Source organism: Streptomyces sp. NPDC002324 (genome assembly GCF_053593335.1).
The window spans coordinates 1-56,483 of sequence record NZ_JBSFCF010000014.1 but is presented as its reverse complement, the minus strand read 5'-3'; the positions used below and the strand labels follow the sequence as shown (position 1 = coordinate 56,483).

Below are 56,483 nucleotides of genomic sequence, written 5' to 3'. Positions count from 1 at the left end.
GGTGGGTGATGCGGGACCCGGAGGGCAACGAGTTCTGCGTGGCGTAGGCGCCGGGCCGGGGGGCCGGCGTCAGGCCCGCAGGCCCCGCGTCACCAGCTCCACGACCGCCTCGAACTGGGCCTCGATGTCCGGCTGCCGCCAGGTGGGGGCGTAGGAGGGGTCGTGGAAGCGGGCGGTGGCGTGGAACACGGCCCGGGCGGTGGCGGCGGGGTCGGTGGCGGCGAAGGCGCCGGCGGCGACGCCGGACCGGACGATGTCGGCCAACTGGCCGGTCAGGTCGGCGATATGGGCGCCGACGGCCTCACCGCTCTCGTCCGTCAGCACCTGGTAGGTGGCGAACAGCTCGGGGTCGTCCCCGGCCTTGCGGCGCTTGGCCGCGAAGAGGGCGGACAGCCAGGCGCGCAGCCGGGCCTCCGGGTCGCGGTCCTCGGCGGCGACGGCGGTCAGGGTCGCCGTCGTACGGTCCAGCCAGCGCTTGGTCACCGCTTCCCGCAGCACCGCCTTCGTACGGAAGTGGCGGTAGACGCTTCCGTGACTGACGCCGAGCGCGCGGGCCACGTCGACCACGGTGGCCTTGGCGGGCCCGTGGCGGCGCAGGACCTCCTCGGTCGCTTCGAGGATGCGCTCGGGGGTCAGGGTCTCGGAGGTCGGTGACATGGGGGGAACCGTACCCGGCGGACGGATCAGCGCTCGCTGTCGAGGTGCGCCATCTGGGCCGCGGGGTAGCGCTCGCCCGCCGCCGCGCCGGCCGGGACGGCGTCCTCGATCGCCGCGAGGTCGGCCGCGTCCAGGGTGACCTCCAGCGTGCCCAGCGCCTCGGCCAGGCGGTCCCGGCGGCGGGCGCCCACCAGCGGTACGACGTCCTCGCCGCGCGAGAGCACCCAGGCGATGGCGATCTGCGCGACCGACACCCCCTTCTGCTCCGCGATCTTCCGCAGCGCCTCCACCAGATCCAGGTTGCGCTGGAGGTTGTCCCCCTGGAAGCGGGGCGAGAACGCCCGGAAGTCCCCCTCCGCCAGTTGCCGGTCGCGGGTGAAGTGACCGGAGATCAGGCCGCGGGAGAGGACGCCGTACGCCGTGATCGCGATGCCCAGCTCGCGGGCGGTCGGCAGGATCTCGTCCTCGATGCCGCGCGAGATGAGGGAGTACTCGATCTGGAGGTCCGTGATCGGGGCCGTGGCGGCGGCGCGGCGGATCGTCTCCGCGCCGACCTCGCTGAGGCCGATGTGCCGGACGTACCCCTTCTCGACCAGTTCGGCGATGGCCCCGACGGTCTCCTCGATCGGCACGTCGGGGTCGACCCGGGCGATCCGGTAGACGTCGATGTGGTCCGTGCCGAGGCGCTGGAGGGAGTACGCGGCGAAGTTCCTGACCGCCGCCGGGCGGCCGTCGTACCCGGACCAGGCTCCGTCCGGGTCGCGCAGCGCCCCGAACTTGACGCTGGTCAGGGCCTGTTCGCGGTGGGCGGTGGGCGCGGTGCGCAGGGCCTCGCCGATCAGCAGTTCGTTGTGGCCCATGCCGTAGAAGTCGCCCGTGTCCAACAGGGTCACACCGGCTTCGAGGGCCGCGTGGATCGTCGCGATGGACTCGGCCCGGTCGGCCCCGCCGTACAGCGCGGACATGCCCATGCAGCCGAGGCCGAGGGCGGAGACCTGGGGGCCGGTGGATCCGAGGGGGCGGGTCTGCATCGTCGTCGTCATGGCTCCACAGTGACATGACAGCTGACAGATTTCAATATCTGTCAGCTGTCATGTGTCAGTCGCGCTTCACCCTGCGCTCAGCCCGGGCGCCCGCCTGCGGCGCACACCCTGCCCGGTCGCGTTCATCAGCCCTGTCGCAGCGGTATCGCCAGGTCCACCACCTGGCGGCCCTTCGGGAAGGTCCCTGCCGAACTCGCCTTCCCCGTCAGCAGGTTGACGGCGAGCAGCCGCGCCCCCGTCACCGCGTACCCGGCGTTCACCCCGCTCCCCGACGAGCTGTAGATGTCGAACCCGGCCTTCGGCGGGGCGTCCACGCCGAGCTTGCCCGTGGGGGCGAGGTTGCCCGCGTTGGCCGGGGACTGGACGGAGATCTGGTCCTGGGCGGTGTCGAGGTCGAAGAGGGTGGTCGCGGTGGCGGCGTCGAGGTCGTTGTTCGTGTACGCGGCCCCGGTCGCCCCCCGCGCGGTGACGCCGGCCGTGGCGGGCGGGACCGGCGGGTTGACGAGGGTGCCGTCGACGGCCGTGGTGCCGGCGGCCGGGGCGCCCTGGGGGTCGTCGAGGTTGTGACGGAGGTTCTGGCCGGAGTCGCTGATCACCCGGAGGCGGTTGGCGGCGGGGTTGAAGTCGACGCCGTACGCCGTGCCCTGGAGGGCGACGGTGAGCTGGGAGACCTTGGTGGCCTTGGCGCCCACCTCGCGCAGGGTGTAGACACCGCCCTTGTCGCCGACGCCGTACAGCCTGTTGTTCTGGACGCGGTAGTCGATGCCGACGAGCCTGGTGTCGCCCTTGAGGCCGCGGACCCTGCCGAGCGGGACGGCGGCGCCGGGCTTGTCGAGGCGGAAGACGACGAGCCGCTGGTCGGCGGTGAGACCGACGGCCTTCAGCCCGCCGGGCACCTTCGCCCCGCTGCCGACCACACCGCCCTTGGACTCGATGCCGGCCCCGGTGCCGGAGGAGCCGCGCGCCGCGACCTCCGTCGACGCCGCCGATCCGCCCGGCGCCCCGGACTCGCCCAGTGCCCCGGTGCCGACGGCACCGACCGTCCCGATCGCCACCGCCATGGTCAGTACGCCGATGACCACTTGCTTGCGCATGAACGCCCCCGTGAAGATGCGCGACCCGCCCTCTGCGGGCCGTGTGCCCTCTCCTTCGGAACCGGCGGGGGTCCGGATTGGTGGGTCGTAGGAGATTTTTCCGGGAACTGCGGAAGTTGCCTCGACGCTCCGTTGGACACCATTCATCCGCTCTCGGAGAATTCGAGGTGTCCGCCGTCGGCCCGCAGTGGTGGCCCCGGGGCCGCGCCGTGCGGGTCGAGCGACGCGGCGGCTGGGCCCCCGCGCCTTCGAGCCCTTCGAGACGGTGACCTCGAAGATCACCCGGGCCTTCGACCACACGGCGCTCTTCACCGACCTGGACCTGTAAACACGCAGTTCCCCGGCCCACCCGAGGGGCGCGGGGAACTGCGCGATCAGCCACGACGAACCCGCGGCCGCTCAATCATCCGAGGAGGCAACCCGTCAGGCGCCCACAAGCCGACCCGCGAGGTAGCCCTCGATCTGGTCCAGCGACACCCGCTCCTGCTTCATCGAGTCCCGCTCGCGCACGGTCACCGCGTTGTCGTCGAGCGTGTCGAAGTCGACGGTCACGCAGTACGGCGTACCGATCTCGTCCTGGCGCCGGTAGCGGCGGCCGATCGCGCCCGCGTCGTCGAAGTCGATGTTCCAGTTCTGGCGCAGCGCCGCGGCCAGCCCCTTCGCCTTCGGGGACAGCTCGGGGTTGCGGGAGAGCGGGAGCACCGCGACCTTCACCGGCGCGATGCGGTGGTCCAGGCGCAGCACGGTGCGCTTCTCCAGCTTGCCCTTGGCGTTGGGCGCCTCGTCCTCGGTGTAGGCGTCGAGCAGGAACGCCAGCATCGTGCGGCCGACACCGGCGGCCGGCTCGATGACGAACGGCGTGTACCGCTCGCTGGACTCCTGGTCGTAGTACGACAGGTCCTGGCCGGAGGCCTTGGAGTGGGCGGAGAGGTCGTAGTCGGTGCGGTTGGCGACGCCCTCCAGCTCACCCCACTCGTTGCCGCCGAACTGGAAGCGGTACTCGATGTCGGCAGTGCGCTTGGAGTAGTGGGAGAGCTTCTCGGCCGGGTGGTCGTACCAGCGCATGTTCTCCTCGCGCATGCCCAGGCCGGTGTACCAGTTCCACCGCTCCTGCATCCAGTACTCCTGCCACTTCTCGTCCTCGCCCGGCTTGACGAAGAACTCCATCTCCATCTGCTCGAACTCGCGGGTGCGGAAGATGAAGTTGCCGGGCGTGATCTCGTTGCGGAAGGACTTGCCCATCTGGGCGATGCCGAACGGCGGCTTGCGGCGCGAAGTGGTCTGCACCTGGGCGAAGTTGGTGAAGATGCCCTGGGCGGTCTCGGGGCGCAGGTAGGCGACGGAGCCGGTGTCCTGGGTGGGGCCGAGGTGCGTGGAGAGCAGACCCGAGAACTGCTTGGGCTCGGTGAACTGGCCCTTGGTGCCGCAGTTGGGGCAGTTGACGTCCACGAGGCCGTTCTCCGGGAGACGGCCCTTCTTCGCCTCGTACGCCTCCTCAAGGTGGTCCGCGCGGAACCGCTTGTGGCAGGAGGTGCACTCGGTGAGCGGGTCGGAGAAGGTGGCGACGTGGCCGGAGGCGACCCAGACCTCGGGGGCCAGGATGACGGACGAGTCGATACCGACCACGTCCTCGCGCGACGTCACCATGTAGCGCCACCACTGACGCTTGATGTTCTCCTTGAGCTCGACACCCAGCGGTCCGTAGTCCCAGGCGGCACGCTGGCCGCCGTAGATCTCGCTGCACGGGAATACGAAGCCACGGCGCTTGCTCAGGCTGACGATGGTGTCGATCTTGTCGGCGGCCACGGTGCTCTCTTCATTACGACGACGGGCGACGAAGCGATGCGCTCCTGGAGGGAAGCGAACGCGCTTCAGAGCGAATGCCTCAGGTTACCGGCGGGGGCTGCCCTCCGATCAAATCGGTTCGGAGAAGGAGACGGGAAGGAGGGGACGAGAGCCGGACAAAGGCCTTACCAAGGGCTTACCACCAGGCTTGTTGACAATCGTTTCCAGATAAGATGAAAATGACTGTCATGAACGTACGACGACGCCCGCGTCCCCTCATATCCGGGACCGCCGCGGCGGTGGCCACCGCACTCGGCCTCGCCACCCTCTCGGCATGCTCCTCCGACAGCGCCGCCGCAGGCAACACGGACAAGTTCGACGTCGTCGCGTCGTTCTACCCGATGGCCTTCCTCGCCGAGCAGATCGGCGGGAAGTACGTGCACGTCACCAGTCTGACCGAACCCGGCCAGGAGCCGCACGACCTGGAGATCAGCGCCAAGCAGACGGCCGCCCTCCAGGAGTCGGACGCCGTGCTCTACCTCAAGGGCCTGCAGCCCTCCGTCGACGACGCGGTCGCGCAGTCCGAGGTCGGGACGAAGATCAACGCCGCCACGCTGACCGCCATGGAGCACCACGGCAACGAGGTCGGCGGCCACTCGGCCGAGCACGACGACCACGAGAACGAGGAGCTGGAGGGCAAGGACCCGCACATCTGGCTCGACCCCGTGAAGTACGCGGAGGTCGCCAAGGGGGTCGGCGCCGCCTTCGAGAAGGCCGACCCGGACCACGCCTCGACGTACAAGACCAACACCGAGGCCCTGGTCATGAAGCTGGGCGCGCTCGACGACCAGTTCGAGAACGGTCTGAAGAACACCGACACCAAGGTCTTCATCACCACCCACGCCGCCTTCGGCTACCTCGCCGAGCGCTACGGCCTCACCGAGGAGGCCATCTCCGGCCTCGACCCCGAGTCCGAGCCGAGTGGCGCGCGGGTCAAGGCACTTGAGACCATGGCGAAGGCCGACGGCGTGACCACCGTGTTCTACGAGACACTGGTCAGCGACAAGACCGCGAAGACCATCGCCGCCGACGCGAACCTCAGGACCGACGTCCTCGACCCGATCGAGGGCATCACCGCGAAGTCGCGCGGCAAGGACTACTTCGCGGTGCAGGAAGCCAACCTGAAGGCACTCCGGACAGCCCTGGGAGCCAAGTGACCTCGTCGACCCTCCGGAGGCAGCAGGCATGACCGAGCCCGTCATCTCGTTGCGCGGCGTCCGCGCCGAACTGGGCTCGCGCACGGTCCTGCGCGGCATCGACCTCACCGTCCACCGCGGTGAGGTCGTCGCGCTGCTCGGCGCCAACGGCTCCGGCAAGTCCACCGCCGTCCGCACGGTGATCGGGCAGGTACCGGTGAGCGACGGCGAGATCGAGCTGTTCGGCACCCCGCGCCGCCGCTTCCGCGACTGGCGGCGCGTCGGGTACGTACCGCAGCGCACGACCGCGGCGGGCGGCGTGCCCGCGACCGTGACGGAGATCGTGGCCTCGGGCCGGCTCTCCCGCACCCGTCTCGGCATCCTGCGCAAGGCCGACCGCGAGGCGATCCGGCGCGCCCTGGAGCTGGTCGGCATGGCGGACCGCGCCAAGGACTCGGTGAACGCCCTCTCCGGCGGCCAGCACCAGCGCGTCCTCATCGCCCGCGCCCTCGCCTGCGAACCCGAGCTGCTGATCATGGACGAGCCGATGGCGGGCGTCGACCTGGCCAGCCAGGAGGTCCTGGCCGCCACCCTGCGCGAGCAGGTCACCAAGGGCACCACGGTGCTGCTGGTCCTCCACGAACTGGGTCCGCTGGAGCCGCTGATCGACCGCGCGGTCGTCCTGCGCGACGGCTGCGTCACCCACGACGGCCCGCCCCCGGAGGCGGTCGGCCAGCACGCCCTGCCCGGCCACGACCACGTCCACCCGCACGCGGCCCCCGGCGCCGAGCCGGTCCGCACCGGCCTGCTGAGCTGAGAAGGCACCCACGATGGACATCCTCGACTACGCCTTCATGCAGCGGGCCCTGCTGGCCGCCGTCCTCGTCGGCATCACCGCCCCCGCCATCGGCATCTACCTCGTCCAGCGCCGCCAGGCCCTCATGGGCGACGGCATCGGCCATGTCGCCATGACCGGCGTCGGCCTCGGCTTCATGCTGTCGTGGTCCCCGGTCTGGATGGCGACGCTCGTGTCCGTGGCCGGCGCCGTGCTGATGGAGCTGATCCGCTGGTACGGCAGGACGCGCGGCGACATCGCGCTCGCCATGCTCTTCTACGGCGGCATGGCGGGCGGTGTGATGCTCATCAACCTCGCGCCCGGCGGCACCAACGCCAACCTGATGTCGTTCCTCTTCGGTTCGCTGTCGACCGTGTCACAGGAGGACATCACCGCGATCTGCGTCCTGGCCGCGTTCGTGATCGTGATGACCCTCGCCCTGCGGCGGCAGCTGTTCGCGGTCAGCCAGGACGAGGAGTTCGCCCGGGTCACCGGCCTGCCGGTCCGCGCGCTGAACCTGCTGACGGCGGTCACGGCGGCCGTGACCGTGACGGTCGCCATGCGCGTCGTCGGCCTGCTGCTGGTGTCCGCGCTGATGGTCGTCCCCGTCGCCGCCGCACAGCAGCTCACCCGCAGTTTCGCGGCCACCTTCGCGGTCGCCGTCGCCATCGGGGTCTGCGTCACCATCGGCGGCACGGTCACCTCGTACTACCAGGACGTGCCCCCCGGCGCGACCATCGTGCTGCTCGCCATCGCCGCGTTCATGCTGCTCACCGCGCTGGCGACCCCCCTGGCCCGGCGGCGCGCGAAGGCCCTGCAGGCGTTGGCCGGCGACCCGGCGGAGTGCGGGATCGCGAAGACCGACGAGGTCGGCGGGGCCGTCGCCGGAGCGGGAAAGCCCGGGGACACGGTTCCCGCCAGCCGGGCCTCCGTCGAGGGGTCCACGGGCTGACCGGCGTCCGCGGCAACCCGGCCGGTGCGCGCGGGCTGGCACAATGGCCCCCGCAAGACCGCTACGTGAGGAGGCAACGGTGACGACCGCCGGACCCGTACGAGGTCGTTCCACCCGGCAGCGGGCGGCCGTGGCCGCGGCTCTCGACGAGGTCGACGAGTTCCGCAGCGCGCAGGAACTCCACGACATGCTCAAGCACAAGGGCGACTCGGTCGGGCTCACCACCGTGTACCGCACGCTCCAGTCCCTCGCCGACGCGGGCGAGGTCGACGTCCTGCGCACCTCCGACGGCGAGTCGGTGTATCGCCGCTGCTCCACCGGCGAGCACCACCACCACCTCGTCTGCCGCGTCTGCGGCAAGGCCGTGGAGGTGGAGGGCCCGGCGGTCGAGAAGTGGGCCGACGCGATCGCGGCGGAACACGGCTTCGTGAACGTGGCCCACACGGTGGAGATCTTCGGCACCTGCGAGGAGTGCGCGGCGAAGACCTCGTGAGGCCGGCCGGGCCGCATCGGGCCCGGCCACCCGGAGCCGGATCCGTCCCGGCCCGCTCCGCCTAGGCCTTGCGGCCGAAGCAGCGCTCCAGCTCGTCCAGGTCGTAGAAGGCGCTGTGCCTCGACACCGGACGGCAGCCGGCCTTGAAGGCGGTCTCCTTCTCGTTGTAGAGCATCCGGACCAGGTACGTGGAGCCCTTCCGGAAGACGTCCCACTGGATGTTCGCGCCCAGCGGCGCCACGTCCGCCCCGCGCCAGGGGTTGTCCGCGTAGGTGTACGGCCGCCCGGCGGCGGCACCCTTCGTGCTGCCCGGCAGGCCCATCAGCGCGGCGAGCGGGATGATCTCCTCGGCGTGGGTGAACCGCAGCTCCGCGCCCAGCTCGCTCGTGCCGTCGCGCTCGGCCTCGGCCCGCGCGAAGAAGTCGTCGAGCAGGACGTCGGCCATCCGGTAGGTGATGTCGCCGTCGGCGAAGCTCGGGCCCTTCTCGTAGAAGTCCTCGGCGTCGCCGAGGTAACCGAACCAGGCGGCGTCGGACCGCGAGAGGTACCGGTCCATCCCCCAGCCCCTGCCGCCGGGGCTCTCCTCACTCATGGCGGGGGCGATGGCGTAGAGGTTGTAGACGGCCTCGGCGGCGTCGACGGCGCTGCCGGTCGAGGCGAACTCACCGGCCTCGATCCGCTGCACGAACGCCGGCTTGAAGATCTTCTTCAGTACGTTCGTGGCGGCGCGGGCCGTGGCCGGCTGGTCCTTGATGCCCTTGAGGGTGTCCGCGAGCCGCTGGTCGTTCGCCAGCCAGGTCTGGTACGCGGCGCCGCCGGAGGACTTGTGGAAGTACAGCAGGTTCTTGTCGGTGCGGGTGGGGCCGATGAGCGGCTCGACGCCCGGGGCGGCGTCGCCGAGGGCGGCGGCGAAGGTGGTGCCGCTGTCGACGGCCCGCCCCTGCCCGGAGCTGACCACGTCGATCCGCCCCGCGTCCGCGGGGTCCCGGGCGATCCGCCGGAACAGCCCCGGCAGCCGCTTCACCAGCCGGGTGGCCGTGTCCCGCATCTCCCGCTTGCCGCGCCCGCTGAGGTTGCCGTACCCGATCTTCGCCATGGCGGCTTCGAGGGCGCGCACCCGGGGCCCGAACTCCCGTCCGCGCGAGGTGAGTTGGCCCTCGCTCGACGCTCTGTCCCACAGCGCGAGGATCAGGTCGCCGTCCGCGGCGTCGGTCGCCGAGCGCGAGCCGTGCCGGGAGACGTTCTCCGTGAACACCGGGACGAAGCCCCTGGGCGCGCTCTGGTACGTGCGGGCGTCCTGCCTCGGCGCGTACGTGGCCTTCGTGCCGTAGCCGAGGGTGGTGGCCGAGGTGTGCCGACCGGTCGTGGCCTGCGCCGGCAGCGGGGCGACCAGCAGGGCGCTGAGGCCGAGGGCCAGGGCGGGGGCGGTGCGTCTCATGGTGGACCGTTCCGTCATGTGTCGGGGAGAGCCGGGGAGAGCCGGGGATCTCCCTCATGCTTCGTGGACGACATGAACGCGCCGTGGCTGAAAAGTATGGTCCCGCCCAAGTGCCGCACCGGCCCGCGCCAAGCGCTCCGGACCGAACGCTCCGGGCCGAGCGCTCAGGGCCGAACGCTCCGGGCCGAGCGCTCCCGGCCGAGCGTCACAGCCGGGCCAGGCCTTCCCGGGCGAGGACGGCCCGCAGCCGCTCGGCGTCGGCGGGGACGCGCAGGCCCCGCTTCGGCAGCACGGTGAAGCGGGGCACCTGGGAGTGCCCGTCGAGCAGGACGAAGGTGTGCGGGGTCTCCGCGTACCGGGACACCTGTGACCAGCGGGCCACCCGCTCGGTGCCCCGGTCGTGCTCCACGGTCACGCCCCAGGAGTCCAGCACCGTGCGGTGGACGCCGAGCGGTGCCGCGCGGCGGTGGAGCCGGCGGGCCTCGACGTGCGGGAGGACCAGCAGCCCGAGGACCGGGGCGGCCGTCATCACCAGCACCTTGGGGTCGGGCACGGCGCCGAGCAGCGTCGGCACCGCCGCCAGGACCAGACCCAGGGTGCCGGAGACGAGCAACAGCCCCCTCCCCCACCGGCCGGCCGAGGAGGCACGGGTGGACGCGCGGACCGCCTCGCGGAAGTCCCGGGCCGTCGCCCGGTACTCCAGCTCCACGTTCTCCCCAGCGGCCTCGGCCAAGGGTCAGTCCTCCGTCCGGCCCTCCATGGCGAGCAGTTCCTCGTTCGGGATCGCGCCGCCGAAGCGGCGGTCGCGGGAGGCGAACTCCAGGCAGGCGCGCCACAGGTCACGGCGGTCGAAGTCGGGCCACAGCACGTCCTGGAAGACCATCTCGGCGTAGGCGCTCTGCCAGAGCAGGTAGTTGGAGGTGCGCTGTTCGCCGCTGGGGCGCAGGAAGAGGTCGACGTCCGGCATGTCCGGGTAGTAGAGGTACTTCGCGAAGGTCTTCTCGGTGACCTTGGAGGGGTCGAGGCGGCCCGCGCGGACGTCCTCGGCGAGGGCCTGGGCCGCGTCGGCGATCTCGGCACGGCCGCCGTAGTTCATGCAGAAGTACAGCGTCAGCCGGTCGTTGTCCTTGGTCTGCTCCTGGGCGACCTGGAGTTCCTTGGCGACCGACTTCCACAGCTTGGGCATCCGGCCCACCCAGCGGACCCGGATGCCCAGCGCGTCGAGCTGGTCGCGGGTCTTGCGGATGAAGTCGCGGTTGAAGTTCATGAGGAAGCGGACCTCGTCGGGCGAGCGCTTCCAGTTCTCGGTGGAGAAGGCGTAGAGGGAGATGTTGCGCACGCCGATCTCGACCGAGCCCTGGAGGACGTCCAGGACGCGCTCGGCGCCGACCTTGTGGCCCTCGGTGCGCGGCAGCCCGCGCTCCTTGGCCCAGCGGCCGTTGCCGTCCATGACGATCGCCACGTGCTTGGGGATCAGCTCGCCGGGGAGTTTGGGCGGGCGGGCGCCGGACGGGTGCGGCGTCGGTGCCTCGTACTCGCGGCGCTGACGCCCCAGGAACCCGCGTACCACCATGTGCTTCTCGTCTCCTCTGTGATGCTCGACTCTGTGGTGCTCGACTGTGTGCTGCTCGACGGCTGTGCCTGCCGGACGGCCGCGAGCCGCCTACGACTTCTCCACGTACCGGAGGGAGCGCAGGCCGCGCTCCAGATGCCAGTGCAGATAGGCGGACACCAGCCCGCTGCCCTCCCGCACGTGCCGCGGCTCGCTCGCGTCCGCGGTCTCCCAGTCTCCCGTGAGCAGCGCGGCGAGCAGCCGCAGTGTCTGCGGTGAGGGTACGACGCTGCCGGGCATCCGGCAGTCCACGCAGACCGACCCCCCGGCGGCGACGGAGAAGAAGCGGTTCGGGCCGGGCATGCCGCACTTGGCGCAGTCGCCGAAGCTGGGGGCGTAGCCGTTGACGGCGAGTGAGCGCAGGAGGAAGGCGTCGAGGACGAGGTGCGGCGCGTGCTCGCCGCGGGCGAGGGTGCGCAGCCCGCCGACGAGCAGCAGGTACTGCTGCACGGCGGGCTCGCCCTCGTGGTCCGTGAACCGTTCGGCCGTCTCCAGCATGGCCGTCCCGGCGGTGTAGCGGGCGTAGTCGCTGACGATGCCGCCGCCGTAGGGGGCGATGGTCTCGCTCTGGGTGCACAGGGGCAGCCCGCGTCCGATCAGCTCGCTGCCCCGCGCGAAGAACTGCACGTCCACGTGCGAGAAGGGTTCGAGCCGCGCCCCGAACTTCGACTTGGTCCGCCGCACCCCCCGGGCCACCGCCCGCACCCGCCCGTGCCCCCGGGTGAGCAACGTGATGATCCGGTCGGCCTCGCCGAGCTTCTGGGTGCGCAGCACGACACCGTCGTCACGGAACAGACTCATCGCCCACCCCCGCAGGTCCCCCGCCGGGGGCACCGGGGCCGCCCCCCGGAAGACAACAGCATGATCCGCTCCGCCGCACCCGGCTTCCGGGTGCGCGGGACGACGGTGTCGTCGCGGAACGGACTCATGCCGCCCATTCTCGCCTACGGTCACCCCTTCAAGGGACCTCGCCCCGACTGCGGGCGTTCTCGTACGCGGTCGCCGCGCGCAGCCGTTCTATGGTCGTGGCGGCCCGGACGGCGTCGGGGGCGCAGTCCCACTCCCTTCCGCCGCCGACCGGCCGCAGCTGGACGTAGGGGCCCTCGTGGCCCATGACCCGGCCGACCCTGCCCGTGCGGGTGTCGACCGCGTAGGTGCCGACCGCCGGCTTCTTCCCGTGTCCGCTCACCGCAGGGCCGCCGCCGAAATACCCGGTACCGACAGAACAATTCCTGCCTTTCCGGCCGTCCGCCGCAATTCCTCCACCGCATCCTCCGCCTCTTCGACGCGCCCGCCGAGTTCCGCCCGCCGGGCCTTCTCCCGCCGCCTTCACGGTGCTCCCCCACACCGTCGAATTTCACTCTTCGCATCCCTCCGGTGACCCCTGGTGCCTAAACTCGGCGGGAGTCTGTCCCGTACAACTACGAGGCGGCGCGAAAGCGTTGGGTCGAGGCCGACGGACCTGGACGGCCGGGAACGAGACCGGGCGCGGTCCTCACAGCATCGTCACAGGTGGTCCTCACATACGAGGGGAATCTCCGCGTTGTCCACCTAAGATTCCCTTTGGTTCCCCCGTTTTCCGACAACTCGCCGACGCATCACGTGTCATGGGAAACCACCCGGCGTACATGAGCGTCGAACACTGCGTGAGCAACCGCTGTCCCGGCGGTCCGAAAGCACGGAAGATGGGGACCCGTGGAGCTGGAATTCCGACTGCTCGGCCCGGTCGAGGCATGGCACGGTGACAGACCCCTGCGGCTGGGCGGGCCGAAGCCGCGCGCGCTGCTGGCCGTGCTGCTGCTGAGGGCCGGGCAGGTGGTGCCCGCGGACGCGTTGGTGGACGTGATCTGGGGGGACGAGCCCCCGGACACCGCGCGGGCGCTGGTGCAGACGTACGTGTCGGCGCTGCGGCGGGCCCTGCCGCCCGAGGCGGCGGAGGCGATCGAGACCCGGCCCCCGGGATACGTGATGCGGCCCGGGGTCGGGCGGGTCGATCTGGCGGAGTTCGAGGCATACACGGCGGACGCGCGGCGGGCCGCCGCCGACGGGGACCACGCGCAGGCGGCCCGGCTGCTACGAGAGGCACTGGAGCTGTGGCACGGCCCCGCGCTCGGCGGCGTCGGGGACGCGCTGCGCGGCGAGGCCGGACGGCTGGAGGAGGCCCGGCAGGCGGCCCTGGAGGAACGGATCGCCGCCGAGCTGGAGACCGGCGGGCACGAGGCGGAGCTGGTCACGGAGCTGACCTCGCTGGTCGAGGCCCGCCCGACCCGGGAGCGGCCGCGCGGCCAGCTCATGCTGGGGCTGTACCGGCTGGGCCGGCAGGCGGACGCGCTGGCCGTCCACGCGGAGGGCCGGGCCGCGCTCGCCGAGGAACTGGGGCTCGACCCGGGCCCGGAGCTGACCAGGCTGTACGAGGCCATCCTGCGGGCCGACCCGGCCCTGCTCACCGCCACGACGGCCCCCGTCGCCCCCCGGCCCGCCGCCGCCCCCCGGCCGGTGTCGCTCCTGCCGCCCGCCATCGGGGACTTCACCGGCCGGGAGGAGGAACTGGCGGGGGTCGTCGGGGCGTTGCGGGGCGCGCGGGAGGCGATGCCGGTCGTCGTGGTGTCGGGGGCCGCCGGGGTCGGCAAGTCGGCCCTCGCCGTGCAGGCCGCGCACCGCGTGGCGGACGCCTACCCCGACGGGCAGCTCTACGCCGAACTGCACGGCTTCAGCGAGCCCGTACCGCCCGCCGAGGTGCTGGGCCGGCTGCTGCGGGCGCTCGGCGCGGACCCGCCCGAGGACACCGCCGAGCGCGGCGACCTGTTCCGCAGCCTCGTCGCCGGGCGGCGGATCCTGCTGGTCCTGGACGACGCGAACGGCGAGGCCCAGGTACGGCCGCTGCTGCCGGGCAGCGCCACCTGCGGGGTCCTGGTGACCTCACGGGCCCGGCTCGGGGGGCTCGTCGGGGCCCGGCGCACCGACCTGGACGTCCTGGACGACGCGCGCGGCCTGGAACTGCTCACCCGGGTCACCGGCCCGGAACGCACCCCGGACGACCCGCGTGAACAGGCCGCGGCGCGGCGCATCGTCGAGCTGTGCGGCGGGCTGCCGCTGGCCCTGCGGATCGCGGGGGCCCGCCTGGCGACCCGGCGCCACTGGACGCCCAGCGTGCTCGCCGAGCGTCTCGCCGACGAACACCGCCGCCTGGACGAGCTGTCCGTGGGCGACCTGGAGGTACGGGCCGGTCTCGGCCTCAGCTACCGGGCGCTCGACGAGTGCGCCCGCCGGGTCCTGCGCCGCATCGCCACCCTCGGTTCGGCGGACGTCGCCGTGTGGACGGTGGCCGCGCTCTCCGGCATGCCCGAGGACGGGGCGGAGGAGGTCCTCGAACGCCTCCTGGACGCCCAGCTGATCAACTGCCCCGGCACCGACCAGGTCGGCCAGCCCCGCTACCGCCTGCACGACCTGGTCCGCGTCTACGCGGCCGAACGCGCGGAGACCGAGGACCCGGTGGAGGACCGCACGGCGGCGGTGGGCAGGGCCCTGAGCGCGGGCCTGTGGCTGATGGACCGGGTGACGGAGGCGGCACCCTCGGGTGCGGTGACCTTGAGGCAGGGCTTCCGAGGAGCGCCCCTGAAGGGGCGCGGGGCCGTGACACCTGCGGCTCCGCCGCGCGGGCGCGAGCAACCAGGACGGACCGGAAGCCGCGAACCGGCAGACGCCCCCACCCCGGTAGGCGCACGCACCACCCGCCGAGCCCTGGAGGACCCCTTCGCCTGGTTCGACGCGGAAGCCGACGCCCTCACCACCGCCGTCGAGCGCGCGGCGGCGATGGGCCTGCACACCCTCGCCTGTGAGGCGGCGGCGGCCCTGTGCTCCTCCTCGTTCGCCATCAAGAACCGCTTCGACGCCTGGTGGCGCAGCCACGACGCCGCCCTCGCCGCGGCCCGCCGCGCCGAGGACCGCTCGGGCGAGGCCCTGCTGATCATCGGCCTGGGGCAGCTCCGCTACGAACAGGACCGCATCGCCGAGTCCCAGGAGTACTTCCGCACCGCGGAGCGCGTCTGCACCGAACTGGGCGACGTGCGCGGCCGGTCCGCCGCTCTCGCCGGCCTCGGCAGCGCCTGCCGCGAGGTCGGCGAACTGCGGGAGGCGGAACGGGCGTTGACCGACGCCGCCGAAGGCTTCCGGCGGGTCGGCGACGACACCGGGGTCGGGGTCGCCTGCCGGTACGGCGGTTCCGTACGCCTCGAACTCGGCGACCAGGAGGGCGCGTTCCCGCTGCTCGACGAGTCGCTGCGGGCGTACCGGCGGCTCGGCAGCCGGCGCGGCGAGGCACTGGCGCTGCGCACGCTCAGCCTGGTGCACCGCTCGCTCGGCGCGTACGAGGAGGCCGCGCGCGTGGCCGAGCGGGCGCTGGAGATCCTGCGCGAGATCGGCGACCCGCACATGGCGGCGTACGCCCTGCGGGCCCGGGCCAAGGCGCGGCTGCGGCTGGGACACGTGCGGGAGGCGGAGGCGGAGCTGCGCCAGATCGTGGAGGTCTGCCGGGTCCACGAGGACCGTTTCGGGGAGGCCCTGACGCTGCGCACGCTCGGCGAGTGCGCGCTGGCCGACGGGCGGCTGACGGACGCGGAGGGGCTGCTGACCGCGTCCGCCGCCCTCTGGGGCGTGCTCGCGCTGCCCCTCCCCCGGGCCCGCGCCCTGCGCAACCTGTCCGTCGTACGGGCCGCGCTCGGCGACAAGGAGGGCGCCGAGGCGCTGCGGGCCGAGGCGATGACGGTGTTCGAGGCCTGCGAGGCCCGCGAACGCCACGAGCCGTGGCCGTGGGTGTGATCCGCCCGTTCCGGGTCCTCGGGGCGCTCCGGGTGCTTCGCGCGTGTCCGGCCGGGTGACGGGGCGCGTTCACGCCCCTCGGCCAGGCCGAAACCCGCTTGCGGCCGACTTGCAGAGAACTTCCAGCGGAGTGCGCCATTCTCGGTGTCCTCGGGGGAACAACGGATCGGCCGGGCGACCACCGCCCGGCCGGTCGGCCCACCGGAGCGCACAGGGGACGGACCGGTGGGAACGTGACGACAGTGGGTTCGGAACAGCAGGACGGACTGGGGGAACACCCGGCTCCAGACCGCAGACCACCACTCAAGGGGGGAAGCCCCCGGGGAGGGACATCAGGGGATCAGGTCCCTCCCCGGGGTGCTGCCACGCACCCCGCCGCCGCACCCCTCCCGCCCGGTGGAAGACGACCCATGGCTTCGATCATCCTCATGAGCGACCCCGAGGTCGCCGGTGTCCCGGTCCAGGAGTGCGGTGAGCCCCTCGTCGACCTGAGGGAGCTGCCCTTCGTGGTGGTCGACTCCCGCCAGGCCGACCCCGAGGGGTCGTACGCGCACCTGCGCGAGGGCGTCGCCTGGCGTCTCGCCCGCGCCGCCCGGCTGCTCCCCGACGGGCTGCGGCTGCTGGTCACCGAGGGGTACCGGCCGCTCGCCCTGCAGATCGAGTACTTCGAGGCGTACGCCGCCGAACTGCGGCTCGCCCACCCGGACTGGACCGAGGAGCACCTCCACGTCCAGACCAGCCGTTCCCTCTCGCCTCCGGAGATCGGGCCGCATGTCGCGGGCGCCGCGGTCGACCTCACCCTGTGCACCGCCGCCGGGGAGGAACTCGACATGGGCACCCGTCTCGACGCGAGCCCCGAGGAGAGCGACGACGCCTGCTACACGGACGCGCCGAACATCTCCGACACCGCCCGCGCCAACCGCCGCACCCTGAGCGCCGCCCTCACCACGGCGGGGCTGGTGAACTACCCCACCGAGTGGTGGCACTGGTCGTACGGGGACCGGTACTGGGCGCTGATGACGGGCGCCCCGAACGCGCTGTACGGACCCGCGAGGACCGGCGTCTAGCCCGGTGGCCCGCGCCGGGCTCCGCCGTCCCCGCCGTCCCTACCCGTCCCATCCCCGAGGGCCGCACCCCGTCCTCCGTCGCCGCCCCGGCGGCGAACCCCGTAGCGGGGGTCGGGGGCAGCACCGCGCGGATGGGACGGGCAGAGGCGGCGGGGCGCGGTGGTGATGCCCGCCGCGGCCGGTCAGGCCCCGAACCGCCGTACGTACCGCCGCTGCCAGGGCGTCTCCACCGCGTGCCGGTCGTAGTGCCGGCGCACGTACGCCACGGCCTCGCCCGGCGGTACACCGTCCAGCACCGCGAGCGCGGCCAGCGCCGTGCCGGTGCGGCCCCTGCCGCCGCCGCACGCCACCTCGACCCGCTCGGTGGCCGCCCGGTCCCAGACCTCGCGCAGCACCCGTGCCGCCTCCGCCCGGTCGGCGGGCAGCCGGAAGTCGGGCCAGCGCAGCCAGCGGGCCGCCCAGGGGACCGCGGGCGGCTCCTTGCCGAGGCAGTACACGGCGTAGGTGGGCACGCTGCCGTCCGGGAGCGGGTGGCGCAGCCCCCGGCCGCGCACCAGCCGCCCCGAAGGCAGCCGCAGCACACCGGGGCCGGCCGGGTCCCAGGGCTCGATCGGCTCCGCCATGGCCCTAGCCCACCCCCCGCGACGCCTGCGCGGCCCTGGTCTCGATGCCCCTGAAGTGGTCGGCCATCGCCCGGCGCGCGCCCTCGACGTCGTGGGCGCGCAGGGCGGCCACGATGTCGCGGTGCCGGCGGATGGTCAGCTCGGGGGTGGGGTCGTCGGTCCAGCCGCGGGCACCGGCGACGCGCAGGAAGACGGTCCAGAAGGCGCCGAGGAGCTGGGGGACGAGCGTGTTGCCGAGGGAGGCGTAGAGGAGTTCGTGGAAGTCGCGGTCGAGTTCGGCCACGGACCCGCCCGCCTTCCCGGCCTCCTCCATCCGGTCCACCACGGCCGCGAGGGCGTCCAGTTCGTCCCGCGTGAGGGTGCCCGCCACCCGGCGTACGAGGCCGTCCTCCAGGATCTCGCGGATCTGGAGGATCTCGGCGAGCGCGGCGGTGTCGCCGTCGGGCCGGGCGAGGGTGCGGAAGGTGAGGCCGTCGATCAGAGGGGTGAGGGAGGCCTCGCCGACATAGGTGCCGTAGCCGTGCCGGATGTCGACGATGTCGAGGGCCTGCAGGGCCTTCAGGGCCTCCCGGACGGAGTTGCGGCTGACGCCGAGGTCCTCCATCAGCTCGGTCTCGGTGGGCAGCGGCGCACCCGCCCGGAGCCCCTGGTCGAGGATGAGCTGCATGACCTCGTGCTGGATCTGGCTGCTCACCCGCCGCTCGGGCCGGCGCCGGCCCCCGCTCTCCTGAGACATGCGCCGCATCGTACGCTCGCCGGACATCCGACGTCCCACGTCCGGACGGAAACCACGTGGACCGGCCAGGGGAACGCCAGGTTAACGCCCAGCGGCGACCGTGGGAAACCTCCCTCTGACGGCCCCTCAACCGTCCTTATTTCATACCGGTGTTGATCCGCCAATGGTCGCACCTCTGGCACGTACGCCATTCGTGTGCGATCGCTTGACCGCCCCTGCGGGTGCTCCTAAGGTCACGCTGCCCCCTGTAGGACGTAGGACGTCGTATCTCCCGCCCTGGAGGACCCGTGCGCGACGTGATCCGTGACGCCCCGGCGCCGACCCGCCGGTCGCTCCTGAAGTACTCCGGCGCGCTGGGCGCGGCGGCCGCCGTCTCCTCGTCGCTGGCCTCCTGTTCGGCCGGGCCGGAGTCCACCAACGACACCGGCGACGGTGGGAGCGGCGGGAACGGCACCCTGACCGCCGTCATCGGCTACGGCAACGACGGCAGCTGGGACCCGACCCAGACCGCGTCGGCCTTCTGCATGGCCGCGAACAACCACATCTACGAGGGGCTCCTCGACACGGACCCCCTCTCGCGCGAGCCGTACCCGGCGCTCGCCACGGCGGTGCCGACCGACACCGGCGCCACGTCCTGGACGTTCGAGCTGCGGCCCGGCGCCACGTTCCACGACGGCCGGCCGGTCACCGCCGACGACGTCGTCTTCGTGTACGAGCGCATCCTCGACCCCGGCACCCAGACCCTCGCCAAGGGCTTCTTCGCGAGCTGGCTGAAGGAGGTCCGGAAGGTCGACGCGCGGACCGTCGAGCTGGTGCTCAGGTTCCCCTTCCCCGACGGCGTCTCCCGGCTGACGCTGGCGAAGATCATGCCGAAGCACGTCTACTCCCGGCCGGGTGCCTGGGAGGACGCCATCAGGGGCAAGGCGATCGGTTCGGGGCCGTACCGGCAGACCGCGCACCACCCGAAGTCCAACACCACCTTCGAGGCCTACGCCGACTACAACGGGCCGCGCCCGGCGGCCTTCAGGAAGATGAACTGGCTGACCATCGTGGACGCGGCCCCGCGCGTCGCGAAGATCTCCGGCGCGAGCGCGGGCGCGCAGATCGCCGACAACATCCCGTACGCCAACATCGGGCAGCTGGAGAAGGGCGGCATGTCCGTCCAGGGCGGCTCCGGGATGAACAACCTCTTCCTCCTGTTCGACACCCGGCGCAAGCCCTTCGACGACGTGCGGGTGCGGCAGGCGCTGCACCACGCGATCGACCGCGACAAGATGATCGAGGTCGCGCTGAAGGGCCACGGAAAAGCGGCGAGTTCCTTTCTGAACGAACAGAACCCGAGTTACCGGCCGGCGAAGAACGTGTACGCGCACGACCCCGACCGGGCGAAGGCGCTGCTGGCGGAGGCCGGGGTGAAGAACCTGCGGATCGAGATCCTCGCGGTGAACGTCAGCTGGATCGTCGACTGTCTGCCGACGATCAAGGCCTCCTGGGACGCGATCGGGGTCGAGACGACGCTGTCGCCGCAGGAGACCACCGCCGTCTTCACGAAGCTGGACCAGGGGCGGGACTACCAGGTGGTCGCCGCCGCCTCCAATCCCAACCAGTTCGGGCTCGACGCGGATCTGATCATGCACTACAACTACGGGCCGCAGAACCTGTGGATGCGGTACGCGCGGTGGGCCGACCACTCCGTGGCCAGGAAGCTGTTCCGGGACATGGACCGGGCGACCCGGGAACCGGACGCCGAGAAGAAGAAGACGATGATCCAGGACTACATCGACATCGTCGCCGAGCAGGCCGTGCTCTATCCGGTGGTGCACAACGAGCTGATGACGGCGTGGAATCCGAAGCGGCTGTCGGGGATAAGGGCGCAGCCCTATCCGGGGATCAACCTGCTCCAGGCCAAGTGGGTCTAGCGTGGTCGCCGTCCTGCGCGTTCTGCTGCGGCGGATCGCTCTGCTCGTTCCGCTGCTGCTCGGAATCGTGCTGTTCGTGTTCGTCGTCATGAGGTTCTCGGACGTCGATCCGGCGTCCGCGTTCTTCCAGGGGGCGAACCCGACACCGGAGCAGCTGCGCGAGTTCCGGGAGGACAACGGTCTGCTGGACCCCCTGCCCGTGCGCTACGTCGGCTTCGTCGGCGATCTGCTGCACGGGGACATGGGGATCAGCGCGCTCACCCGGGCGCCCGTCGTCGACCAGGTCATGACCGCGCTGCCGCTCACCCTCCAGCTGACCTTCCTGGGGCTCGGCATCGCGGTCGTACTGGCCCTGCTCGGCGGGGTCACCGCGGCGATCCACCGGGACCGGCTGCCGGACCAGATCATCCGGGTGGTGTCGCTGACCGGGGTCGCGGCGCCGGGATTCTGGCTGGCGCTGCTGATGATCCAGTACCTGGCGGTGGACCTCGGCTGGTTCCCGACCGGCGGGTACGTCAATCCGGCGGACTCCTTCACCGGCTGGCTGCGGACGATGACACTGCCGGCGTTCGCGCTGTCGCTGCCGGTGGCGGCGCAGCTCACCCGGATCGTGCGGACGGCGATGGTGGAGGAGCTGGACAGGGACTACGTACGGACGGCGATCGGGAGCGGGCTGCCGCCCCGGGTCGTGGTGGGCCGGAACGTGCTCCGGAACGCGCTGATCAACCCGCTGACCGTGCTCGGGCTGCGTGTCGGCTATCTGCTCGGCGGCGCGGTCGTCATCGAGACGATCTTCTCCCTCCCCGGGATGGGCAAGCTGATGATCGACGCCGTGAAGAACGGCGATCCGGCGGTCGTCCAGGGTGTCGTGCTGACCACGGCCGCGGGTTTCGTGGTCGTGAACCTCGTCATCGACGTCCTCCATCTGCTGGTGAACCCGCGGCTCAGGGACGCAACGTGACGACGACAGAGGGATGCCGATGTTCGGCCTGATCGTGACCACGCGCAAACGCCTGACGGACGCCCTGTCCCGGCCCGGCGTGCGGACGCGCTCCTGGCGGCGGCTGCCGCCGCTCTCCCGGATCGCGGTCTGCTTCCTGGCGGTCGTGGTCCTCACAGCACTCCTCGCCCCCCTCCTCGCCCCGCACGACCCGCTGGACCAACGGGCTCTGACGGGCGGCACCGGAGCGCCCTCCGCCGACCACTGGATGGGGCAGGACAGCCTAGGCCGGGACATCCTGAGCCGGCTGATGTACGGGGCGCGCTGGTCGCTGGCGATCGGGCTCGGCGCCACCGCGCTGGCCCTGGTCGTGGGCGCGGTCGTCGGCGCCGTCGCCGCGACCTCGCGCAAGGCGGTCGACGAGGCGCTGATGCGGTGCCTGGACGTCGTCATGGCGTTCCCCGGCATCGCGCTCGCCGCCGTGCTCGTGGCCGTCTTCGGCGGTGGGATCACCGTCCTGATCTGCGCGATCGCCTTCCTGTTCACCCCGCCGGTCGCCAGAGTGGTCCGGGCCAACGTCCTGGACCAGTACGGCGAGGACTACGTGACCGCCGAGCGGGTGATAGGGGCCCGCACCCCCCACATCGTGCTCCGCCACGTGGCGGTCAACTGCGCCGCCCCGGTGCTCGTGTTCTGCACGGTCCAGGTCGCCGAGGCCGTCGTCTTCGAGGCGTCGCTGTCCTTCATCGGCGCGGGCGTACGGCCGCCGGACCCGTCCTGGGGCAGCGTCATCGCCGACGGCAAGAACATGGTGCTGACCGGCGGCTGGTGGGCGACCGTGTTCCCCGGCCTGCTGATGCTGCTCACGGTCCTCTCCCTCAACATCCTCTCCGAGGGCGTCTCCGACGCGTGGGCGGCGCCGGTCGCGCGGGAGGAGGACCCGGGGGAGCCGCGGGAGGGGGAGGGCCGGTGGGGGGCCGAGGACCGGTCGGGGGCCGAGGCCCGGCGCGAGGCCAAGGCTCCGCGGGAGTCCTCCGTGCCGGGCGGCGGTGGTGCGGCCGACGAGTTGCCCGGGCTGGCCGAGGCGGCCCTGCGGCTGCGCGCCCGGGCCCGCCCGCTGCCCGAGGGGCCGCCGGTGCTGTCCGTGGAGGACCTGGCGATCGGCTTCCACGGCCGTCACCGGGGCGTGGACATCGTCGACGGCATCAGCTTCGAGGTCCGTCCCGGTGAGGTCCTGGGCCTGGTCGGCGAGTCGGGCTGCGGCAAGTCGCTGACCGCGCTGACGGTGATGGGCCTGGAACCGAAGGATGCCCGGGTGCGCGGCCGGGTCCGGTTCGGCCGGCGGCAGCTGGTGGGCGAGCCGATGCGTGTGCGGCGCCGGCTGCTCGGCCACGAGATGGCGATGATCTACCAGGACGCCCTGTCCTCCCTGAACCCGGCGATGACGATCCGCGCCCAGCTGGGTCAGGTCGTGCGCCGGGGCGGCCGGCGTCCCGCGCCCGAGCTGCTGCGCATGGTGGGCCTCGACCCCGACCGCACCCTCACCAGCTACCCGCACGAACTCTCCGGCGGCCAGCGCCAGCGCGTCCTCATCGCGATGGCCCTGTCCCGCGACCCCCGCCTGATCGTGGCCGACGAGCCGACGACCGCCCTCGACGTGACGGTCCAGGCCCAGATCATGGCGCTGCTGCTGCGGCTGCGCGAGGAGCTGGGCTTCGCCCTGGTCCTCGTCTCCCACGACCTCGCCCTGGTCGCGGACGTCACCGACCGGGTGGTGGTGATGTACGGCGGCCAGATCGTCGAGACGGGCGTGACGGCGGACCTGGTGGAGCGGCCCGCCCACCCCTACACGCGCGGTCTGCTGGGCAGTGTGCTGTCCCTGGAGTCGGCGGCCGAGCGGATGACCCAGATCAGGGGGGTCGTCCCCTCCCCCGCCGGCTTCCCGGCGGGCTGCCGCTTCGCCGACCGCTGCACCCGCGCGAGCGAGGTCTGCCGGACGACGGCCCCGGCCCCGCGGGGCCCCCGTACGCACACAGCGGCCTGCCACCACCCCGCGGTGGATCTCCCGGACGACGCGGAGGTGGCCCGGTGAACGCGCTCGTGGAGGTCTCCGGCGCCCATGTCGTCCATCGTGCGCGCGGCGGCGGGGTGTTCGGCCGGGACCGGGTGTACGCGCTGACCGGCGCCGACCTGGTGATCGCCCCCGGTGAGACGGTGGGCGTCGTGGGCGAGTCGGGGTGCGGCAAGTCGACGCTGGCGAAGGTGCTGGTGGGCGTGGACCGGCCGACGGCGGGCACGGTCTCCTTCCGGGGCCGGGACCTGTGGTCCATGTCCCCGGCCGAGCGCCGTACGGCCGTCGGCCGGGGCACGGGCATGATCTTCCAGGATCCCTCGACGGCCCTGAACCGCCGACTGACGATCCGCCGGATCCTGCGCGACCCGCTCGACGTCCACCGGCACGGCACCCCGGCCGAACGGGAGGACCGGGTGCGGGAGTTGATGTCCCTGGTCGGCCTGCCCCCGGCGCTCGCGGACGCGCTGCCCGGCCGGCTCTCCGGGGGTCAGCGACAACGCGTGGCGATCGCACGGGCGTTGGCGCTCGACCCCGAGCTGGTGGTGGCGGACGAGCCGACGAGCGCGCTGGACGTCTCGGTGCGCGCCCAGATCCTCAACCTCCTGCTCGACCTGAGAGAACGCCTCGGCCTGGCGCTGGTGTTCGTCTCGCACGACATCCAGACGGTACGGCGGATGAGCGACCGTGTGATCACCATGTATCTGGGCCGGATCGTGGAGGAGACCCCGGCGGCCCTGGTCACCGAGCGCGCCCGGCACCCGTACACCCGCGCGCTGTTCTCGGCCACCCCCGGGCTGCTCGCCCCGATCGACCCTATCCCGCTGGCGGGCCCCGTCCCCTCGGCCACCCGGCCGCCGAGCGGCTGCCCGTTCCGTACGCGCTGCTGGAAGGCGGACGAGGTGTGCGCACGGATCGTGCCGGACTTCTCGGCCGCGTCGGCCCCCGGGCACCGTTTCCGCTGCCACCATCCTGTGCAGGAGCAGGAGTCGACGCGTGACCTGGTCGCCCAGGCGGAGGCCGCGCCCGCGCCGGACTCCACACGCGCTGTATAGGACCGAGGGAGCCGCCATGACCGTCCCCGCCCCGCTGACCGGTGTCGTACCGCCCGTCTGCACCCCCCTGACACCGGACCGCGAGGTGGACGTCCCCTCGCTCGTGCGGCTCGTGGACCACCTGGTGGCGGGCGGTGTGGACGCGCTGTTCGTGCTCGGCTCGTCGTCGGAGGCGGCGTATCTGACGGACGCGCAGCGGCGGCGGGTCGTGGAGTCGGTCGTCGGGCACGTCGGCGGTCAACTGCCCGTGCTCGCCGGGGCGATCGACATGACCACGCCCCGCGTACTGGACCACGTCCGCGCCGTGACCGCCGCCGGGGCCGAGGCCGTCGTGGCCACGGCCCCCTTCTACGCCCGCACCCACCCGGCGGAGATCGCCCGCCACTTCCGGCTGCTCGCCGCCGGCTCCCCCGTCCCCGTCCTCGCCTACGACATCCCGGCCGCCGTGCACACCAAGCTGCCCGCCGACGTGGTCCTGGAACTGGCGGCGGAGGGTGCCATCGCCGGCCTCAAGGACTCCAGCGGCGACCTGGCCGCCTTCCGCGCGGTCGTCACGGGCGCCCGTACGAATCCGGCCCTGAGCGGCTTCAGCGTCCTCACCGGCTCCGAACTCCTCGTCGACTCCGCCCTCGCCCTCGGCGCGCACGGCGCGGTGCCGGGGCTGGCGAACGTCGACCCCGCCGGGTACGTCCGCCTCGACCGCCTCTGCCGCGCCGGCGACGGGGACCGGGCCCGCGCCGAACAGGAACGCCTGTGCGCCCTCTTCGGCCTGACCGGCGTCGGCGCCCCGTCCCGCATGGGCGCCGGCTCCTCCGCCCTCGGCGCCTTCAAGGCGGCCCTCCACCTGCGCGGCGTCATCGCCTGCCCGGCCACGGCGGAACCGCAGATCCCGCTGTCGGAGGCGGAGGTCGAGCGGATCGGCAAGTATCTGGCGGCCGCGGGGCTGTTGTAGGCCCGCGCGGGCCGCGGACGGCTACGACGGCGTGCGGGCCGCCGCCAGCAGGCGGGTCACGTCGTCCGAGCAGATCGTCAGGGCCGCCCCGACCGTGGCGAGCGCGTCCCGCTCGGCCGGGGTGTAGGGGCCGTCCGCCAGGGCGATCCGGGCGCCCTGGAGGAGGATCGCCTCACGGCCGGTGGCGGCGAGGTGGGGGGCGAGCGGGTCGAGGGCCTCGTGGAGCTCTATGGCGAGACCGGGGCCGCAGGGTTCACCGTGGACGCGGCCCGTGTCGGCGGCCAGTGCCTGGACCAGGGCGGCGAGCTGGTCCTCGGTGCAGTCGTCGAAGCCGGCGGAGCGGACGGCGGAGGCGGCCACCGACAGGGAGGCGCGGGAGCGGCTGCCGTCGGCCGCGAGGACCGCCAGGGCGACGGTGTGGACGGCGTCGCGGAGCATCGCGGAGAAGCGGGTGGTGGTCGGGTGGTCGAGGACGTCGGTGGCGTAGTGGTGGCGGCAGGCCGCGCACTCCACCACGGGGCCCGTCTCGCCGCGCGGCAGGACCGGGACGCCGAGGAATGTGAAGCGGCGGCGGCCGGTGAGGCGCTGGTAGTTGCGGTCGCCCCCGCAGCCCGGACAGAAGAACTCGCCGTCACCGACGCCCGTCCACGCGATCCGCGTCCCCATCACCCGCGACAGGCCGGTGGCACGGCTGGTGCACCCCACGCCGCCGAGTGCGGCGACATCGCCGATCGGGTCCCGTCCTGGCAGCACGTGGCACCTCCGTAACTCCCCCACACACGGCCCCTTGGGCGCGGGAAGTGCCCCCTCGGCAACATTGCCGCGCTTGGTGATGTTAGCCACATCCGTGAGGCGCAGTCAGTACTCCGGACGAGGCCTACCCGCGACCCGCACAGGGTTTGGCCGGTAAACGACGGGGCCCCGCCCGCCGGAATCCGGCGAACGGGGCCTTCAAACCGCCGGTCGGGCTGGTCAGCGGGCCGCGCGGTTGACGGCGGAGACGACCGCCTTCAGCGACGCACGCGTCGTGTTCGCGTCGATACCGATGCCCCACAGGACCTTGTCCTCGATGGCGACCTCGATGTACGAGGCGGCCTGCGCGGAGGCGCCCTCGCTCATCGTGTGCTCCTGGTAGTCCAGCAGCCGCGCGTCGATGCCGATGCCCTGCAGCGCGTGGAAGAACGCCGAGATCGGGCCGTTGCCGGTGCCCACCAGGGTGGTCTCCGCGCCGTCCACCACGGCCTCCACGGTCAGCGTGTCCACGCCGTCCTTGTCGGTGGTCGACTGGTTGTTGCGGACCTGGACCCGGCCCCAGGGGTTCAAGGGGTTCGGCAGGTACTCGTCCTGGAAGACCGCCCAGATGTCGGAGCCGGTGACCTCGCCGCCCTCGGCGTCGGTCTTGGCCTGGATGAGCTTCGAGAACTCGATCTGCATCCGGCGCGGCAGGTCCAGCTTGTGGTCGTTCTTCAGGACGTAGGCGATACCGCCCTTGCCGGACTGCGAGTTGACCCGGATGACGGCCTCGTAGGAACGGCCGACGTCCTTGGGGTCGATCGGCAGGTACGGGACCGCCCACTCGATGTCGTCGACGGTGACGCCCTTGGCCTTGGCGTCGGCCTCCATGGCGTCGAAGCCCTTCTTGATGGCGTCCTGGTGGGAGCCGGAGAAGGACGTGTAGACCAGGTCGCCCACGTACGGGTGGCGCGGGTGGACCTCCATCTGGTTGCAGTACTCCCACGTGCGACGGATCTCGTCGATGTCGGAGAAGTCGATCTGCGGGTCGACGCCCTGCGAGAACAGGTTCATGCCCAGGGTGACCAGGTCGACGTTGCCGGTGCGCTCGCCCTGGCCGAACAGACAGCCCTCGACGCGGTCGGCGCCGGCCATCAGGGCCAGTTCGGCGGCGGCGACGGCCGTACCGCGGTCGTTGTGCGGGTGGACGGAGATGACGACGTGCTCGCGGCGGGAGATGTTGCGGCTCATCCACTCGAAGCGGTCCGCGTGCGTCGAGGGGGTCGAACGCTCCACCGTGGCGGGCAGGTTGAGGATGATCTCGCGGCCCGGACCGGGCTGGTAGACGTCCATCACCGCCTCGCAGACCTCCAGGGCGAAGTCCAGCTCGGTGTCGGTGAAGATCTCCGGGCTGTACTGGTAGCCGAACTCGGTCTCGGGGCCCAGCAGTTTCTCCGCGTACTCCATCACCAGGCGCGTACCGTCGACGGCGATCTGCTTGATCTCGTCCTTGGAGCCGCGGAACACGACCCGCCGGAAGACCGGCGCGGTGGCGTTGTACAGGTGGACGGTCGCCCGCTTGGCGCCCTTCAGCGACTCCACGGTCCGCTCGATGAGGTCCTCACGGGCCTGGGTCAGTACGGAGATGGTGACGTCGTCCGGGACGGCCCCAGGCTCCTCGATGATCGACCGTACGAAGTCGAAGTCCGTCTGGCCGGAGGCGGGGAAGCCGACCTCGATCTCCTTGTAGCCCATCTTGACCAGCTGGTCGAACATCCGGCGCTTGCGCTCGGGCGACATCGGGTCGATCAGGGACTGGTTGCCGTCGCGCAGATCGGTGGAGAGCCAGCGGGGGGCGACGGTGATCCGGTTGTTCGGCCACGTGCGGTCGGGGATGTCGACCTGCTCGTACTGCCCGTACTTGTGGATCGGCATGGACGTGGGCTGCTGGCGGTTCGCCATGATGCGTGGGCTCCTCGATGGTCCGGAAAGGACGGCCGACGCAACGCCAGAGCACCGCGGGGAGGGGGTCGGCCTCGACTACAGGCCCTCGCCGCGGCAGCTAAGGAGAAGCAGCCCGAAACGCATGATGCGGAGCAGCTTAACCGAGCCGTCCCTGCCGCGCGGGGTCGTATCAGTATGCGGGACCGGGACCGGATAAGGGGCAAAAGGTGCGCAAGCACACATGGGGCACGACAGCGCGCCCACCAGGGGCGCGGGGAACTGCACGCGAAGCCCCCTCCACGGACAGCCCGGTCCCACCCTCCGTAACACGGCGATGACGATTCACAACCCATACGGCGACATTTCACCAATCATGGTGGCCCCTAGTGACACACACCTAACGGAGTGCAATCGTGCGGAACATGACGACCAACGGGGGCCACGAGCCCGTCTTCTGCACCGTCGTACCGCCCCACGTCCTCGACAAGCTCTCCCGCGCCGAGGACCCCGCACTCGCCGACGCCGCGCGCAGGACCCTGGAGCGCGACGCCTTCGAGCGCACCCACCGCCGCCTGACCACGGTCATCGGCGCCCCGAGCATCGCCGCGCCCGCCGGGGCCGAGACGGGCCGGCCGCACCGCACGATCCACGACGCCCGCCACGGCACGGACCTGCCCGGCAGGAAGGTGCGCGGCGAGGGCGACGAGCCCGGCAGGGACGCCACGGTCAACCGGGCGTACGCCGGCCTCGGTGCCACGTACGAGCTGTTCTGGCAGTCCTTCGCGCGCGACTCGATCGACGGCGGCGGGCTGCCGCTGGACGCGACCGTGCACTACGACCGCGACTACAACAACGCCTTCTGGAACGGCGAGCAGATGGTGTTCGGCGACGGCGACGGCGAGATCTTCCTCGACTTCACCATCCCGATCGACGTCATCGGCCACGAACTGAGCCACGGCGTCACGCAGTACACGGCGAACCTGACCTACTTCGGGCAGCCGGGCGCGCTCAACGAGTCCATGTCGGACGTCTTCGGCGCCCTCATCAAGCAGTGCACGCTCGGCCAGACCGCCGCCGAGGCGGACTGGCTGATCGGCGCGGGCCTGCTCGCCCCGCGCGTCACGGGCACCGCCCTGCGCTCGATGAAGGCCCCGGGCACGGCGTACGACGACGACGTCCTCGGCAAGGACCCGCAGCCGGCGACCATGGACGACTACGTCCGCACGGGCCGCGACAACGGCGGTGTCCACATCAACTCCGGCATCCCCAACCACGCGTTCTACCTCGTGGCCACCGCGCTGGGCGGCCACGCCTGGGAGCGCGCCGGACAGATCTGGTACGACGTCCTCACCGGCGGCGAGCTGAGCAAGCAGGCCCTCTTCGTCGACTTCGCCACGCTCACGGTGAAGGCCGCGAAGGACCGCTACGGGCAGGGCGACGAGCTGACGGCGGTGCTGAAGGCCTGGGAGCAGGTGGGCGTGCGGACGCTGTGAGGACGGGGATCGGAGGACTCGGCGCATCGGGGGACCCGGTGCGCCGGAGGACGCGGTGCTGCGGTCCGGCCCCGATCCGTACTAGACATGACCCATGCGTATCGAAGTGCGGCGCACGGGCGGTTTCGCGGGCATCGAGCGGCACGCGGTGGTGGACACCGCCGGACGGCCCGACGCGGAGGAGTGGCGGGCCCTGGCCGAGTGCGCGCTCGCGGCCGACCGGGGCTCGCCGCCGCTCGGGGTGCCGGACGGCTTCCGCTACGAGATCACGGTGGACGCCAGGACGGCGTACTGCGCGGACCCCGGGCTGACACAGGAGCAGCGGGAGCTGATCAGGAGGGTGCTCAAAGAGGGTGCGTGAGCAGCCCAGGAGGGGCGCCGGGGGCGCGTAACGGGCACTTCACCCTCGGGCGTTGACTTCCGTTACCAGTGGTACGGATGATCCGCCCATGGCGACGAACCCGACGAACCCGATACCCCAGTTCCCCGCGGACTTCCTGTGGGGCGTCTCGACCTCCGCGCACCAGATCGAGGGGGCCGCGGCCGAGCGCGAGCCGTCCGTGTGGGACGCCTTCACGGCCGAGGCCGGGCACGTCAAGGACGGCTCGACGGCGGAGGTGGCCTGCGACCACTTCCACCGGTACCCGCAGGACGTGGCCCTCCTGCGCGACCTGGGCGTGGGCGCGTACCGCTTCTCGGTCTCCTGGACCCGGGTGAACTCCCCGGGCGGCCTGGACTTCTACGACCGCCTGGTGGACGAGCTGGCCGGCGCGGGCGTGCGGCCGGTGCCCACCCTCTTCCACTGGGACCTGCCCTCGTCGCTGGAGGAGGCGGGCGGCTGGCTGAACCGGGACACCGCCGAGCGGTTCGCCGAGTACGCCTCCGTCGTGGCCGCCCGGCTCGGCGACCGCGTCACCAAGTGGATCACCATCAACGAGCCCGCCGAGCACACCCTGCTGGGCCACGCCCTCGGCACCCACGCGCCGGGCAAGCAGCTGATGTTCGACGCGCTCCCGGCCGCCCACCACCAGCTGCTGGGCCACGGCCTGGCCGTACGGGCCCTGCGCGCGGCCGGTGTCACGGACATCGGCATCGCCAACTCGCACGGGCCGACCTGGGCGGCCTCGCAGGAGCAGGCGGACGTCGAGGCGGCGGGCTTCTACGACCTGCTCCTCAACCGCCTCTTCGCCGAGCCGATCATCCTCGGTGAATACCCGGAGGGGATCGGGGAGTTGATGCCGGGCACGGACATCTCGGCCGACCTGAAGGTCATCTCCGAGCCCCTGGACTGGTACGGCGTCAACTACTACGCCCCGACCCGGGTCGGGGCGCCCGAGGGCGCGGACATCGAGTTCGGCGGCATCACGATCCCGGCCGAACTCCCGTTCACGGTCAAGGAGATCGAGGGCGCCCCGACGACCGACTTCGGCTGGCCGGTCGTCCCCGGGGGCCTCACCGAACTCCTCACCACCTTCCACGACCGCTACGGCGACCGGCTGCCCCCGATCGTCATCACCGAGAACGGCTGCTCCTACGAGGGCCTCGACGACCAGGAGCGCATCGCCTACCTCGACGGGCATGTGCGCGCGCTGCACGAGGCGGCCGAGGCGGGCGTCGACGTCCGCGGCTACTTCGTGTGGTCCCTGCTCGACAACTTCGAGTGGGCCGAGGGATACGCACGCCGGTTCGGCCTGGTCCACGTGGACTTCGAGACGCTGGAGCGGACCCCGAAGGCCTCGTACGCCTGGTACCGGGACCTGCTGCGGGCCCAGGGCGGAAGATGACCACGACACGGCCGACGGAGGCCCTCGCCGAGCCCGTCGAGAGGGTCGGCGGGGGCTGGACCTCCGCCCTGGCGCTGGCCAACGGGGCGATCTGGGTGGGCTGGTACGGCCCGCTGCAGATCCTGCTGGCCTCCCAGGCGGAGGAGTTCGCGCCCGGCGCGGGCATGTCGAAGGAGTCCATGCTGGCGTGGGTGACCGGCGCCGGGGCGGTCGTCTCGCTGCTGGCCACCCCGCTGTTCGGGGCGCTGTCGGACCGGACGACGTCCCGCTGGGGCCGCCGTACGCCCTGGATCGTCGTGGGGTCGGCGGGAGGGGCGGTGTCGCTGCTGCTGCTCGCGGGCGCGGGCGGGCTGTGGACCGTGGCGGCCGGCTGGTGTCTGGTGCAGCTGACCCTGAACGCGTCCTGGGCGGCGGTCACGGCGGCGGTCCCGGACCGGGTGCCCCGGCTTCAACGAGGCGCGGTGGGCGGCTGGTTGGGGGCGGCGCAGATCCTCGGCGTGGTCGGCGGCACCGGGCTGGCGACGCTGGGCGGGGGTGTCGGCGCCGGGTACGCGGCGTGCGCGGTGTTCACCCTGGTGGGCGTGTTGCCGTACGTGCTGGGGCACCGGGATGCGCGGTTGCCGGCGACGGTCCGCCCGCCGTGGTCGTGGCGGGGGTTCCTTGGCGGCTTCTGGCTGAGCCCGCGGCGCCACCCGGACTTCGCGTGGGCGTGGCTGACGCGCTTCCTGATCAATCTGAGCAACAGCATCGGCCTGCTCTACCTGCTGTTCTATCTGCGGGACCGCGTCGGGTATCCCGACCCGGAGGAGGGCGTGCTGATCCTCACGGTGGTGAACGCCTCGACGCTGCTGGCGACGGTGGTGGTCTCCGGGGTGTGGTCGGACCGGGTCGGGCGGCGCAAGCCGTTCGTGTACTGGTCGGGGTTGGTGATGGCGGCCGCGACCGGCATCATCGCCCTGTGGCCGACCTGGCCCGGCACGATCGTCGCCGCGGCCCTCCTCGGCCTGGGCTTCGGGGTGTTCACCTCGGTCGACTTCGCCCTCATGACCGACGTCCTGCCGAAGGCCCTCGACCGGGGCAAGGACCTGGGCGTCATCAACGTGGCCAACTCCCTGCCCCAGGTGGCCGCCCCGGTCCTGGCCGCGCCGATCGTGACCCATCTCGGCGGCTACCGGGCGCTGTATCTGGTGGCGGCGGTGATCGGGCTGGCGGGGGCGGTGTTCGTGGGCCGGATCCGCGCGGTGGAGTAGGGCTCGCGGGTGGGGTACGGCAGACCGGGCCGGCGGAGTGCGGCCGCTCGCTTCGGCGGAGTGCGGCCGCTCACTCCGGCGGAGTGCGCAAGATCACGCGTTTCACAGCCGGTGCACAGACAACGGATCCGCCCTTTCCCCCGTCTTCAGTGCTGACCACGCTCGCCGCCGAAGGGACGCACTGTGCCTACGCGTTCAACCAGACCATTCCGAACCCGCCCCGCACGGCAGGCGATAGCCGTGCTGGCGGTGTCCGGCACACTGCTCGCGACGCCCTCGCTGGCGGCGCCCTCGGCGTTCGCGGCCGGGGCGCCCCCGACCGATCTGCGCGTGGACACGAACCGGGACGGGACGGTCGACGTCACCGGCACCACCGACACCGCCGGCGAGAACGGCTGGACCGTCGCCCGGGGCGCGCTGATGCTGCCCAACATCGACGACGACACCAAGCGCTGCCCGGTGACCGGCCCGAAGGGCAAGCCCCTCTCGGACGCCAAGCTGGCCGCCTGCAACGACGCCTCCGACACGAAGGTGAACGGCACGGCCGACGCCGCCGACCTGGCCCGCGTGCGGTCCGTACCGATGGCGAGCCTCCCCGCCGGGGCGCAGGGCAGTGTGAAGGTCACGGCGGGCGCCAAGCAGGCCCGGGTGTTCGTCAAGCGGGGCACGAAGTGGGAGCTCGTCACGGACAGGACTCGGCTCTCGCGGGCCGAGCTGAAGGCGGGCGTCGAGTTCGGCGTCGAGGCCCGTGACGTCATCCGGGACACCGCGAAGTGGGACGGGACGGCCCGGGTCCGGCTGACCGTGAAGTCCTCCAAGGGCACCACCGCCGACTCCGTCACCCTGCGCGTCGCCCCGCTCCTGACCCACCACCACCTGCAGAACGCCCAGCAGCTGCTGGTCACCAAGATCTCCGGTGGCAACTACGGAAAGCTCAACCGCGCCTTCCGCGAGGGCCTGGACAAGGCGGCCAAGAGCGCCGGCATCACCCAGCCGACGGTGAACTTCACCAAGTACGGCGACATCTGGGCGCAGGACTTCGTCGAGCCCGCCTACGTCAGCATGACCGGCACGAACGGCAAGCGGCAGGCCATGCGCGTGATGCTGCGCTCCGCCCAGCTGGACCGGGAGTCGGGCCGGGAGCTGTTCGAGAAGATGCGCGGCCCGAACATCGGCGCCGTGCAGGTGACGGGCGCCAAGGAGTCGGAGGAGTGGACGCTCAACTCCATGGGCAACCTGGAGACCATTCCGCCGTACGCGCAGGGCGACCGCTCGTTCCCGGCGGGCCGCATCATCATGGGTCAGCGCCCGGACACCGGCTCCAAGCCGGCGAAGGTGATGCGGACGTTCCTGAAGTCGCAGGGGCTGCAGGACCCGCTGTTCCTCGACACGTCCTGGCTGCACGTGGGCCACGTCGACGAGTTCGTGCAGTTCCTGCCCGCCGACACCCCGCGCGGCTGGAAGCTCGCGATCGCCGACCCCGAGGCCGGGCTCAAGCTGCTGCGCGACGCGAAGGCCGCGGGCCACGGCTCGACGTCGATGTTCTCCCTCCCGGGCGTCCCCTGGGAAAGCATCTCGGAGGCCCTCGGCTCCAAGCACCTGGTCTCCGACAACAACCTCGCCACGCGCCGCATCGAGGCCAACCTCGCGGTGCTCAAGCGCGAGACGGGCGTCACGGACGCCGAGATCGTCCGCGTCCCCGCCCTCTACACCCGGGGCCGGGAGATGGTCGGCGAGTCGCAGTCGGGCGGCGACGAGAAGATCCGTCTCCCCCGGCTGACCCGCCTCGGCGCCGGCACCGAACTCCCGGACGCGGCGCGGGAGTACGGCCAGCAGCGCCGGCTCGACGACCCGCGGGCCGACCAGGGCGGCCTGACGCCCGACAGCTCGGCGGCGGCCTCCCCGGCGGCCCCGGCGCCCTCCGTCATGACCAGCGCCTACGTCCCGGGCGCCGTCAACGGCATCGTCCTCAGCCGCACCCACTACCTGGCGCCGCGCCAGTGGGGTCCCGTCATCGGCGGCAAGGACATCTTCACCGAGGCGGTGACCGCCGCGTACGCGAGCGCCGGCATGAAGGTGTCGTACCTCGACGACTGGGAGACGTACCACCTCGGCATGGGTGAGATCCACTGCGGTACGAACACCCTGCGGAACACCTCGGCGGCCTGGTGGACGCGCTGACGCACACCGCCGCCTGACCGCGCACAAGAGGAACGCCGCCGCCCCGGAGAACCGGGGCGGCGGCTCCTTTCACACCGGCTCCCGGCCCCGCAGGTCCGCCAGCCGCAGCAGGGCGTCGTGGGCCGTCTCCCGCTGCGCGGCGGTGAGGGGCACCGCCTCGGCCCGGGTGAGCGCGGCGGTCGCCGTCTCCTCGTCGCCGAGCCGGACGGCGATGTCGGCCCGCAGCACGAGCAGCCGCAGCAGCAGGGGCTCCGCGGGCTTCTGAGCCGTCGCCAGCACCCGGTCGACCACCTTCGCCGCGCCCGCCGGATCGTCCTTCGAGTCGGCCAGCAGGGACGCGTGATGCAGGGCCCGCGCGAAGGTCTCCTTCGGGGCGGGCCGGTGGCTCTGGTCCGCGCTCGTGGGCTGTCCGACGCGTACGCAGTTGCCGCCCGGGTCGGTCAGCAGGAACTGCCGCATGCCGTACGACATGTCCTTCAGCGGTCCGAGCCGCGGCAGTCCTCGTGTCGGTATCCGTCCGTAGGTCTCCTTGAGCCCGGATCTGAAGGCCGTGTAGAGGCCGTCGACGTCGTCCGTGATCACGTAGCACGTGCTGAAGGACCGGGTGGGCTCGAACGCCTTCAGCCCGAAGAACTGGAGTTCGATGTCACCCCGCTCGACCGCCGCGTACGGGTTGGGGCTGCGCTGTCGAAAGGTCACCTCGAAGCCGAGGGCCTCGTAGAAGTCCAGCACGGGCTGGAGTGTCCGGCAGGGAAGGATCGGGATCGTCTTCTCGCCCATCACTCCACTCTAGTCAAACTTGACCAGTGCTGTAAACGAGAGGGCGCCGATGCGAACACGGCGCCCCCGGACCCGCTCCTCGTCAGAACCCCAGCTTGCGCAGCTGACGAGGGTCCCGCTGCCAGTCCTTGGCCACCTTCACATGAAGGTCCAGGAAGACCGGAGTGCCGAGCAGCGCCTCGATCTGCTTGCGGGACTTGATGCCGACCTCCTTCAGGCGCTTGCCCTTGGGGCCGATGACGATGCCCTTCTGGCTGGGGCGCTCGATGTAGACGAAGGCGTGGATGTCCAGGAGGGGGCGGTCGGCGGGACGGTCCTCGCGGGGCAGCATCTCCTCGACGACGACGGCGATGGAGTGCGGCAGCTCGTCGCGGACGCCCTCCAGGGCCGCCTCGCGGATCAGCTCGGCGATCATGACCTGCTCGGGCTCGTCGGTGAGGTCGCCCTCGGGGTAGAGCGCGGGCCCCTCCGGGAGGAGGGGGACGAGCAGGTCGGCCAGCAGGTCCACCTGCTTGTCGGCGACCGCCGAGACGGGCACGATCTCGGCCCACTCGAAGCCCAGCTCCTTGCCGAGCTGGTCGATGGCGATCAGCTGCTCGGCGAGCTGCTTGCTCTCGACGAGGTCGGTCTTGGTGACGATCGCGATCTTCGGCGTCTTCTTGATGGACGCCAGCTCCTTCGCGATGAAGCGGTCACCCGGGCCGAGCTTCTCGTTCGCGGGCAGACAGAAGCCGATCACGTCGACCTCGGCCCACGTCGCGCGGACCACGTCGTTGAGGCGCTCGCCCAGCAGCGTGCGCGGCTTGTGGAGACCGGGGGTGTCGACCAGGATCAGCTGGGCGTCCGGCCGGTGCACGATGCCCCGTACGGTGTGCCGCGTGGTCTGCGGCTGGTCCGCCGTGATCGCCACCTTCTGGCCGACCAGAGCGTTCGTGAGGGTGGACTTGCCCGCGTTGGGGCGGCCCACGAAGCAGGCGAAGCCGGCGCGGTGGGCGGCCTCGGCCGGCTGCTCGGATGACTGGGTACGGACGCTCATGGCGCCCATTCTCCCTGATCCACGGAGCCCCGCCGTACCCGGCACCGATGGTGAGCTTTCCGAAACCCCCACGCAACGAAACGTCACCGAAACACACCTGTACGCGTCCGGAAACGCACGCCGATCACCCTCTGACGAGCCCCCGCCCCGCCAGAGAAAGGCCGTGCCGACCGTGACCCTCGCCGCGCCACTCGCCGCGCCGATCGCCGCGCCAGCCATCGACACCGGCGACACCGCCTGGCTGCTCGCCGCCACGGCCCTCGTCCTGCTGATGACCCCCGGCCTGGCCCTCTTCTACGGCGGCATGGTCAGGACGAAGAGCGTCCTCAACATGCTGATGATGAGCTTCGTGTCGATCGCCCTGGTCACCGTCGTGTGGCTGGCCGCCGGGTATTCGCTCGCCTTCGGGGACGACGCCTTCGGCGGTCTCATCGGCGGTCTCGACCACCTCGGCATGGCCGACCTCGGCCCCACCGACGTCCACGGCACCGTCCCGACCCTCCTCTTCGCCACCTTCCAGCTCACCTTCGCGGTCATCACGGCCGCGCTGATCAGCGGCGCGATCGCGGACCGGGCGAAGTTCGGGGCCTGGCTGGTCTTCGTGCCGGTGTGGACGCTGCTCGTATACGTTCCGGTCGCCCACTGGGTGTGGGGGCCTGGCGGCTGGATCCTCGACGGCCTCGGCGCCCTCGACTTCGCGGGCGGCCTGCCGGTCGAGGTCACCTCCGGCGCCTCCGGCCTGGCGCTGTGCCTGGTCCTCGGACCGCGGCTCGGGTTCAGGAAGGACGCGATGCGACCGCACAACCTGCCGATGGTCATGCTGGGCGCGGGCCTGCTCTGGTTCGGCTGGTTCGGCTTCAACGCCGGCTCCGCGCTCGGCGCCAACGGTCTGGCCGCCGCCGCGTTCCTCAACACCCTGGCCGCCGGCTGCACCGGCCTGCTCGGCTGGCTCTTCGTGGAGCAGAAGCGCGACGGCCACCCGACGACGCTGGGCGCGGCCTCCGGCGCGGTCGCCGGTCTCGTCGCCATCACCCCGTCCTGCGGCTCGGTCTCCCTGCTCGGCGCACTCGTCATCGGCCTGGCCGCGGGCGTCGTCTGTTCCTACGCGGTGGGCTGGAAGTTCCGGCTGAACTACGACGACTCCCTCGACGTCGTCGGCGTCCACCTGGTCGGCGGGGTCGTCGGCACGGTCCTGATCGGCGTCTTCGCCGTGGAGTCGATGACCGGCGGACCCGAGGGCCTGCTCCACGGCGGCGGACTCGCCCAGCTCGGCAGGCAGTTGGCGGCCGTGGCCGCCGTCGGGGCGTACGCCTTCCTCGTCACGTACGGCATCGGGAAGCTGATCGACAAGGTGCTGGGATTCCGCGCGGAGGAGGAGCACGAGCACACCGGCCTCGACCTTACGGTGCACGCCGAGACGGCATACGATCACGGCGTCCTGGGGCACGGCGCCCCGGTCGGCGCGTCCGTCTCGTCATCGTCCTCGACGTCCTCCCCGTCCTCCACCCAGAAGGCCAAGGCATGAAGCTCATCACCGCGATCGTCAAGCCGTACCGCCTCGACGCGGTCAAGACCGCCCTGCAGGAGATGGGCGTACACGGTCTGACCGTCAGTGAGGCCAGCGGCTACGGCCGGCAGCGCGGTCACACCGAGGTGTACCGGGGTGCCGAGTACCAGGTGGACCTCGTCCCCAAGGTCCGGATCGAGATCGTCGTCGAGGACGCCGACTCGGACGCCGTGATCGACGCGATCGTGAAGGCCGCCCACACCGGGAAGATCGGCGACGGCAAGGTGTGGGCGCTGCCGGTGGAGACGGTCGTACGCGTGCGGACGGGCGAGCGGGGTCCCGACGCGCTCTGAGCGGGCGGAACAGCGGGTGAAGGGGTGGTGCCGCCGGCGGGCGGCACCACCCCTCACCCGTGATTCAGGTGCGTGCGGCGGTTCAGTCGAAAACGAACGGCCCCGGCGACTGTGCCGCGCCGGCGGTGCACGTCACCGGGAATCCGAAGATCACCATCTGCAGCGAGCCGCCGAAGGCCTCCAGCGAGTCTCCGGGAGCGACGGTGCCGGTCAGAGGCCCGACCTCCACGCCGTCCCCGGCGGCCAGCGCCGGGTTCTCGGTGCCGGTGAAGGCGACGGTGCCGCCGCTCGCGTTCACCAGGGTGAGCGTGGACTGGATGGAGTCCTCTGCGAGGGCGATCGGAGCGGTGATCTCCTCGGAGGTGACGGTGACGGTCGCGGAGGTGCCGTCCTGCGTGGCCGTGAGCGTGGCCACCCCGGAACCGCCGATCGTGCAGCTGGCGTTGATCGTCGCGACGTCAGGGGTGACGGCCACGGCGGTGGGGGCGAGCGCGAGGCCGGTGACGGCCAGCGTCCCCGCCACGAGCGCCGAGGCGGCTCCGAGTCGTATGCGTCTCATCGAGCGAATTCCCTTCCCTGGTACGGGATGGCGCACGGGGGCATGGGGGAGCCCCGTACATCCCGGTACGGGCGTTGCCATGTGGGGGAGGTGCAATGCGCGGCCGCGCGGCGGAATATGACGGTCCGCCAGGAGAACGGCTCCATTGAGACGCGAGCGGCCCAAGATTGCAAGAGACGGTCCGCCGGTTGTGCCGGGGCCGGCGAAAGTGGCCGAACCCGTTCGCCGACGGCAACGGCCGACCGGCCCGTCGGGCCGCGAGAGTGGGCCGTTCTGTCCCGCCCCGCGCGGTTTCGCCGATGGCCGGGCCCGGTGTCCACTCGCCCGCGCATGAGTTTTCCCGCAGCTCGGCGGGCTGTTACCGGCCGTAACACGCTAGGGCGGGCGGCCCCGGGCCCGTGCTCAGCCCGCCGTCAGCGTCGTGCGCACCGACCCGTCCGGCCCCGCCAGGAGCACCGGCGTCTTCGGGCCGCCGAGGTCCCGTACGGCGGCCCGGTCCTCGTCGGAGACGGTGTCGGCGGCGGTCACCACGGCCGCCGCCTCCAGGGACGTGGCGCCGGAGGCCACCGCCATGGCGACGGCCGTGCGCAGCGCGCTCAGCCGCAGGGAGTCGAGGGCCACGGTCCCGGCGACATAGGTACGGCCCGTCTCGTCGCGGACGGCCGCCCCCTCGGGCACGGCGTTGCGGGCCCGCGCGGAACGGGCCAGGGTCACGATCTTGCGGTCCTCGGGGTCGAGCGCGCTGCTGTCGGTCATGAGCCGAGCATACGGAGACCGGGGCCGCCCACCACGCCACGGGGTGCGTTCAGGGCCGGTCGAGACGGAGCCGCTGCGCCCGGGGCAGGCCCGCCACCACCAGGTCGTACGAGTCCTCGATCAGTTCCCTGGCGAGGTGGTCGGGCAGGTCGCCGTCGAGGGTCACGGTGTTCCAGTGGCGTTTGTTCATGTGATAGCCGGGGGCGATGAGGCCGGGGTGTTCGGTGCGGAGCCGGACCGCGTCCTCGGGGTCGCACTTGAGGTTGACCTTGAGGGGACGCTGGTCCGTCCAGCTGAGGGCGAACATCTTGCCGAGCACCTTGAAGACGGAGATCTCCGGACGGAAGGGGAAGTCCTCGACGGCCTCGCCGAAGGAGAGGCAGAACGTACGCAACTCCTGTGGGGTCACTCGGACTTCTTCTCCCCCTCCGGCACCTCGGCGGGACCGATCGGCTCCACCAGCACCGTGACGATCTTGTTCCGGCGGCCGGCCGCGGCCTCCGCCGTGAGGCGCAGTTCGCGCTCGTCCGGCAGGGCGACGACCGAGGAGGCACCGGCGATGGGGACACGGCCCAGGGCCTTGGCGAGGAGGCCGCCCACGGTCTCCACGTCCTCGTCGTCGTAGGCCTCCAGGCCGTACAGCTCCCCGAGGTCGGTGATGTCCAGGCGGGCGGTGACGCGGTAGCGGTCCTCGCCGAGGTCCTCGACGGGCGGGAGTTCGCGGTCGTACTCGTCGGTGATCTCGCCGACGATCTCCTCCAGGATGTCCTCGATGGTGACGATCCCGGCGGTGCCGCCGTACTCGTCGATGACGACGGCGACGTGGTTGCGCTCCTGCTGCATCTCGCGGAGCAGGTCGCCGGCGTTCTTCGTGTCGGGGACGAAGACGGCGGGGCGCATGGCCGTGGACACCAGTTCGCTCTCGGCGTCCCGGCTGATGTGCGTCTTGCGGGCCAGGTCCTTCAGGTACACGATCCCGACGATGTCGTCCTCGTTCTCACCGGTGACCGGTATGCGTGAGAAGCCCGAGCGCAGGGCGAGGGTGAGGGCCTGACGGATGGTCTTGTAGCGCTCGATGGCGACCAGGTCGGTGCGCGGGACCATCACCTCGCGGACGAGGGTGTCGCCCAGCTCGAAGACCGAGTGCACCATGCGGCGCTCCTCCGCCTCGATCAGTGACTCCTTCTCGGCCAGGTCGACCAGCGCGCGCAGTTCGGCCTCGGAGGCGAACGGGCCGCGCCGGAAGCCCTTGCCGGGCGTCAGCGCGTTGCCGATGAGGATGAGGAGCGAGGGGATGGGACCCAGGACCCGGGCCAGCGGCAGCAGCACGTACGCCGCCGCGGTGGCCGTGTTCATGGGGTGCTGGCGGCCGATGGTGCGGGGCGAGACCCCGACGGCCACATAGCTGACGAGGACCATCACCCCGATGGCGACGGCCAGGGACTGCCAGGTCTTGTCGAACGCCTGCAGACAGGCGTACGTGACCAGCGCGGCGGCGGCCATCTCACAGGCCACCCGCACCAGCAGCGCGAGGTTCAGATAGCGGGTCGGGTCGGCCGAGATCTGGGCGAGCTTCGCGCTGCCGCGCCGCCCGGACCGTACGGCCTCCTCGGCACGGAAGCTGGAGACGCGCGCGAGGCCCGCCTCCGCACAGGCGGCGAGCCAGGCGACGACCACCAGGGCGACGGCACCCGCGATGAGAGTCGCGCTCATGACACGGTCGGCGCCGGGGAGGGGCCGGTGAAGCCCTTCTCCGCGCGCCAGCCGTCCACGATGGCGGCTTGCAGGCCGAACATCTCGGCCTTCTCGTCGGGCTCCTCGTGGTCGTAGCCCAGCAGGTGCAGCACCCCGTGGACGGTGAGGAGCTGGAGCTCCTCGTCCATGGAGTGCTGCGTGTCCGCTTCCCTGCCCTGTCTCTCGGCGACCTCGGGGCACAGCACGATGTCTCCGAGCAGGCCCTGCGGCGGCTCGTCGTCGTCCTTCGACGGCGGACGCAGCTCGTCCATCGGGAAGGACATGACATCGGTCGGACCGGGGAGGTCCATCCACTGGATGTGCAGCTGCTCCATGGCGTCCGCGTCCACCACGATCACCGACAGCTCGGAGAGGGGGTGGATGCGCATCCGTGTCAGCGCGTAGCGGGCGATGTCGAGGATCGCCTGCTCGTCGACCTCGGTTCCGGACTCGTTGTTGACGTCGATCGACATGGTCGCGCTGGTCTACTTCCGCTTGTCACGGACACCCTTGTGGGTGCCGTTCTCCGTACCGTTCTGGCTGTCGTACTTCTCGTACGCGTCGACGATACGGCCGACCAGCTTGTGCCGTACGACATCCTGCGAGGACAGCCGGGAGAAGTGCACGTCGTCGAGGCCCTCCAGGATGTCCTGGACCTGGCGCAGACCGGACTTCGTGCCGCTCGGCAGGTCGACCTGCGTCACGTCACCCGTGATCACGATCTTCGAGTCGAAGCCGAGGCGGGTGAGGAACATCTTCATCTGCTCGGCCGAGGTGTTCTGGGCCTCGTCGAGAATGATGAAGGCGTCGTTGAGCGTGTTGTGCGTCAGCAGGTAGTCCTGGGTGACGTAGAGGGAGTCCTCTGCGGCCACCTGGATGCATACGGTCTCCTCCCTGCCTGCGGGCTCGATGCTGTCGATGAAGCGCATCGGCCGTCCGCCGCCTCCGGCCTCGTGGTACTTATCGCGCTTGCGGGCGAGGCGGAAGGGTTCGATGCCTTCGGGGAGGCGGATGTCGACGATGTGGGCGTCGTACCGGTAACCGACTTCCCGGCCGTTCGCGAAGCCGGGCTTACGGCCCTCGGCCGCCCGGCGACGGGTGTACGCCACACCGCCCAGCGACTGCACGAGCGAGATCACGTCGTCGCGCAGCAGGATCGACGTCGTCGTGTACTGGATACGACAGGTGCGGTCCTTCTGCGTGACCGGGCCGCCATCGGAGTCGAGCAGACCCTGCAGAACCGCCAGTCGTACCTCGGCGGAGTTGTTCAGGTAGTCGTCCGGGACGAACTTGCTGTGCGAGCGGGTGCGCAGCAGGTCCAGGTCGCGCAGAACCCGCGTAACCGGGTTCTCCAGGGTGACCACGTCGCCCGGCGACTTGACCCGGTTGAGGACGTAGTCCGGTCCGCCCCTGTGCCGAACGGAGACGCCGGGCAACACGGCCGCCAGCGCTTCGGCCAGCTCCCTGTCCTCCGTCGCGAAGGACGGCGTGGTGGAACCCGTGAGACAGCCGTCACCCAGCAGCAGCCCCAGCGCGTACGGATCCATGGGGACCTCACGCTCGGGCAAGCAGACTGGCGCTGTCAGCATCGGCAGTTCGTACCGGCGGTAGTGCGCCGCGCGCAGCTTGCCGATCATTTCCTGGGTCTCCAGAACCCGCCACGGCTTGTTGCGACGCGCGTCGTCACGAGTCCTGACTGTCCACAGGTGCTCACCGCAGCACAAGGTCCAAGAGCCGTCCTGGGCAGTGACGCGGTAGATCTCCCGCTCACCTTGCGGATAAACACCCAGTACCGGAGTCGGCTCGCCGTCCGAGCCAATGACCAGATCACCTACCTGGAGGTCGCCGATGGGGCGCCAACCGTCCGGCGTCAAGACGTTCGTGAAGCGCGGCTGCGCACGGCCACGCATATACGCCAGCGGCGCCACCTCGATCGTCCCCGCCGCCATCAGCCGAGGAATCGAGTCCGGGTCGAGCATGTCGTGCAGCGCGTCGTACAGCGGGCGGAGGTAGGGGTCGATCTTCTCGTAGAGCGTGCCGGGCAGGAAGCCCAGGCGCTCGCCGGCCTCGACCGCGGGGCGGGTCAGGATGATGCGGTTGACCTGCTTGGACTGCAGGGCCTGGACGGCCTTGGCCATGGCGAGATAGGTCTTGCCGGTGCCTGCCGGGCCGATGCCGAAGACGATGGTGTGCTTGTCGATGGCGTCGACGTACCGCTTCTGGTTGAGCGTCTTGGGGCGGATGGTGCGGCCGCGCGAGGACAGGATGTTCTGGGTGAGAACCTCTGCCGGGGTCTCTTCGGAACCTTCCCCGTTCTCGCTCGCCCTCAGCATGGCGATCGAGCGTTCCACTGCGTCCTCCGTCATCGGCTGTCCGGTGCGGAGCACCAGCATCATCTGGTCGAACAGGCGCTGGACGAGAGCCACTTCCGACGGCTCGCCCAGTGCGCTGATCTCGTTGCCCCGGACATGGATGTCGACCGCCGGGAAGGCCTTCTCGACCACGCGCAGGAGGGAGTCGCCGGAGCCCAGCACGGTCACCATGGGGTGCGCCGCGGGGACGGTGAACTGTGCTTTCGCCTTGCCCTGCGCGGGGGTGTGGGCTGTGGGTGTCTGAGTCATGGGCCGGCTCGTAGGCCGCACGTCCTCCTTGAGACGACTCGCAGGTGGTGGCCTGCGCCTGTGGCTCAAGAGTACGCCGGGGGACTGACAGGGCCGTAGGGCTTTTAGCGGGAGAGCCCGGTGGCGGCCCGGCCTGCGGCCCTTCAGCGCCAGATCGGCGACCCCGCCCCTCCCGGGCCGACCGCCTCGATCTTCGTACGGATCTCTCTCATCACCTCCACGATCCGGCGCTCGTGTTCCGGAGTCAGGCGGGCCACCGGGACCGAGCAGCTGACGGCGTCCTCGGCGGGGGTGCCGGTGCGCAGGGCGAAGCCGAAGCCGATGATGCCGAGGACGCCCTCCTCACGGTCGACGGCGTAACCGCGGGCGCGGACACCGGCGAGGTCGGCGGCGAGGGCCTCGCGGGTGGTGCGGGTGTTCGGGGTGAGCGCCTCGTAGGGGCCCTCGGGGAGGTCGCTGTCGGGGCGTTCGGCGAGGAGGGCCTTGCCGAGGGCGCCGGCGTGGGCGGGGAGGCGGCGGCCGACGCGGCTGATCGTGCGCAGGTACTCGTGGGACTCGCGGGTGGCCAGGTAGGCGACGTCCGTGCCGTCGAGACGGGCGAGGTGGATGGTCTCGCCGAGGGCCTCGGAGGCCTCGTCGAGAAAGGGCCGCACGGCGCGTACCCGCGGGTCGGAGTCCAGGTAGCCGGTGCCGGTGAGCAGGGCGCGGATGCCGATGCCGTAGAGGGAGCCGGTGGTGTCGGTGCGGACCCAGCCCCGGCCGATGAGGGTCTGCAGCAGGGCGTACATCGAGCTGCGCGGGACGCGGAGTTCGTCCGCCAGCTCCTGGAGGCGTGCGGGCCGGTCGCCGCGTGCTGCCAGCAGTTCCAGCAGGTCGACCGTACGCGCCGCCGACTTCACCTCGCGGACGCCTCCGGCGCCGTCTGTCTCCGACATGCGGCGATCGTAGGCGGGGCGGCGGCTGCCCTCTTCGACGCCTGTCCTTGACGCCTGTCCTTGACGCCCATTGTTCGCCTACCTAATCTTCATCTTCGTATGTAGATATTCGAGGGAGTCCGACGCCGTCCCCGCCGCCCCGACCGTAGGAGCCGCCCCGTGACCGTGTCCCGCGACCTGACCGTCACCGAGGTCCGGCTGACCCCGGTCCTGGTCGCCGACCCGCCGCTGCTGAACACGCAGGGCGTGCACCAGCCGTACACCCCCCGGCTCATCGTGGAGGTCGTCACCGCCGACGGGACCACGGGCGTCGGTGAGACGTACGGCGACACCAAGTACCTGGAGCTGGCCCGGCCGTTCGCCAGGAAGCTGGTGGGCCGCCCGGTCGGCGATCTGAACGGGCTGTCCGCCCTCGCCGACGAGGTGGCGGTCGACGGGGCACGGGTCTGCGGGCAGGTCGACGTGGGCGGGCTGCGCGGCGTCCAGACCGCCGACAAGCTGCGGCTGTCGGTCGTGTCGGGGTTCGAGGTCGCCTGCCTCGACGCGCTCGGCAAGGCACTGGGGCTGCCCGTGCACGCGCTGCTCGGCGGGAAGGTGCGCGACCGCGTGGAGTACAGCGCGTACCTCTTCTACAAGTGGGCGGAGCATCCCGAGGGGGTCGCCTGCGAGAAGGACGACTGGGGAGCGGCCGTGGACCCGGCCGGGGTCGTGGAGCAGGCCCGGAGGTTCAAGGACCGGTACGGGTTCACGTCGTTCAAGCTGAAGGGGGGTGTGTTCCCGCCGGAGGAGGAGGTCGCCGCGGTGCGTGCGCTGGCCGAGGCGTTCCCGGGGCATCCGCTGCGGCTGGACCCGAACGGGGCCTGGTCCGTCAGGACGTCGCTGAAGGTCGCGGACGAGCTGGCGGACGTACTCGAGTACCTGGAGGACCCGGCGCTCGGGACGCCCGCGATGGCCGAGGTCGCGGCGCGGACGGAGGTGCCCCTGGCGACCAACATGTGCGTGACCACCTTCGCGGAGATCGAGGAGGCGTTCACGACGGGCGCCGTGCAGGTCGTCCTGTCCGACCACCACTACTGGGGCGGGCTGCGCAACACCCGCGAACTGGCCGCCGTCTGCCGTACGTTCGGCGTCGCCGTGTCCATGCACTCCAACACCCATCTGGGCATCAGCCTGGCCGCGATGACGCACGTGGCGTCCACGGTTCCCGACCTCCACCATGCCTGTGACTCCCACTATCCGTGGCAGTCGGAGGACGTCCTCACCTCGCGTCTCACGTTCGAGGACGGGGCGGTGCGGGTGTCGGTTGCGCCGGGACTCGGGGTCGAACTCGACCGGGACAAGCTGGAGTTCCTGCATCGGCGGTGGCTGGACGACGACGGGGCGCTGCGGGACCGGGACGACGCGGCGGCGATGCGGGTGGCCGAGCCGAACTGGGTCACCCCGACCGTGCCGCGCTGGTAGCGCCGGGCCCCCGCAGGGACCGAGCCGGAAGGCGGGCGGCGGGGTCGCAGGGGCGGCGGCCCTTGCACAGCGACCCCCGACCCGCACCGCATGCCAAGGCACACTCCCCGCGTCACACACCCCCGAGCGGAGCGCTTGGTGCAGACTGGCCAGAACCGCACCACCGCCAGGGAGCACATCGTGACCGCGTTCAAGGGAGAACGTCCGCACCGACCCCGGGTCGACCCGCTGAGGGACCTGAGAACGGCCGGTGACCCGCCCTGGGACGTCTATCTGACCGGCACCGTCTTCCTCGACATCATCTTCACCGGCCTCGACTCCGCCCCGGTGCGCGGGACCGAGTCCTGGGCACGCGGGATGGGGTCGAGCCCCGGCGGTGTGGCGAACATGGCCACGGCCCTGGCCCGGCTGGGCCTGAAGACCTCCCTCGCGGCGGCCTTCGGCGACGACCACTACGGCGAGTACTGCTGGGACGCCCTGGAGCAGGGCGAGGGCATCGACCTCTCCGCCTCCCGCACGGTCCTCGGCTGGCACTCCCCGGTCACGGTCTCCATGGCGTACGAGGGCGAACGCACGATGGTCTCCCACGGCCACGCGGCGCCCCCGGAGCAGTCCGAGCCGGAGTGCCCGCCCCGCGCGCGCGCCGCCGTCGCCTCCCTCACGCCCGGCGTACGCGCCCCCTGGATCGGGCGCGCCGCGAGCGAGGGCACCCTGATCTTCGCGGATGTCGGCTGGGACGAGACCGGCGCCTGGGACCTGGCGGGGCTCGCCGATCTCGCGCACTGCGAGGCGTTCCTGCCCAACGCGCAGGAGGCGATGCGGTACACCGGCGCCGACTGCCCCCGGGCCGCCGCCCGCGCCCTCACCGACCACGTCCCGGTGGCCGTGGTGACCCTCGGCGCGGAGGGCGCGTACGCCGTGGACGGCCGGACCGGCGAGACGGCGGAGGTGCCCGCCATCGCCGTGGAGGCCCTGGACCCCACGGGCGCGGGTGACGTGTTCGTCGCCGGCTTCGTCACCGGCACCCTCGCCGACTGGCCCCTCGCGGACCGGCTGGCCTTCGCGGGTCTGACCGCCGCGCTGTCGGTCCAGGAGTTCGGGGGGTCGCTGTCCGCCCCCGGCTGGTCGGAGCTGGCCGCGTGGTGGCACCGGGTGCGGTCACTGGAGGACCAGGACCCCGAGGCACTGCGCCGGTACGCCTTCCTGGCGGACCTCCTGCCGAAGGACCACGTCAGCCCCTGGCCGCTGCGCCGGGCCGTCCCCACGATCGGCTTCCGCCGTTCGGCCTGACGGCGTCGCCCCTCACCCGAACTCGTAGGCGTCCACCTCCGCGAGATACCGGGCCCGCCGCTCCTCGTCGTGCTCCAGGAAGGACGCGGTGAAGGAGTTGCGGGCCAGTTCGCGCAGCCGCTCCTCGCCGAGGCCCAGCGTGCGCCCCACGGCGTCGAAGTTGTCGCCGGCGTAGCCGCCGAAGTAGGCCGGGTCGTCGGAGTTGACCGTGCAGAGCAGGCCCGCGTCGAGCATGGCGGGCAGCGGGTGGTCGGCGAGCGTGTCGACGGTCCGCAGCCGGACGTTCGACAACGGGCACAGCGTCAGCGGGATCCGGTCCCGTACCAGCCGCTCGACGAGGGCCGGGTCCTCCATGCACCGCAGCCCGTGGTCGACGCGTTCGACACCGAGGACGTCCAGGGCCTCGGTGATGTACTCCGGCGGCCCCTCCTCCCCCGCGTGCGCGACCCGCCGCAGCCCCAGCGCGGCGGCCGCCTCGTACACCGCACGGAACTTGACCGGCGGATGCCCGACCTCGGCGGAGTCCAGCCCGATCCCGACGATCCGGTCGAGGTACGGCTCGGCGGCCTCCAGGGTGTCCAGGGCCGACTCGGCGGACTCGTCGCGCAGGAAGCACATGATCAGCTGGGTGGAGATACCGTGCGTCTCCTCGCTTCTGCCCAGCGCCCGCCACAGCCCCTCGACGACCGTCCCCATCCCGACACCGCGCGCGAGGTGGGCCTGCGGATCGAAGAAGATCTCCGCGTGCCGTACGCCCTGGGCGGCGGCGCGGGCCAGATAGGCGTCGGCGAGGTCGGCGAAGTCCCGCTCGGTGCGCAGGACGGCCATCAGCTCGTAGTACAGGTTCAGGAAGGACTGCAGATCCTCGAACTCGTACGCCTTGCGGAGCGCGTCCGTGTCCGCGTACGGCAGTGCCACCCCGTTCCGGGCGGCCAGCGCGAACGCCAGCTCCGGCTCCAGGGTGCCTTCGATGTGCAGGTGCAGTTCAGCTTTGGGGAGGGACATCAAAGCATCGTACGGCCGCTCTATCGCCGTTTCGGAAGCGCCACCCGCATCAGGTCGTGCGCCACGGTCAGCTCGCCCTCGAACCCGGCGGCCCGCGCCTGCCGTTCGAACTCGGCGGGCTCGGAGTACCGCTGGCTGAAGTGCGTGAGCACGAGATGCCGTACGCCGCAGTCGCGGGCCACCGAGGCTGCCTGACCAGCCGTCAGATGACCGTGGTCGACCGCGAGTTGGACGTCCTCGTCGAGGAACGTGGACTCGATGACGAGCATGTCGGCCGCGTCGGCGAGGGCGTAGACCCCGTCGCACAGCCGGGTGTCCATGACGAACGCGAACCGCTGGCCGCGCCGCGGCTCGCTCACGTCGTCCAGCGTGATGTCACCGACCGCGCCCTCCCGCTGGATCCGTCCGATGTCCGGCCCCTTGATGCCGCGCTCGGCGAGCCGCTCGGGCAGCATCCGGCGCCCGTCCGGCTCCACGAGTCGGTAACCGTACGACTCGACGGGGTGCGAGAGCCTGCGCGCGTCGAGGGTGTACGACGGTGTGGCGGCCAGTGTCCCGCCCTCGCCGTCGACCGGCGCCTCGATCAGCCGGACCGTCTCCCGGTAGGCGGTGGCGTACCGCAGGCGGTCGAAGAACCGCTGCCCGGAGCGCGGGTAGTGCGCGGTGACGTCGTGCGGGACCCGGTCGAGGTTGATCCGCTGGACGACACCGGCCAGCCCCAGCGAGTGGTCGCCGTGGAAGTGGGTGACGCATATGCGGTTCAGGTCGTGCGCGGCGACCCCGGCGCGCAGCATCTGCCGCTGGGTGCCCTCGCCGGGGTCGAACAGCAGTCCCTCCGCGTCCCAGCGCAGCAGATAGCCGTTGTGGTTGCGGTGCCGGGTCGGGACCTGGCTGGCCGTGCCGAGGACGACCAGTTCACGTACGGACACGGTGCGCTACCCGGGGGGCCACTGCAGGCCGCGGCCGCCGACGACGTGGGCGTGCGCGTGGAACACGGTCTGGCCGGCGCCGGTGCCGGTGTTGAAGACGATGCGGTAGCTCTCCAGCTTGTCCTCGTCGGCGACGGCCTTCGTCTCGCGCAGGACGTCGGCGGCGAGGTCCGGGGCGGCGGTGGCGAGGGTCGCGGCGTCGGCGTAGTGCGCCTTCGGGATGACCAGGACGTGGGTCGGTGCCTGTGGGTTGATGTCCCTGAACGCGACCGTCGTGTCGGTCTCCCGCACGATCGTCGCCGGTACGTTCCCCGCCACGATCCTGCAGAACAGACAGTCGTCCTGCGGCTCCCCAGCCATGCGTCGCCTCCCAGCCACGGGTGAATCCCCTACCGGGGCATGCTATCTCCAGGGCGCGTCGTCGGGTGCGGGTCCGGCCCCTACGACGGCAGCGGTGGTGCCACCTTCGCCGGTGTCGACTCCAGCCCCTCCAGCGCGATCCGGATCGCCTCGTCGAGCTGGGGGTCGCGTCCGGCCGCGTGGTCCTGGGGCGCCTGCACGACCTCCACGTCCGGGTCGACGCCGTGGTTCTCGACCCCCCACCCGTACCCCTCCAACCAGAAGGCGTACTTCGGCTGGGTCACGAGCGTCCCGTCCACCAGCCGGTAGCGGCTGTCGATCCCGACGACGCCACCCCACGTCCGCGTTCCCACGACCGGCCCGATCCCGAGCGCCTTGATCGCCGCGTTGACGATGTCCCCGTCGGACCCGGAGAACTCGTTGGCGACGGCGACGACGGGCCCCCGGGGCGCGTCGTCGGGGTAGCTGGTCGCGCGCATGCCGCGCGGCAGGTCCCAGCCGACGATCCGGCGGGCCAGTTTCTCCACCACGAGCTGGGAGGTGTGCCCGCCCCGGTTCTCCCGGACGTCCACGACGAGTCCCTCCCGGGCGACCTCCACACGCAGGTCGCGGTGGAGCTGCGCCCAGCCGGAGCCGACCATGTCGGGTACGTGCAGATATCCGAGCCGGCCGCCGGATTTCTCGTGGACGTAGGCCCGCCGGTCCGCCACCCAGGCGTGGTATCGGAGCGGCTCCTCGTCGGAGATGGGCACCACCACGGGATGCCGCAGATCCCCGCCGCCGGACGGCAGGACGGTCAGCTCGACCGCCTTGCCCGCCGTGCCGACGAGCAGCGGTCCGGGCCCGGCCACCGGGTCGACCGGCTGCCCGCCCACGGCGACGATCGCGTCCCCGGCCCGCACGGCCACACCCGGCGCGGCGAGCGGCGAGTGCGCGTCGGGGTCGGAGGTCTCGGAGGGCAGCACCCGGTCGATGCGCCACAGGGCCGATCCCTGCGGGCCGTCCTCGTGCCGGGAGACGTCCGCCCCGAGCAGCCCCTGCCGCCGGTCGCCGGAGGCGCCCCGGCCGCGCGGGGTGACGTAGGCGTGCGAGGTGCCCAGCTCGCCGTGCACCTCCCACAGCAGGTCCACGAGGTCGTCGTGGGTGGCCACGCGCTCCAGGACCGGGCGGTACCGGTCCAGGACGGCGTCCCAGTCCACCCCGCCGAGGTCCGGGCGCCAGAAGTTGTCCCGCATCAGGCGGCCGGTCTCGTCGAACATCTGGCGCCATTCGGCGGCCGGGTCGACGGTCCGCCGTACGCGCGAGAGGTCGACGGTGATGTTGGTGTCGCTCTCGTCGTCGTTCGAGGCGCGCCGGTCGCTGGGGACGACCTTGAGCTTGCCGTCGGTCCACAGCAGGACCCGTTTGCCGTCGCCGCTGACGGCGACGTGGTCGGCGTCGGAGGCGAGGTACTCCAGGCGCCGCTGGGCGAGGTCGTAGCGCTCCAGGGACGTCTTCGGGTCGGGGTCGTCGGGGGTGGCCCGGGAGTGGCCGAGGACGCCGGTGACCGGGTGGCGCAGCCACAGGACGCCGTCCTTGGCGGCGCGGAGGGTCGAGTAGCGGCCGGCCTCGACCGGGAAGGGGACGATCCGGTCGGCGAGCCCGTCGAGGTCGATCCGGGTCGCCGGGGCGCCCTCGCTGTCCGGGGTCTCGTCCTTGTCGGGCGCCTCGAAGGGGCGGCCGTGCCGCTGCGGCCCGAAGGGCGACGGGGTGGTCGCGGCGAGCGTGATGAGGTGCGGCCGGGCCCCGCTGACGAAGTGGAGGTCGAAGACGTGTTCGTCGTAGACGGGGTCGAAGGCGCGGGCGGAGAGGAAGGCGAGGTGCTTGCCGTCGAGGGTGAACGTCGGTGAGAAGTCCTGGAAGCGCAGCGGGGTCGCCTCGGTGACGGACAGGTCGGCGGTGTTGGCGAGCTTGAGCTGACGCAGCGGGCGCGGGCCGGGGTGCGACCAGGCGAGCCAGGCGGAGTCGGGCGAGAAGACGAGCCCGGTCACCTCGCCGTCCTCGCTGCGGTCGACCTCGCGGACCTCTCCGGTCTCCCGTTCGACGAGCAGGACCCGGCCGTCGTGCGCGGCGACGGCGACCCGGCTGCCGTCGGGCGCGACCGCGAGCCCGAGGACCCGGCCCAGCTGCCCCGCGGCGAGCCGGCGCGGGGTGGCGCCCGGGGCGAGACCGGTCGCCGGGGCGAACTCCAGCCCGTCGTCGCCCTCCGCGTCCGTCACCCACACCACCCACTCCTCGCCCTCCACCCGGAAGGTGCGCGGCAGCCGGGCCCGTACGCCGTCCTCGGCGACGAGCGCGCGGGCGGGGCCGGAGCGGTGGGTGACCCAGTGGATCGAACCGCGTACGGAGACGGCGCTGCCCCGGGCCGTGTGGTCGGGCGAGGCGGAGCCGAACCAGCGGGAGGCGTTCACCGGGAACGGCTGGAGGTCGACGCGCTGTCCGCCCAGCCGGATGTCGAGCCTGCGCGGCTCGGCCCCGTCCAGGTCGTCCAGGAGCCACAGTTCACCGGCGGACGCGTACACGACCCGGGTGCCGTCGGTGGCCGCGTGCCGGGCGTAGAAATCGTCGAGGGGGGTGTGGCGGCGCAGGTCCGAGCCGTCCGCGAGGGAGGAGTACAGCGCCCCGACGCCCTCGTGGTCGGAGAGGAACGCGATCCGGTCACCCACCCACAGCGGGTACTCGATGTTCCCGTCCAAGTCGGCGTGCAGCCGCGCGAATTCGCCGGCGCCCTCGCCGTCCTCACCCGCGCGGTCGATCCACAGCTTGCCCGCCGTGCCGCCCCGGTACCGCTTCCACCAGGCGGCCTCGCGGCCCATCGGCGCGGACAGCAGCACGGTCGCGGGGCCGTGGGCGACATCACCGACCGGCCCGTACGGGAGGGTGGTGGCCGGGCCGCCGTCGAGCGGGACGGCGCGTGCCCAGCTGCGCCGGAGGCTGGCCTGGCCCTGGGTGCTGAGCGCGAGGACCCGGCCGTCGGGCGTCCAGCCGCGCACCTGGGTGCGCCAACTTCCCCAGTACGTCAGGCGCTTGGCCGAACCGCCGTCGACGGGCGCGACATGCACCTCGGGCGCGCCGTCCCGCGTGGAGGTCCACGCGACGGTGGTGCCGTCCGGGGAGATCCGGGGATGGTTCACGGGCACGTTGTCCCCGCTGACCCGCCAGGCACGGCCGCCGTCCAGAGGCGCGACCCACACGTCGTCCTCGGCGGTGAAGGCGACCAGGTCGCCGTGCAGGTGCGGATACCGGAAATACGCGAGCTGAGTCACCCAGGTACTTTATGCAGCGTTCGGTCTGATGGGGAGGGGTTTGGATCATGTCCCTCGCGCGGAACCATGTCCCTCGCGCGGGGCCTCACTTGCCCTCGGGCACGCACGCCGGGTCCTTCTGGCACCAGATGGTCTGGGTGACGGTGACCGTCACGGTCGGTCCCGGCCGGTCGGGATCCCGCGGCCCGTTGCTCGGGGCGGGTGCGTCGCAGTTGCCGAGCCCCTCGACGTGGAACCACTCCTTGCCGCCGACCTTCGCGGTCAGGTCGCCGCGTACGCACCTGCCGTTGACCTCCTTCGTCACCTTCCCGGTGAGAGTGATGTCCCGGCCTTCCTTGTCCTCGCCCGTGCAGTCGACGTTCGCGACGGTGGCGACGGACGCGGACGGCGACCCGGACTTCTTTCCCGCGTCGCCGTCGTACGAGGCCGTGCACGTGAGCCACCGGACGTCGAGGCCCTCCCGCTCCAGCTCCTCGGTGGCCAGCTGGTCCGTCGTGAACGCGACCGCGCCGGTGTTGAGCCCGCCGCCCTCGCAGGCCACCAGGCTCATGACAGCGCCGAGTCCGAGCCCGGCTCCCAGCAGGAGCCGGCGCCCGCCGGTCCGGTGCGACCTGACACGCCTCCATACCCGCATGCACGGCAGCCTGCCACCGCCCGCCGCGTCACGGAAGACCGCGTGCGGCCATGCCGCCGGGAAGGGTGAACCGGGGTTGCGCGGGCGCGCGGCCGCCTCAGCCGCGCATCAGCAGCCATTCCTGCAGCTCCACCAAGTTCCCCTCGGGGTCCTTGAGATGGGCCACGCGCATCCGGTCGGTCATGGGCGCGGGCCCGTGCAGGAGGCGTGCGCCGCGTTCGGTGATCTGCTCGCAGTACGCGTCGAGGTCGTCGACCCGCAGGACGACCAGCGACCGGTGCCCGTTCGCCGCGTCGGCCAGCTCCCCGAGGACCTCCGCCATCATCGCCCGGTCCTGCAGGGCGATACCCGCGGACCCGATCGCCGGACTGAACTTCTCGTACGGCCCCTCGGCTGCCCCGGACTGCGGCTTCAGCCCGAGGACATCGGCGTAGAAGCGATAGCACGCGGCGAAGTCGGAGACGAGCAGCCTTACTTGGGCGAGTTCCACGATGCTCCCAGGGGTTGTGGGGACGGGGCCCGGACCGGGGCGGTCAGGACCAGCGTCCGGTTCTGCCCAGCAGCAGCGCCCCGGCCGCCGTCCCGGCGGTCGACGTGCGCAGCACACTGGGCCCGAGTCGGTACGCCCCCGCGCCCGCCTCGCCGAAGAGCGCCAGCTCCTCCGGCGACACGCCCCCCTCGGGCCCCACGACGAGCACGATCTCCCCGGCCGTCGGCAGCTCGGCCGTGGCCAGTGTCTCGTCGCCGCTCTCGTGCAGGACGGCGGCGAAGTCGGCGTTCGCCAGCAGTGCCGCGACCTGCTTGCTCGTGGCCGCGTCCGCGACCTCGGGGAACCGCGTCCGGCGGGACTGCTTGCCCGCCTCCCGCGCGGTGGCCCGCCACTTGGCGAGCGCCTTCAGCCCCCGCTCGCCCCGCCACTGGGTGATGCAGCGGGAGGCGGCCCAGGGCACGATCGCGTCGATGCCGACCTCGGTCATGGTCTCCACGGCCACCTCGCCCCGGTCACCCTTGGGCAGCGCCTGGACGACGGTGAGACGGGGCTGCGCCGGAAGCTCCTCGACCAGGCCCCCCGTGTCCATGACGACCAGCCGGTCCTTGCCCTCGGCGGCCTTCACCACGCCGTTCAGCCACCGGCCCCGCCCGTCGGTGAGGACGACGTCCTCACCGGGCTGCAGCCGCTTCACCGAGACGGCGTGCCGCCCTTCGGGTCCGTCGACCACGATCTCCGGTCCCAGGCCGTCGAACCCGTCCACCACGAACACCGGCGCGGTCATCGGCCCTCGCTCCCGCCGCGGGCCCCGCCCGTCCCGCCGACCCGCGCGGCGGCCTGCTCGGCCTGCGCGGCGGCGATCTCGGCGGCCAGTACCCCGACCAGTTCCCCGGCCGGCAGGTTCCGGGCCATCCGGTGCCCCTGCCCGGCCCACAGCGCCATGCCCTGCGCGTCGCCGGCCTTGGCGGCGGCCTTGCGCAGCGGCGAGGTGAGGTGGTGGACCTCCGGGTAGGCGACGGGCGCGTACGGGCCGTGCTCGCGCAGGAAGCGGTTGAGCAGGCCGCGGGCCGGGCGGCCGGAGAAGGCGCGGGTCAGCTCGGTGCGGACGAAGAGGGGGTCGGTCAGGGCCAGCTTGTGCACGGTGTGCGCGCCGGACTCGGGGGTGGCGAGGAAGGCCGTGCCGAGCTGGGCCGCGCTCACGCCCGCCGTGAGGAGGGCGGCGATCTGACCGCCGCGCATGATGCCGCCGGCCGCGACGATCGGCAGGGCCACGGCCTCGCGGACCTGCGCGACCAGGGCAAGCAGACCGATGCCGGCGCAGTCCCGCTCGGGGTCGTCCCGGTGCGTGCCCTGATGGCCGCCGGCCTCGACGCCCTGCACGATCACGGCGTGGGCCCCGGACCGCTCCACGGCCTGGGCCTCCTCCGCCGAGGTCGCGGTGACGAGGGTGAGCGTGCCCTTGCGGGCGAGGGACTCGACGACCTCCGGGGTCGGACAGCCGAAGTGGAACGACACCACCGGGACGGGGTTGTCGAGCAGTACGGCCAGCTTGGCCTCGTAGCCGTCGTCGCGTCCGCTGTCCGGGTCGCCCAGCTCGGCGTCGTACCAGGTGGCCTCACCGGCCAGCTGCTCCGCGTAGACGTCGACGGCGGCCGGCTCGGCATACTCCGGCTGCGGCATGAACAGGTTCACGCCGAAGGGGCGGGAGGTGAGGGCCCGGAGCGCCTTGATCTCCTGGTACATCCCGTCGGCCGTCTTGTACCCGGCGGCGAGGAACCCCAGCCCACCCGCCTCGGACACGGCGGCGGCCAGTCGCGGCACGGACACGCCGCCCGCCATGGGGGCCTGCACGATCGGCAGCGGGACGAGATCGGTCAGCGCGGAGGACATGACGGCATGGTGCCACTGTCCTCCGGACATCGCCGAATCGGGGGCGGACGGTTGTTCGTCGGGTGCGGGTGGGCTTCCGATCTCTGGCAACCAGGCGCCCCCAGTTCACCCGCAAGACGGCGGTACGGACCCCGTCCCCAGGAGGTCAAGAGTTGAGTCACAAACGAG

Annotated in this window: 51 protein-coding genes (1 of these 51 running past the window's edge); 21 read left to right on the top strand and 30 right to left on the bottom strand. The window is 72.0% G+C overall.

Annotated elements, in window-relative coordinates:
- Positions 1–47 carry the final stretch of a VOC family protein gene (locus ACWCRJ_RS19970; protein ID WP_005479164.1) on the top strand. 412 nt of this gene lie to the left of the window's left edge, so 47 of the gene's 459 nt are visible here — the last part of the coding sequence; its start codon lies off the left edge, out of view; it ends in the stop codon at positions 45–47.
- A 22-nt stretch (positions 48–69) separates the two neighbouring features.
- Here ACWCRJ_RS19970 and ACWCRJ_RS19965 read toward each other — a convergent pair whose 3' ends face one another.
- From ACWCRJ_RS19965 to ACWCRJ_RS19950, 4 genes are all read right to left on the bottom strand, one after another.
- Positions 70–657, bottom strand: a complete 588-nt coding sequence (locus tag ACWCRJ_RS19965; protein ID WP_046912923.1) for a TetR family transcriptional regulator — start codon at positions 655–657, stop codon at positions 70–72.
- A gap of 26 nt (positions 658–683) precedes the next feature.
- Complete coding sequence (locus ACWCRJ_RS19960) at positions 684–1,688, bottom strand: aldo/keto reductase (protein WP_450940592.1); 1,005 nt, start codon at positions 1,686–1,688, stop codon at positions 684–686.
- 137 nt (positions 1,689–1,825) lie between these two features.
- Positions 1,826–2,794, bottom strand: a complete 969-nt coding sequence (locus tag ACWCRJ_RS19955) for a DUF4394 domain-containing protein (RefSeq protein WP_450940494.1) — start codon at positions 2,792–2,794, stop codon at positions 1,826–1,828.
- 423 nt (positions 2,795–3,217) lie between these two features.
- Positions 3,218–4,600 carry a glycine--tRNA ligase gene (locus tag ACWCRJ_RS19950; protein WP_005479171.1) on the bottom strand — a complete coding sequence of 461 codons (1,383 nt, stop codon included), beginning with the start codon at positions 4,598–4,600 and terminating at the stop codon, positions 3,218–3,220.
- Between the two features lie 227 nt (positions 4,601–4,827).
- Here ACWCRJ_RS19950 and ACWCRJ_RS19945 point away from each other — a divergent pair, with 227 nt between their 5' ends.
- The 4 genes from ACWCRJ_RS19945 to ACWCRJ_RS19930 all read left to right on the top strand — a co-directional run bounded on the left by ACWCRJ_RS19945 (position 4,828) and on the right by ACWCRJ_RS19930 (position 8,055).
- Positions 4,828–5,796, top strand: coding sequence for a metal ABC transporter substrate-binding protein (locus ACWCRJ_RS19945; protein WP_450940493.1), 969 nt, complete (start codon positions 4,828–4,830; stop codon positions 5,794–5,796).
- A gap of 28 nt (positions 5,797–5,824) precedes the next feature.
- Positions 5,825–6,592 (top strand): metal ABC transporter ATP-binding protein, encoded by a 768-nt coding sequence (locus ACWCRJ_RS19940; protein WP_450940492.1) that lies wholly within the window; start codon positions 5,825–5,827, stop codon positions 6,590–6,592.
- Between the two features lie 13 nt (positions 6,593–6,605).
- Positions 6,606–7,562 carry a metal ABC transporter permease gene (locus ACWCRJ_RS19935; RefSeq protein WP_450940491.1) on the top strand — a complete coding sequence of 319 codons (957 nt, stop codon included), beginning with the start codon at positions 6,606–6,608 and terminating at the stop codon, positions 7,560–7,562.
- A gap of 79 nt (positions 7,563–7,641) precedes the next feature.
- Positions 7,642–8,055 carry a Fur family transcriptional regulator gene (locus tag ACWCRJ_RS19930; RefSeq protein WP_046912928.1) on the top strand — a complete coding sequence of 138 codons (414 nt, stop codon included), beginning with the start codon at positions 7,642–7,644 and terminating at the stop codon, positions 8,053–8,055.
- Positions 8,056–8,116: 61 nt separating this feature from the next.
- Here ACWCRJ_RS19930 and ACWCRJ_RS19925 read toward each other — a convergent pair whose 3' ends face one another.
- The 5 genes from ACWCRJ_RS19925 to ACWCRJ_RS19905 all read right to left on the bottom strand — a co-directional run bounded on the left by ACWCRJ_RS19925 (position 8,117) and on the right by ACWCRJ_RS19905 (position 12,294).
- Positions 8,117–9,493 (bottom strand): histidine-type phosphatase, encoded by a 1,377-nt coding sequence (locus ACWCRJ_RS19925; RefSeq protein WP_450940490.1) that lies wholly within the window; start codon positions 9,491–9,493, stop codon positions 8,117–8,119.
- A gap of 205 nt (positions 9,494–9,698) precedes the next feature.
- Positions 9,699–10,226 carry a YcxB family protein gene (locus ACWCRJ_RS19920; RefSeq protein ID WP_450940489.1) on the bottom strand — a complete coding sequence of 176 codons (528 nt, stop codon included), beginning with the start codon at positions 10,224–10,226 and terminating at the stop codon, positions 9,699–9,701.
- A gap of 3 nt (positions 10,227–10,229) precedes the next feature.
- Positions 10,230–11,066 carry an isoprenyl transferase gene (locus tag ACWCRJ_RS19915; protein WP_450940488.1) on the bottom strand — a complete coding sequence of 279 codons (837 nt, stop codon included), beginning with the start codon at positions 11,064–11,066 and terminating at the stop codon, positions 10,230–10,232.
- Between the two features lie 90 nt (positions 11,067–11,156).
- A complete protein-coding gene (gene recO, locus ACWCRJ_RS19910) occupies positions 11,157–11,906 on the bottom strand; it encodes a DNA repair protein RecO (protein WP_005479186.1) in 750 nt (249 codons plus the stop codon).
- A gap of 157 nt (positions 11,907–12,063) precedes the next feature.
- Positions 12,064–12,294 carry a hypothetical protein gene (locus tag ACWCRJ_RS19905; protein ID WP_005479188.1) on the bottom strand — a complete coding sequence of 77 codons (231 nt, stop codon included), beginning with the start codon at positions 12,292–12,294 and terminating at the stop codon, positions 12,064–12,066.
- A 506-nt stretch (positions 12,295–12,800) separates the two neighbouring features.
- Between ACWCRJ_RS19905 and ACWCRJ_RS19900 the strand changes: the two genes are divergently transcribed.
- Complete coding sequence (locus ACWCRJ_RS19900) at positions 12,801–15,923, top strand: BTAD domain-containing putative transcriptional regulator (RefSeq protein ID WP_450940487.1); 3,123 nt, start codon at positions 12,801–12,803, stop codon at positions 15,921–15,923.
- A 410-nt stretch (positions 15,924–16,333) separates the two neighbouring features.
- A complete protein-coding gene (locus tag ACWCRJ_RS19895; RefSeq protein ID WP_450940486.1) occupies positions 16,334–16,990 on the top strand; it encodes a M15 family metallopeptidase in 657 nt (218 codons plus the stop codon).
- 182 nt (positions 16,991–17,172) lie between these two features.
- Here ACWCRJ_RS19895 and ACWCRJ_RS19890 read toward each other — a convergent pair whose 3' ends face one another.
- Together ACWCRJ_RS19890 and ACWCRJ_RS19885 are read right to left on the bottom strand one after the other, a co-directional pair.
- Positions 17,173–17,613, bottom strand: a complete 441-nt coding sequence (locus tag ACWCRJ_RS19890; protein ID WP_450940485.1) for a protein-tyrosine phosphatase family protein — start codon at positions 17,611–17,613, stop codon at positions 17,173–17,175.
- Positions 17,614–17,617: 4 nt separating this feature from the next.
- The gene (locus ACWCRJ_RS19885) at positions 17,618–18,358 is read right to left on the bottom strand and encodes a FadR/GntR family transcriptional regulator (protein WP_450940591.1); all 741 of its coding nucleotides are present in this window, start codon (positions 18,356–18,358) and stop codon (positions 17,618–17,620) included.
- A gap of 278 nt (positions 18,359–18,636) precedes the next feature.
- On the opposite strand from ACWCRJ_RS19885, the gene ACWCRJ_RS19880 reads away from it, so the two are divergent.
- From ACWCRJ_RS19880 to ACWCRJ_RS19860, 5 genes are read left to right on the top strand one after another with little or no spacing between them, the layout of a single operon-like run.
- Complete coding sequence (locus tag ACWCRJ_RS19880) at positions 18,637–20,268, top strand: ABC transporter substrate-binding protein (protein ID WP_450940484.1); 1,632 nt, start codon at positions 18,637–18,639, stop codon at positions 20,266–20,268.
- Position 20,269: 1 nt separating this feature from the next.
- The gene (locus tag ACWCRJ_RS19875) at positions 20,270–21,229 is read left to right on the top strand and encodes an ABC transporter permease (RefSeq protein ID WP_450940483.1); all 960 of its coding nucleotides are present in this window, start codon (positions 20,270–20,272) and stop codon (positions 21,227–21,229) included.
- 13 nt (positions 21,230–21,242) lie between these two features.
- Positions 21,243–23,300, top strand: coding sequence for a dipeptide/oligopeptide/nickel ABC transporter permease/ATP-binding protein (locus ACWCRJ_RS19870; RefSeq protein WP_450940482.1), 2,058 nt, complete (start codon positions 21,243–21,245; stop codon positions 23,298–23,300).
- Positions 23,297–24,334 carry an oligopeptide/dipeptide ABC transporter ATP-binding protein gene (locus ACWCRJ_RS19865; RefSeq protein ID WP_450940481.1) on the top strand — a complete coding sequence of 346 codons (1,038 nt, stop codon included), beginning with the start codon at positions 23,297–23,299 and terminating at the stop codon, positions 24,332–24,334. The genes ACWCRJ_RS19870 and ACWCRJ_RS19865 overlap by 4 nt, the downstream gene beginning before the upstream one ends.
- A gap of 16 nt (positions 24,335–24,350) precedes the next feature.
- Positions 24,351–25,286, top strand: a complete 936-nt coding sequence (locus ACWCRJ_RS19860) for a dihydrodipicolinate synthase family protein (RefSeq protein WP_450940480.1) — start codon at positions 24,351–24,353, stop codon at positions 25,284–25,286.
- Positions 25,287–25,307: 21 nt separating this feature from the next.
- Here ACWCRJ_RS19860 and ACWCRJ_RS19855 read toward each other — a convergent pair whose 3' ends face one another.
- Together ACWCRJ_RS19855 and leuA are read right to left on the bottom strand one after the other, a co-directional pair.
- Positions 25,308–26,039, bottom strand: coding sequence for a TerB family tellurite resistance protein (locus ACWCRJ_RS19855; RefSeq protein ID WP_450940479.1), 732 nt, complete (start codon positions 26,037–26,039; stop codon positions 25,308–25,310).
- Positions 26,040–26,258: 219 nt separating this feature from the next.
- Entirely contained in the window at positions 26,259–27,980 is a 1,722-nt protein-coding gene (leuA, locus tag ACWCRJ_RS19850; RefSeq protein ID WP_450940478.1) for a 2-isopropylmalate synthase, read from the bottom strand.
- Between the two features lie 404 nt (positions 27,981–28,384).
- On the opposite strand from leuA, the gene ACWCRJ_RS19845 reads away from it, so the two are divergent.
- From ACWCRJ_RS19845 to ACWCRJ_RS19825, 5 genes are all read left to right on the top strand, one after another.
- Positions 28,385–29,455 (top strand): M4 family metallopeptidase, encoded by a 1,071-nt coding sequence (locus ACWCRJ_RS19845; protein WP_450940477.1) that lies wholly within the window; start codon positions 28,385–28,387, stop codon positions 29,453–29,455.
- Between the two features lie 94 nt (positions 29,456–29,549).
- On the top strand, positions 29,550–29,816 hold the full coding sequence (locus ACWCRJ_RS19840) for a protealysin inhibitor emfourin (protein WP_450940476.1): 267 nt from the start codon (positions 29,550–29,552) through the stop codon (positions 29,814–29,816).
- 88 nt (positions 29,817–29,904) lie between these two features.
- Positions 29,905–31,239, top strand: a complete 1,335-nt coding sequence (locus ACWCRJ_RS19835) for a GH1 family beta-glucosidase (RefSeq protein ID WP_450940475.1) — start codon at positions 29,905–29,907, stop codon at positions 31,237–31,239.
- On the top strand, positions 31,236–32,489 hold the full coding sequence (locus ACWCRJ_RS19830; protein ID WP_450940474.1) for an MFS transporter: 1,254 nt from the start codon (positions 31,236–31,238) through the stop codon (positions 32,487–32,489). Before ACWCRJ_RS19835 ends, ACWCRJ_RS19830 begins: the two co-directional genes overlap by 4 nt.
- 240 nt (positions 32,490–32,729) lie before the next feature.
- On the top strand, positions 32,730–34,670 hold the full coding sequence (locus tag ACWCRJ_RS19825; protein ID WP_450940473.1) for a protein-arginine deiminase domain-containing protein: 1,941 nt from the start codon (positions 32,730–32,732) through the stop codon (positions 34,668–34,670).
- Positions 34,671–34,739: 69 nt separating this feature from the next.
- Here the strand turns inward: ACWCRJ_RS19825 and ACWCRJ_RS19820 are convergent, their stop codons facing one another.
- Together ACWCRJ_RS19820 and era are read right to left on the bottom strand one after the other, a co-directional pair.
- The gene (locus tag ACWCRJ_RS19820) at positions 34,740–35,450 is read right to left on the bottom strand and encodes a bleomycin resistance protein (RefSeq protein WP_450940472.1); all 711 of its coding nucleotides are present in this window, start codon (positions 35,448–35,450) and stop codon (positions 34,740–34,742) included.
- An 82-nt stretch (positions 35,451–35,532) separates the two neighbouring features.
- The gene (gene era, locus ACWCRJ_RS19815; RefSeq protein WP_450940471.1) at positions 35,533–36,495 is read right to left on the bottom strand and encodes a GTPase Era; all 963 of its coding nucleotides are present in this window, start codon (positions 36,493–36,495) and stop codon (positions 35,533–35,535) included.
- Between the two features lie 154 nt (positions 36,496–36,649).
- On the opposite strand from era, the gene ACWCRJ_RS19810 reads away from it, so the two are divergent.
- Both ACWCRJ_RS19810 and ACWCRJ_RS19805 read left to right on the top strand, forming a co-directional pair.
- Entirely contained in the window at positions 36,650–38,011 is a 1,362-nt protein-coding gene (locus tag ACWCRJ_RS19810) for an ammonium transporter (RefSeq protein WP_450940470.1), read from the top strand.
- The gene (locus ACWCRJ_RS19805) at positions 38,008–38,346 is read left to right on the top strand and encodes a P-II family nitrogen regulator (RefSeq protein WP_046915108.1); all 339 of its coding nucleotides are present in this window, start codon (positions 38,008–38,010) and stop codon (positions 38,344–38,346) included. The genes ACWCRJ_RS19810 and ACWCRJ_RS19805 overlap by 4 nt, the downstream gene beginning before the upstream one ends.
- Before the next feature lie 82 nt (positions 38,347–38,428).
- Here the strand turns inward: ACWCRJ_RS19805 and ACWCRJ_RS19800 are convergent, their stop codons facing one another.
- The 7 genes from ACWCRJ_RS19800 to ACWCRJ_RS19770 all read right to left on the bottom strand — a co-directional run bounded on the left by ACWCRJ_RS19800 (position 38,429) and on the right by ACWCRJ_RS19770 (position 44,951).
- On the bottom strand, positions 38,429–38,905 hold the full coding sequence (locus ACWCRJ_RS19800) for a hypothetical protein (RefSeq protein WP_450940469.1): 477 nt from the start codon (positions 38,903–38,905) through the stop codon (positions 38,429–38,431).
- Positions 38,906–39,307: 402 nt separating this feature from the next.
- Positions 39,308–39,661, bottom strand: a complete 354-nt coding sequence (locus tag ACWCRJ_RS19795) for a cytidine deaminase (protein ID WP_046915109.1) — start codon at positions 39,659–39,661, stop codon at positions 39,308–39,310.
- A gap of 49 nt (positions 39,662–39,710) precedes the next feature.
- A complete protein-coding gene (locus ACWCRJ_RS19790; RefSeq protein ID WP_450940468.1) occupies positions 39,711–40,070 on the bottom strand; it encodes an MmcQ/YjbR family DNA-binding protein in 360 nt (119 codons plus the stop codon).
- The gene (locus tag ACWCRJ_RS19785) at positions 40,067–41,374 is read right to left on the bottom strand and encodes a hemolysin family protein (RefSeq protein ID WP_450940467.1); all 1,308 of its coding nucleotides are present in this window, start codon (positions 41,372–41,374) and stop codon (positions 40,067–40,069) included. Before ACWCRJ_RS19785 ends, ACWCRJ_RS19790 begins: the two co-directional genes overlap by 4 nt.
- A complete protein-coding gene (ybeY, locus tag ACWCRJ_RS19780) occupies positions 41,371–41,868 on the bottom strand; it encodes an rRNA maturation RNase YbeY (protein WP_450940466.1) in 498 nt (165 codons plus the stop codon). Before ybeY ends, ACWCRJ_RS19785 begins: the two co-directional genes overlap by 4 nt.
- Before the next feature lie 12 nt (positions 41,869–41,880).
- Positions 41,881–44,016: a PhoH family protein gene (locus ACWCRJ_RS19775; protein WP_450940465.1), complete on the bottom strand. Its 2,136-nt coding sequence runs from the start codon at positions 44,014–44,016 to the stop codon at positions 41,881–41,883.
- Between the two features lie 143 nt (positions 44,017–44,159).
- Positions 44,160–44,951: an IclR family transcriptional regulator gene (locus tag ACWCRJ_RS19770; protein WP_450940464.1), complete on the bottom strand. Its 792-nt coding sequence runs from the start codon at positions 44,949–44,951 to the stop codon at positions 44,160–44,162.
- 165 nt (positions 44,952–45,116) lie between these two features.
- Between ACWCRJ_RS19770 and ACWCRJ_RS19765 the strand changes: the two genes are divergently transcribed.
- Together ACWCRJ_RS19765 and ACWCRJ_RS19760 are read left to right on the top strand one after the other, a co-directional pair.
- Positions 45,117–46,412, top strand: coding sequence for a glucarate dehydratase family protein (locus ACWCRJ_RS19765; RefSeq protein ID WP_450940590.1), 1,296 nt, complete (start codon positions 45,117–45,119; stop codon positions 46,410–46,412).
- A 180-nt stretch (positions 46,413–46,592) separates the two neighbouring features.
- Entirely contained in the window at positions 46,593–47,702 is a 1,110-nt protein-coding gene (locus tag ACWCRJ_RS19760) for a carbohydrate kinase family protein (RefSeq protein WP_450940589.1), read from the top strand.
- A gap of 12 nt (positions 47,703–47,714) precedes the next feature.
- Here the strand turns inward: ACWCRJ_RS19760 and ACWCRJ_RS19755 are convergent, their stop codons facing one another.
- From ACWCRJ_RS19755 to ACWCRJ_RS19720, 8 genes are all read right to left on the bottom strand, one after another.
- Positions 47,715–48,707 (bottom strand): adenosine deaminase, encoded by a 993-nt coding sequence (locus ACWCRJ_RS19755; protein WP_450940463.1) that lies wholly within the window; start codon positions 48,705–48,707, stop codon positions 47,715–47,717.
- Between the two features lie 20 nt (positions 48,708–48,727).
- The gene (locus ACWCRJ_RS19750; RefSeq protein ID WP_450940462.1) at positions 48,728–49,636 is read right to left on the bottom strand and encodes a ribonuclease Z; all 909 of its coding nucleotides are present in this window, start codon (positions 49,634–49,636) and stop codon (positions 48,728–48,730) included.
- A gap of 6 nt (positions 49,637–49,642) precedes the next feature.
- Positions 49,643–49,996, bottom strand: coding sequence for a histidine triad nucleotide-binding protein (locus ACWCRJ_RS19745; RefSeq protein ID WP_450940461.1), 354 nt, complete (start codon positions 49,994–49,996; stop codon positions 49,643–49,645).
- Positions 49,997–50,076: 80 nt separating this feature from the next.
- On the bottom strand, positions 50,077–53,301 hold the full coding sequence (locus tag ACWCRJ_RS19740; RefSeq protein WP_450940460.1) for a S41 family peptidase: 3,225 nt from the start codon (positions 53,299–53,301) through the stop codon (positions 50,077–50,079).
- Between the two features lie 85 nt (positions 53,302–53,386).
- Positions 53,387–53,851 carry a hypothetical protein gene (locus tag ACWCRJ_RS19735; protein WP_450940588.1) on the bottom strand — a complete coding sequence of 155 codons (465 nt, stop codon included), beginning with the start codon at positions 53,849–53,851 and terminating at the stop codon, positions 53,387–53,389.
- A 181-nt stretch (positions 53,852–54,032) separates the two neighbouring features.
- On the bottom strand, positions 54,033–54,425 hold the full coding sequence (locus ACWCRJ_RS19730; protein WP_046914262.1) for a VOC family protein: 393 nt from the start codon (positions 54,423–54,425) through the stop codon (positions 54,033–54,035).
- A 43-nt stretch (positions 54,426–54,468) separates the two neighbouring features.
- Positions 54,469–55,209 carry a 16S rRNA (uracil(1498)-N(3))-methyltransferase gene (locus ACWCRJ_RS19725; protein ID WP_450940459.1) on the bottom strand — a complete coding sequence of 247 codons (741 nt, stop codon included), beginning with the start codon at positions 55,207–55,209 and terminating at the stop codon, positions 54,469–54,471.
- On the bottom strand, positions 55,206–56,315 hold the full coding sequence (locus tag ACWCRJ_RS19720; protein ID WP_450940458.1) for a nitronate monooxygenase: 1,110 nt from the start codon (positions 56,313–56,315) through the stop codon (positions 55,206–55,208). The genes ACWCRJ_RS19725 and ACWCRJ_RS19720 overlap by 4 nt, the downstream gene beginning before the upstream one ends.
- Positions 56,316–56,483 lie beyond the last annotated feature (168 nt).

Coding starts and splice junctions, on each gene's coding strand:
- ACWCRJ_RS19965 (WP_046912923.1), bottom strand. CDS start 657: ATGTCACCGACCTCCGAGACCCTGACCCCCGAGCGCATCCTCGAAGCG.
- ACWCRJ_RS19960 (WP_450940592.1), bottom strand. CDS start 1,688: ATGCAGACCCGCCCCCTCGGATCCACCGGCCCCCAGGTCTCCGCCCTC.
- ACWCRJ_RS19955 (WP_450940494.1), bottom strand. CDS start 2,794: ATGCGCAAGCAAGTGGTCATCGGCGTACTGACCATGGCGGTGGCGATC.
- ACWCRJ_RS19945 (WP_450940493.1), top strand. CDS start 4,828: ATGAACGTACGACGACGCCCGCGTCCCCTCATATCCGGGACCGCCGCG.
- ACWCRJ_RS19940 (WP_450940492.1), top strand. CDS start 5,825: ATGACCGAGCCCGTCATCTCGTTGCGCGGCGTCCGCGCCGAACTGGGC.
- ACWCRJ_RS19935 (WP_450940491.1), top strand. CDS start 6,606: ATGGACATCCTCGACTACGCCTTCATGCAGCGGGCCCTGCTGGCCGCC.
- ACWCRJ_RS19925 (WP_450940490.1), bottom strand. CDS start 9,493: ATGAGACGCACCGCCCCCGCCCTGGCCCTCGGCCTCAGCGCCCTGCTG.
- ACWCRJ_RS19915 (WP_450940488.1), bottom strand. CDS start 11,066: ATGGTGGTACGCGGGTTCCTGGGGCGTCAGCGCCGCGAGTACGAGGCA.
- recO (WP_005479186.1), bottom strand. CDS start 11,906: ATGAGTCTGTTCCGTGACGACGGTGTCGTGCTGCGCACCCAGAAGCTC.
- ACWCRJ_RS19895 (WP_450940486.1), top strand. CDS start 16,334: ATGGCTTCGATCATCCTCATGAGCGACCCCGAGGTCGCCGGTGTCCCG.
- ACWCRJ_RS19890 (WP_450940485.1), bottom strand. CDS start 17,613: ATGGCGGAGCCGATCGAGCCCTGGGACCCGGCCGGCCCCGGTGTGCTG.
- ACWCRJ_RS19885 (WP_450940591.1), bottom strand. CDS start 18,358: ATGCGGCGCATGTCTCAGGAGAGCGGGGGCCGGCGCCGGCCCGAGCGG.
- ACWCRJ_RS19870 (WP_450940482.1), top strand. CDS start 21,243: ATGCCGATGTTCGGCCTGATCGTGACCACGCGCAAACGCCTGACGGAC.
- ACWCRJ_RS19860 (WP_450940480.1), top strand. CDS start 24,351: ATGACCGTCCCCGCCCCGCTGACCGGTGTCGTACCGCCCGTCTGCACC.
- leuA (WP_450940478.1), bottom strand. CDS start 27,980: ATGGCGAACCGCCAGCAGCCCACGTCCATGCCGATCCACAAGTACGGG.
- ACWCRJ_RS19845 (WP_450940477.1), top strand. CDS start 28,385: ATGACGACCAACGGGGGCCACGAGCCCGTCTTCTGCACCGTCGTACCG.
- ACWCRJ_RS19840 (WP_450940476.1), top strand. CDS start 29,550: ATGCGTATCGAAGTGCGGCGCACGGGCGGTTTCGCGGGCATCGAGCGG.
- ACWCRJ_RS19835 (WP_450940475.1), top strand. CDS start 29,905: ATGGCGACGAACCCGACGAACCCGATACCCCAGTTCCCCGCGGACTTC.
- ACWCRJ_RS19830 (WP_450940474.1), top strand. CDS start 31,236: ATGACCACGACACGGCCGACGGAGGCCCTCGCCGAGCCCGTCGAGAGG.
- ACWCRJ_RS19820 (WP_450940472.1), bottom strand. CDS start 35,450: ATGGGCGAGAAGACGATCCCGATCCTTCCCTGCCGGACACTCCAGCCC.
- era (WP_450940471.1), bottom strand. CDS start 36,495: ATGGGCGCCATGAGCGTCCGTACCCAGTCATCCGAGCAGCCGGCCGAG.
- ACWCRJ_RS19805 (WP_046915108.1), top strand. CDS start 38,008: ATGAAGCTCATCACCGCGATCGTCAAGCCGTACCGCCTCGACGCGGTC.
- ACWCRJ_RS19800 (WP_450940469.1), bottom strand. CDS start 38,905: ATGAGACGCATACGACTCGGAGCCGCCTCGGCGCTCGTGGCGGGGACG.
- ACWCRJ_RS19795 (WP_046915109.1), bottom strand. CDS start 39,661: ATGACCGACAGCAGCGCGCTCGACCCCGAGGACCGCAAGATCGTGACC.
- ACWCRJ_RS19785 (WP_450940467.1), bottom strand. CDS start 41,374: ATGAGCGCGACTCTCATCGCGGGTGCCGTCGCCCTGGTGGTCGTCGCC.
- ybeY (WP_450940466.1), bottom strand. CDS start 41,868: ATGTCGATCGACGTCAACAACGAGTCCGGAACCGAGGTCGACGAGCAG.
- ACWCRJ_RS19775 (WP_450940465.1), bottom strand. CDS start 44,016: ATGACTCAGACACCCACAGCCCACACCCCCGCGCAGGGCAAGGCGAAA.
- ACWCRJ_RS19770 (WP_450940464.1), bottom strand. CDS start 44,951: ATGTCGGAGACAGACGGCGCCGGAGGCGTCCGCGAGGTGAAGTCGGCG.
- ACWCRJ_RS19755 (WP_450940463.1), bottom strand. CDS start 48,707: ATGTCCCTCCCCAAAGCTGAACTGCACCTGCACATCGAAGGCACCCTG.
- ACWCRJ_RS19745 (WP_450940461.1), bottom strand. CDS start 49,996: ATGGCTGGGGAGCCGCAGGACGACTGTCTGTTCTGCAGGATCGTGGCG.
- ACWCRJ_RS19735 (WP_450940588.1), bottom strand. CDS start 53,851: ATGAGCCTGGTGGCCTGCGAGGGCGGCGGGCTCAACACCGGCGCGGTC.
- ACWCRJ_RS19725 (WP_450940459.1), bottom strand. CDS start 55,209: ATGACCGCGCCGGTGTTCGTGGTGGACGGGTTCGACGGCCTGGGACCG.
- ACWCRJ_RS19720 (WP_450940458.1), bottom strand. CDS start 56,315: ATGTCCTCCGCGCTGACCGATCTCGTCCCGCTGCCGATCGTGCAGGCC.